Origin of the sequence: Asticcacaulis currens (genome assembly GCF_028550395.1) — a bacterium.
Lineage (GTDB): Bacteria > Pseudomonadota > Alphaproteobacteria > Caulobacterales > Caulobacteraceae > Asticcacaulis > Asticcacaulis currens.
In genome coordinates, this window is the sequence record NZ_JAQQKW010000012.1 from 1 (window position 1) to 57,671 (window position 57,671).

Genomic DNA, 57,671 nt, shown 5'->3' on the forward strand with positions numbered 1-57,671 from the left:
GCCACCAAGGCGGCGGTGATCGGCCTGACCAAGTCGGTGGCGGCGGACTTCGTGGCGCAGGGCATCCGCTGCAACGCCATCTGCCCCGGCACGGTGGAGACGCCGTCGCTGCTGCAACGCCTGCACGACACGGGCGATTTTGAGCAGGCCTATAAGGACTTCACCGCGCGTCAGGCCATGGGCCGCTTCGGCAAGCCGGAAGAACTGGCGGCACTGGCCGTCTATCTGGGCTCGGACGAATCCAAATTCACCACAGGCCGCGCCCACATCATCGACGGCGGTTGGGTGATGTAAGGGCTTTTTAGCCACCAAAAACACGAAAATCACCAACTCCGAACCGTAGGAACATGGGGCCCGAAGGGCTTCTGATTATTTGCGGCAAGCGTAATTTATGGCGCTTCGCACGATTAATCAGCGCAATGAAGTTCGTGTCTTTTCGTGTTTTTGGCTGCGCCGAACTGCGTTTCGTGGCTAACTCTTCCCAAACAGGAGGAACCCCATGCGCCTGATCTTTGCGGTTGCGCTGATCGCCCTGCCTTCGTTCGCCCTCGGAGCCCCGCCCATGGTCATTATCGACGAAAAGGACACGGTGGTCGAAGAGGCTCCTCCGCACGGTAAGATCGGTATGTCCACCGCCTGGCGCATCAGCGACAAGGCCCCACAGCGCAGTATGGAGTTCCGCAAGCGCAGCCTGCATAAGGGCGCGGCCATCGGCGTTCACCCTATCGACCACGATGAGGTCTATTACGTCGTTTCCGGCACCGGCATTGTGGAATCGGACGGCGTGACCCATACCCTCACCGAGGGCATGACGGCTTATCTTTATGAGGGGGCGCAGGTCAGCATCACACAGATGGGCGATGAGCCGCTGACCCTTATTATTTCGTACCCGTTGAAAGCCCGCACGAAATAGGCCTAACTGTGCAGGCTTATATCCATCCAGATCAGCGCCACTTCGCCGGGCTTGAGGCAGCGCAGGCCGGAATTGGCGTGGTGGAAGGGATCGGGCATATGGTTGACCGGCTCGGCGCAGAAATAGTCCTGGCCCGGCGGCACATAGATGTGCAGCCAGTGACAATCCGGTGAGGCGCGTAAGGTAAGGACCGGCGTACCGTCCTCATAGATATCGGCGCGCCCGGCAAAGCCCGTATGACAATGGTCGATCAGCCCGGTGTCGTTGACGAAATCCCCCAGCGTCCAGTCCTTGCGCCACACACCGGCGTGCCATTCGGTCGGCAGGCAGTCGGCATCCGCCATCCACACGCCGTCCACCTGCGCCTTGAGCCGCGTCCGCGGCGTGCGGTTGAAATAGGGGTGAAAGCCCAGTCCGGCGGGCATGGCGGTGGGGCTGAGGTTCTTGACGCTCAGCCAGACACGCAGGCCGGCCGGTCGCAGCTCAAACACCTGCCGCGCTTCATAGGCCCACGGCCATTCGTCCGGCTGATGACGATAGGTCAGGACGGCCCGCGACGGCGATTGCTCAACCACGCTCCAGCGCGCGCGCCAGCCCTGACCATGCAGGGTGTGCGGATGGTCACCCAGATTGGGGGCCATCTTGACCTTTTGCGTGCCGACAGAAAAGCTGCCATTGCGGATGCGGTTACAGAAGGGCACCAGCGGAAACGACGCCGTCTCCAGCACGTCGCGCGCGTCTTCCGGCGTTGGGCGCATATAGTCGCGACCCTTATGGCGTAAGGCTTCAATGGCCCCGCCCAGATCCGGATTCAATTCCAGCGCGGTTTCGCGCGCCGTCAGGGTCAGCGTCGAAAGAGCGATCATGTGGCATTTCCATAATTTTGTTTTTCAGACGCAAACGGCGGAGCCTGATCGAAGCTCCGCCGCCCTTTACTGTGTCTCTTTATGTTACGACTTTTTCCACAGGCTTTCAATCGCCTCAAGGGTCCGGCCCTTGGTTTCCGGCACGAACTTCCAGACGAAGACCGCCGCCAGCACCGAGCAGGCCGCATAGACGTAATAGTTGAGGCCGTGGTTAAAGGTGGCGTTCAGCGCGCTGTCGCCGTCGATCACCTTGAACGACCAGGTGACGATGTAGTTCGATATCCACTGAGCCGCCACGGCGATGGCCATGGCCTTACCCTTGATGGAGTTGGGGAACATTTCAGCCAGCAGCACCCACACGACCGGGCCCCACGACAGGGCGAAACCGGCGATGTACAGCATGGCGGCGTACAGCAGTAGCGTACCTTCCTGCTTCTGCTGGAACAGGATGCCGAGCGCGGCCATCGACACAGCCATGACCAGAGCGCCGAGGATCAGCAGCGGCTTGCGGCCCCAGTTATCGACGGTGAAGGTGGCCACCAGCGTGAACACCACATTGGCCGCGCCGACCAGCACGGTCTGGAACAGGGCCTGATCGGTGCCCGAACCGATATTCTTGAACATCAGCGGCGCGTAATAGAGCACGGCATTGATGCCGACGAACTGCTGAAACACCGACAACAGGACGCCAATCACGACGACGCCGACGCCGAAGGAGAACAGCTTGCCCGAATGTTCGTTCAGCGAGCCGCGGATCTCGTCCATGGTCGCCTGCGCTTCCTGCGGGTCGTTCAGTTCGCTGAGCAACTTGCGCGCCTTGTCTTCCTTTTGCTTCATGACGTACCAGCGCGGCGTGTCGGGCATCAGGAAGGCGGCGAGGAAGAACAGGGCCGCCGGGATGCCGGCCGAGGCCAGCATGTAGCGCCAGCCAGTCGAAAGTACCCACTCGTCCGTGCCGAATTCGGCGATCTTCAGATTGACGAAATAGACGAGCAACATGCCGCCGACGATGGCGATCTGCTGGAAGGTGATCAGCAGGCCGCGCTGCTTCGCCGGGGCGATTTCCGCGATGTACAGCGGCGAAATCAGCGACGCCATGCCGATGGCCACCCCGCCGATAAAGCGATAGATCATGAAGGGCGTCAGACCCTCAACGCCCAGACCGCCGATAGGCGCCAGACCCAGTTCCGGAAAGCCCGACAGGATCGACGAAGCGAAGAAGAGGAAGGCCGCAATCAGCATCCCGGCGCGACGGCCGAGCGAGGTGGACAGCGGCCCGGCGATCAGCGAGCCCAGCACGCAGCCCAGAAGCGCGATGCCGATGGCCGTACCGGCCAGAGAGTTGCGCGCCACCTCGGTGAGGTCGGTGCGCGGCGTGACGAAGTTATGGACGATGGCTTCTTCCGCGCCGGAAATCACGGCGGTATCGTAGCCGAACAGGAGGCCGCCCAGAGCCGCGCCGATGGCGAGCCCCATGACCAGCCCCATATTCACCTTTCCAAGTGATGAGGACATTCAATTTTCCCTTCCCTGAGTGCAATCGAAGGATTGCAGACGTGTGACACCTTCCGCTCTCTGGTCCCTGTGTATCGTTGGTGGTCGGGCGTGGCGGATAGGCGCAATGAAACTGAACCGCGCGCAGCGAATCGTAAAGACCGCTCTCTCAAAAAGTGAGACCGGTTCTTTAGCGCACCGCGCGGCGGGCGTGGTTAATGTGCCTTAAATTTTCAGTCTGGCAAGTGAAAAGCTGATAGCGCTAACATCTGAGGACTAGGTTTTACCGCAAAAATGCTGCGCAACAGCCCTCCTCCCTGTTGCGCAGCAACAGGGAGGAGATTTTGACTAATGATTATGCCGCGGCATCTTGTCAGCGATCTTCGTGTATTTCAGCGCCGGTTCCATCACCGCGCCCGTGTGCAACTGGCCCACGGTCTGACGATAGATTTCCTGCCACATGGTCATGGACTCCGGATAGGCCGGGATACCGTCCGCCTTGCGCTTTTCGATCTCTTCGGCGGAGACCAGCATGTCGCAGGCCCCGGTATTGATGTCGATGCGGATGGTGTCGCCTGTGCGCAGCCAGGCCAGCCCGCCACCCACCGCGCTTTCGGGCGAGGCGTTGAGGATGGAGGGGGAGTCCGCCGTCCCCGACTGACGCCCGTCGCCGATGGTCGGCAGTGAGGTGATACCCTTTTTCAGCAGCGCGTCGGGCGGCTGCATATTGACCACTTCGGCGGACCCCGGCCAGCCGACCGGGCCGGAACCGCGGATGACCAGAATGCAATGCTCGTCGATATTCAGCGCCGGATCATTGATGCGCTCGTGATAGTCGGTCGAGCCATCAAAGACGATGGCGCGGCCTTCGAACACGCCTTCGCGGCCCGGTTCAGACAGATAACGCTGACGGAATTCGGGCGAAATCACGCTCGTCTTCATGATGGCGAAGTCGAACAGATTGCCCTTGAGCACCAGGAAGCCCGCCCGCTCCATCAGCGGTTCAGCCACGGTGCGGATCATTTCGCGGTCGCGGGTTTCACGGCCTTCGACGTTTTCGGCAATCGTCTTGCCGGTGATCGTCGCCGCCGTGCCGTCCAGCATCCCGGCCTTCAACAGCTCGACATGGATGGCCGGGACGCCGCCCGCACGGTGGAAGCGCTCGCCCAGATACTTGCCCGCCGGTTGCATGTTGAGGATCAGCGGGATGTCATAGGCCGCCATCCAGTCTTCCGGCGTCAGCTCCACCCCGGCGTGGCGCGCCATGGCCACGATGTGCGGCTGAGCATTGGTCGAACCGCCCAGCGCCGCCACCGCCGCAATGGCGTTGAGGAAAGAGGCCTTGGTCAGGATTTTTGAGGGCTTGAGGTCCTCATAGGCCATTTCGACGATGCGGCGGCCCGTCTCATAGGCCATCTGCCCTCGCTCCCGATAGGGTGCCGGAATGGCCGAGCAGCCGGGCAGCGACAGGCCAAGGGTTTCGGCCACGGCGTTCATGGTCGAGGCCGTGCCCATGGTGTTGCAATGCCCCGCCGACGGGGCCGAGGCACAGGCGGCCTCGAGGAATTCGTCTTCGGTGATTTCACCGGCAGCCAGCTTGCGGCGTGAGCGCCAGATGACCGTGCCGGAACCGACCAGATCGCCGTCGTGCCAGCCGTCGAGCATCGGCCCGCCCGATAGCACAATGGCCGGAATATCGACGGCGGTGGCGGCCATAATGCCCGCCGGGGTGGTTTTGTCGCAGCCGGTCGTCAGCACCACCGCATCGAGCGGATAGCCATGCAGGATTTCCACCAGCGTCATGAAGCTGAGGTTGCGATCGACGGCGGCAGTCGGACGGCGACAGTTTTCAAAGATGGGATGGCAGGGAAATTCCATGCAGATGCCGCCCGCATCGCGGATGCCTTCGCGCACGCGCTGCGCCAGATCGAGGTGGATGCGGTTGCACGGGCTGAGGTCCGACCCCGACTGCGCGATACCGATAATGGGCCGCCCCGACCGCAGTTCCTGCGGCGTGATGCCGTAGTTCATGAAGCGCTCCAGATAGAGCGCCGCCATGTCGATATGGCCGGGGGCTTCGAACCATTCCTGTGAACGGAAACGGCCATTGGGGGTCGCGGGTTTACGGCTCATGGATTGCCCTCAGAGGAAATTTATTTCGTTTTGCGGCTGACCCGCCACGTCGCTGCGGAAGCTGAACAGCCCCCCGGCCAGCGGTTGCGATTTCAGATCATCGGCGCTTAAGCCCTTGGCCGCCGTCGTCGCATAGACGGTCTTCAGGTCGCGGCCGCCAAAGGCGATCTTGGTGACGTTCGACACCGGCAGATCAACCTTGCGGATCAGAGTCCCATCCGGCGCATAGACATGCACGCCCCAGCCGAAGAACAGCCCGACCCACACCTGGCCCAGGCTATCGACGATCGGGCCATCCATATAGCCTTCGCCGTGCGCGCCGGTTTTGCCCCCGGTTTTGCCCGTGGCGTCCAGTTGCGCGAACAGGCGCTTGTTATGGATGTCGCCGTGGTCGTCGAGATCGAAGGCGTAGATGTGCTTTTTCAGCGTATCGTTATGATAGAGGGTCTTGCCGTCCGGGCTGACCGCCGGGCCATTGGTGATGACGTAGTCGTCGTCCATCACCTTCAGGCCGCGCGCGTCGTAGCGATAGAGCCGACCGGTGGGTTTTTCTTCATCATCGTCCATCGACCCGAACCACAGGCGGCCCCTGGCATCGACAAAGCCGTCATTGAGGCGGTTGGTCGGCAGGCCCGGCTCGACATGGCTCAGCAGGGTAAAGGTGCCGGTTTTGGGGTCGAAATCGTACAGGCCCGTCTTGCAACCAACGACAAAGCCGCCGCGTGATTTGGGCGCGAGGAAGCCCGGCTCGGACGGGGCGAGGAAGGACTGATGCGAACCGATGTCGGGATCGTAGCGGTGGACGCGCTTTTGTTTGATATCGACGAACCACAGGGCGTGATCGCGTGCCGACCATACTGGTCCTTCGCCCAGCGTGGCCCTGAGGTCGAGAACACAGGTCGGTTGGAACAGTTGGGTCATGGGTTTCCTCCGACGGAGAGTGAGGCAACACCCCCTCCCCCACCACCGTTTGCTAGATCAAACGGTCCCCCTCCCCGCCCCCAGGGGCAGGGAGGCATAAACAAGTCAAACCACCGAAACCGCCTCGGTCAGGCTTATCGCCAACCGGCGTCGATCCAGTAGCCGTGGCCGGTGCACAGGGCGGCGTCGTCAGAGGCGAGGAACAGGGCCAGAGAGGCCACGTGCTGCGGCTCGATACGGCCGTCGAGGCATTGGGCTTCAACGATCTGACGCTCGCCTTCGGGCGTGTACCACTTCATCTGGCGCGGCGTTTTGACATTGCCGGGGATGATGGTGGTGACGCGGATATTGTCACGGCCCAGTTCGCGGGCCAGAGCGCGCGTCATGCCCTCGATACCGGCCTTGGCCGTTTCATAGAGCGTCAGGTCCGGCAGACCGAGGTGCCAGGAGATCGAGCCGAAATTGATGATGGCCCCGCCGCCCGCAGCCTTCATGCCCGGCGCAATGGCGCGGGTAACCATCAGCATATGCTTGAGGTTCACGCCAATATTCTTGTCGAAAAATTCCGACGTGATTTCCGACAGCGAATGACGGTCGTCGCGCGCCGCATTGTTGAGCAGGATCGTCACCGGCCCGTCGGCCTGAATGGTCGCCAGCACCTTTTCCAGCGCCGGCGTGTCGGTCAGGTCGCACTGATGATAGACCGGCGCAACGCCCAGAACCCCCGTGTCGATGGTGGCGGAAACCTCATCCACGAGGTCGATGAAATGCACCTTCGCCCCCTGATTGACGAAGGCCTTGACCAGCCCTCCGCCGATACCCGACCCCCCGCCGGTGATGAGAACCTTACGCCCTTTCAGGCTCGGATAGATGGCAGACGACATGTCTTCTGGACTTTCTACAAACAAACACCAAGGGGCACCCGGAAACGGCTTCTGCGTTTCTTATAAAGGATGCACGTTTAATTACATCTAGGCCGCGTCGGCCTTAAAGGTTTCGACCTTCAGCAGGCCGCGCGAAACCAGATTCTGCATCAGGGCGACAATACCAAAGGTCCAGGCGCGCGCGTCTTTCGAGGTGGTGACGCGATTTTCCAGCGTGCCGAGCTTCGGCGAGGTCACGGTGACAATGTCGCCGACCTTGTGCGTGAAGCCGCGGCCCGGCGTGTCACGGTCCTGCGTCGGCGCGAACAGCGTACCCAGCATCAGGACGAAGCCGTCCGGATAATGATGCTCGCTGAGCGCCTGACGGATCAGTTCCAGCGGATCGCGGCTGATCTGGTCCATCGAGGAGCGACCTTCCAGCACATAGCCTTCCGGTCCGTCGATGCGCAGATCGAGCACGGCGGAACGCACATCATCAAGCGTGAAACCCTCATCGAACATGCGGATGAACGGCCCCAGCGCGCACGAGGCGTTGTTGTCCTTGGCCTTGCCCAGCAGGAGCGCCGAGCGGCCTTCGAAGCAGCGCAGATTGACGTCATTGCCCAGAGTCGCACCCAGCGCCCGGCCCTTCGGATCAACGACCATCACCACTTCGGGTTCGGGGTTGTTCCAGGTCGAGTCGGAGCGCACGCCGACCTCTTCGCCCCAGCCGACCGACGACAGGACTGGCGCCTTGGTGAAGACTTCGGCATCCGGGCCGATGGCGACTTCGAGATATTGCGACCACAGGCCATCGGCGATCAGCGCCTCTTTCAGCTTGGCGGACGCTTCGGTGCCCGGCACGACCGAGCGGATATCGCCGCCCACACGCGCCGCCAGATCGTCACGGATGGCCTGAGCCTTGTTGTAATCGCCGCGCGCGCGTTCTTCGATCACGCGCTCCACCGCCGACACGGCGAAGGTCACGCCGGCCGCCTTGACCACCTGGAGGTCGATGGGGGCCAGAAGGGTCGATTGGCCTTCCCAGGACTTCTGGAACGCGAAGTCTTCGAGCTTACCGAGGCTCCTGCCCCCCGCGGGAGCGCCCTTTTCCGGCCACGCGGCGAGAAGCTGCGCCACAGTCGGAGCCACCGCGCTCATGTCAAACACCTCGCCCCCCCTGACCAGGACCGGGGTCGGGCCTTCGGGCAGAAGAATACGTCCCACCAGCGTGGCGTCGCGCCAATCCACCGGGAGCATGGCGGCAGGGAGGGAATCGGTCATGGTGACGAACCTTTGCTGTTACGAATCGTCCGGGCAGCCGGAAGGAAATGGACTCTGCTCAACCTGTAGCATCCGGGTGAAAACCCCCGGACTTATTTCTGTTTTTTGCACACGCCACACTCCACGGCGACGGCCGTGTTGAAAACAGGCGAGTGATAGCGCTACCATTCACAGAAGTCGGGGCCTCTTGTCAAGAGGCGAGACCCGTGCGGGTGTATTTTGTAACGCGTCAATCGGTGGCGTCTTCGCCCGGCGGGGAAGATGACTGACGCTCGATAATGGCAAAGTCGCGGATTTCGTGCACCGGGGCGTAGGGCTGCCCCGAACGGCGCGTGCGAATCTGCTCCAGCAGCATCTTCAACCCCAAAGACGCCATGTCCGAGATCGGCTGACGCACCGTGGTCAGTTCCGGCCACACAGAGGAGGCCATCGAGGTGTCATCAAACCCGACAATCGTCACATCCTTCGGCACATCGAGGCCCAGCCGGTGGGCCGAGGCCACGGCACCGGCGGCCATGTCATCATTGGAGGCAAACAGGGCCGTCGGACGCTCATCGCGCATCAGCAGGCTTTCGGCGGCATCGAAGCCGGAGCGATAGGTGAAATAGCCCTGCCCGACCAGCTTGTCTTCCGGCGTCAGACCGGCCTTGGTCAGGGCGGCGATGTAGCCCTCGTGCCGCAACTGACTGTAGTAGGAGTTGGGGTGACCCTTGATGAAGCCGATGCGGCGATGACCCAGCGCGATCAAACGCTGCGTCATGGCAAAGGCCGCCTTGAAATCGTCGATGGAGACGCTGGCCGCATCGGGCGAGGGGCGCGAGGTCGCCACCCCGACGAACGGCAGGCCCATCTCACGCAGGGCCTTAGCCACGCGCGTGGAATCCGACAGAGGGGGCGGCAGGACCACGCCATCCACCCCCAGCGATTTCAGCTTGTCGAGCACGTCGGCCACGCCTTCGGGGCCTTCGCAGCTTTCGATGATCAACTGACAGCCGCTTTGCGAGCTTTGGTGCAGTATGCCCAGCAGCAGTTCCGACAGGAAGGACATGGACGGGTTGGAATAAATCAGGGCGATGCGCGACGAATCCTGAGACGCCAGAGAGCGCGCCGCCATATTGGGCGAATAGTTCAGCGCCTCGATAGCTTCGGCCACCTTTTTGCGTGTCTCTTCGCGGACGTTCTTTTCGCCGTTGATGACGCGCGACACGGTCATAGGCGACACGCCGACATGCCGGGCCACGTCATGAATGGTGACGATATTACCGCCGCGACGACTGACCTTACGCGCCAATGCTCTACCCCTTGCGTGCCGCGCCACAGGACGCTGAATCGGATACACTCGTACAATTGTCGCACGTCAAACCAGCAAAGGTAAAGGGGGACGGACCCCTTGCTTTCATTGGTGAAATAAATTCTCACTTGAAAAAAAGTAAACGCTGTCATAAGCCTAAGACGCGATCTCGACCGAAAAACAGAAGCGAGACGATCAGGGAAGACGACCTTATGACCGCCCAAATGCGCGTAACGACTCTCGCCTGCGGATCGCGACTCACGTCTGAACCGACCGGACGCGGCTGTGCGTCACGGCCCTTACCGAGCGACGATTATCCCCCCCACGCAATGGAGACGGTCCCATGACACTGACATCCCTGCGCCTGACCAGCGCCCTGCTGAGCCTGTCCCTGATCGCCCCCCTGACGGGGCCTGCGACGGCTGAAGCTGCACCGCGTTTTGCCGCCATCTTTGGCGATCACGCCGTCCTGCAACGAGAGGCCCCGGTACGGATATGGGGCTTCGCCGACACGGGCGAAACGGTCACGCTGCGCATCGCCGGTCAGACAGCGACCGCAAAGGCCGACGCATCGGGCCGCTGGGAGGCGACCCTGTCCCCCCTGCCCGCAGGCGGCCCTTACGAGCTCAGCCTGGCAGGTGGAGCAACACTGAAAGACCTTCTGGTCGGGGACGTGTTCCTCTGTTCGGGGCAATCGAACATGGAGTTCACCACCAAATACGCCACCAATGCCTATAACGAGATCATGAGCTCGGCCAATGATCGTATCCGCTTCGTCACGGTCGAAAAGGACGCGCAACCCGCCGGCCCGCTGAGCGACCTGCCCAAGGCCCCGGCGTGGCGCGCCGTCGGACCGGAAACGACCGGCGACACCTCCGCCGTCTGCTACTACATGTCGAAGGCGCTGGCGGCAAAGACGGGCGTCCCCATCGGCATGATCCATTCGTCGTGGGGCGGCACCATGATCCAGTCGTGGCTGAGCCAATCGACCCTGCGTCAGCTCAAAAGCTACGATACCGGCCTTGAGACGCTGAACCTCTATGCCCGCGACCCGCAGGCGGCGCAAAAGGGCTGGCAAAAGGTGACGCAGACCTGGTGGGATACCCACGAACCTCAGGCGGCCGAAAAGCGCCAATGGGCGACCGCCACCTATGACGACCGCGACTGGAAGACCATGAACACGACGCACTTCTGGGAAGAGTCGGGCGACCCGGCCCTTGCGGGTTTTGACGGCGTGGTGTGGTATCGCAGCGAGATCACCCTGAGCGCAGCGCAGGTCAAATCGGCCACCACGCTGGTGCTGGGGGCGGTGGACGATGCCGATACCACCTTCATCAACGGTCAGGTCATAGGCTCCAGCGAAGGCTGGAATACACCGCGTCGCTATGAGATTCCTAAAGGCGTGCTGAAGGCCGGACGCAATGTCATCGCTCTGCGCGCCGTCGATACGGGCGGCGGTGGCGGCATGTGGGGTGACCCCAAGCCCCGCGGACTTTACCTCAGCGATGGCAATATTATTCAGATTCCGGAAGTATGGAAATACAAAATTTCCACACCGATGTCGGGCCTCAGCGATGTGCCGACCACACCGTGGCTGCCCACCTCCGGGCTGGCGACCCTCTATAACGGGATGATCGCGCCGATCGCCCCCTATACTCTTAAGGGGGTGGCTTGGTATCAGGGCGAAGCCAATGCCAGTAATGCCAGGGAATATAGCCGTCTGCTGCCTGCCCTGTTTGCCGACTGGCGCGCCAGCTTCCGTCAACCCGACCTGCCCGTCGTCGTCGTGCAACTGGCCAATTTCGGGCCGGTGGTGAACGGCCCCGCCCCGTCGCAATGGGCGGCCTTACGCGAATCCCAGCGCCTGAGTGTCGATGCCGACGCGAAGACCGCTATGGCCGTCAGCCTCGATGTGGGCGACCGCACCGACATCCATCCGACTCAGAAAAAGGTGGTGGGTGAGCGCGTGGCGCTCGGGATGCGCAAGGCGGCCTATGGCGAAACCGTCGCCCTGTCGCCCGAACCCGTCTCAGCCACCCGCCGCGGCGCGGATGTGGTGATCCGGTTCCGCGACACGGGTGGAAAGCTCCTGACCTATTCATCGGATCAGGCCATCGGTTTTGAAGCCTGCGACGGCGCCTGCCGCTATGTCAGCGCCACGGTCGAAGGCGATGCGGTGGTGCTGAAAGGCGCGGCGACGGCCAGACAGGTCCGCTATGGCTGGGCCGACTCGCCCTATGTCAATCTCTTCAGCGCCAGCGACCTGCCGGTCGCCCCGTTTCAGATCGACATCCCGTAGGCCGATTGCTCAGGCGGTGACGGGGGCATCCGCGGCATGACTTGCCCCCGTTCACCGCCTTTGCTAGAGTGATGGCGTCGGCAACCGACCGTAAGCGTGCAACGTCAAGCAACGCACCTCACCCCCCGTCAGTGGACGGGGCCTGATCAAAGGTGCCCTGTGCTGACATTATTCCCGAAAGAGACACTATGCTGTTTCCACGCTTACCGGCGCGCTATGGCGCGTTCGCCCTGCCCTTTATCCTGTCGATCTTCATGACTTTTGTGGTGTCGCTGATTTCGACGCTGAAGGCTGTGGGGGTTTCCGCAGGCTTTATCGGCCATTAGCTGCCCGCTTGGGGCCTGTCCTGGCTGATCGCCTTCCCCACACTTCTGATGGTGCTGCCTCTGGTCAGACGCATCGTCAGGCTGGTGGTCGCCGAACCATAAACCTCAAAAAGACCCTCTCCTCCCCGGAGGAGAGGGCACACATCACGGATTGGGGTACTGAAAGACCAGTTGCTGCGTGTTGACGTCGTAGATGCGTGCCTGAGTCGCGCCGTGCCAGCGGCTGTGGGCCGGCAGGTGGGCCTTGGCGTGGTCGATGGCCAGATTGAGGTCCGATCCCCACGGCACCGAGGTCACTTCGGCATCTTCGGCATTGAGGAAAAAGATTCGATACATCAGGGCTCTCCCGTAAACGCATCCCAAAGGTCAAGCCTTGTGGATAGGACGCGCGTCAAAGGTGGAGGCGACGTTTCGAGACAGTCGAAACCGCGCCGGGCGATCCCCCGCCGGAAAAGATCGAGACCTATCGCCGCCAAATAAAGCCGCAATGAGGCGAAATCGGGCTTTTCCACGGTAGAGTCCCGGTATGTTACGCAGAGCGACAGACCCCGCGCACAATCGTGACCGCCCGAGGGCAATTCGTCATTGACCCGGCGGGACCAAATCCCTATGTGTGCGGCCGTTTACCCGCAGCCCTGCCCGCCTCTGGCCTTCCTATAGGAGTATTTGACCATGACTGACCTTCTTCCCGGCGTTACGGGGGTTCTGGTTCTGGCCGACGGCACCGTGTTTCAGGGCCTGGGCTGTGGCGCGACCGGCGATGCGCTGGGCGAGGTCTGCTTCAACACGGCCATGACCGGCTATCAGGAAATCCTCACCGATCCGTCCTATATGGATCAGATCGTCGCCTTCACCTTCCCGCACGTCGGCAATGTCGGCGTCAATGCCGAAGACGTGGAGCAACTGGGCGATGACCCCCGCCGGGCCGGCAGGGGCGCGATCTTCCGCGACGTGCCGACGCCGCCCGCCAACTGGCGCTCGACCCTCAGCTTCGATGCGTGGATGGCCTCGCGCGGCGTGGTCGGCCTCGCCGGGATCGACACGCGCGCGCTGACCAAGCGCATCCGCGAAAAGGGCATGCCGCACGGCGTAATCGCCCACAACCCCGAAGGTCAGTTCGACATCCCCGCCCTGACGCAAAAGGCCGCCGAGTGGGCGGGCCTTGTCGGGCTGGATCTGGCCAAGGACGCCACCTCGACGCAGGCGGCGCAGTGGACTTCCGACCTGTGGAAGTGGTCCGAGGGCCATAAGGACGGTCAGAAGGCGGACTTCAACGTCGTCGTCATCGACTATGGCGTGAAGCAGAACATCCTGCGCGCCCTGATCAGCGTCGGTGCGGCGGTAAAGATCGTCCCGGCTCAAACCCCGGCCGAAGAGATTCTGGCGATGAAGCCCGATGGCGTGCTGCTGTCCAACGGTCCGGGCGACCCGGCGGCCACCGGGGCCTATGCCGTGCCGCAGATTCAGACGCTGGTCGAAGCCGGTCTGCCGGTCTTCGGCATTTGTCTTGGCCATCAGATGCTGGCTCTGGCGCTGGGGGCGAAGACGCTCAAGATGGAACAGGGCCACCACGGCGCCAACCACCCGGTGAAGGACCTGACCACCAACAAGGTCGAGATCGTCTCGATGAACCACGGCTTTGCGGTCGATCGCAACAGCCTGCCCGCCGGTGTGGTCGAAACCCACGTCTCGCTGTTTGACGGCACCAACTGCGGTATCGCTCTGGCCGGGAAGCCGGTGTTCAGCGTCCAGCACCACCCCGAAGCCTCGCCCGGCCCGGTCGATTCGCTCTATCTGTTTGAGCGTTTTGCGCAATACATGCGCGACGCCAAGGTGGCGGCTTAGCTGTAAAGCGGCAGGGCGGGCGTCAATCGATGCTCGCCCGGCAGGGTCAGTTTGCCCAGCGTCAGGCTTTCCAGAGTACGCCCTGCCACGCGGAGCTTGAGCGACAGATGGCAGCGCCCAGACCCGACGGCGATCATATCCCTGTCGAGGATCGACAGTTCGACACCCTCGAACGCCCCGCACAGGGTCAGGGCCAGCCTGAGCGGAAAACGCCGCTCGGCCCCCACATGGATCACCACTTCCGGCGTCAGGTCGCGCTCGATATCGTGCGCGGCCAGTTTTACCACGACCGGCTCCCCCAGTTGCGCGCGTTCGCCCTGATAGAAGGTACGAATATCCTTTGAGGTGCGCCAGCCCTCGGCCAGAAGGGCAAACGGATCGCTGCGCAAAGCCGTATCCAGAGCCGTACGAATAAGACCTTTGGCCAGTGGGACGCCATTCAGGAAGCGACGCAGCGCGCGATCCTTGTCCGCAGCCCTTGTGACCTGCGCCTCCAGCCGCTGACGCGCTTCGGGCGTGAGAAGATCGTTGATCGTCTCGTTCATGAGCGCCCCTTTCGTCCGCTGACCAGCGATCCGCGGACCTTTAGCCGCGCCGCACCAGGCGTCAGACGCAGCGACACATTGGGTGCCAAGCCGCCGCGGCCGCGTATCCGGCGTGGCTTCCGTGCCGAGGCGCCGGCCAGCCCTGCAAAAAGCACCAGCGCCACAACGGCGGCGATCCATAGCCACGGGATGTGCGTGGGCATGTCGCGCAAGGGCGTCGTCTCTTGTGGTCGTGCCGCGTTTTCTATGGGCGCAGGGGGCGTTTTGTCAGCGGGAAGCGCCGGCGGCGGCACTTCGGACGCCTGAGACGAGGGGGTGGCCGGGGGTTCAGCCTGCGGTATCGGCGTGTCGGGACGCTCCGGTACGCTCTGCGTAGAGACAGAGCCTGCGGAGTTTGATGTCTCCCCTGCCGAACCCACAGATGTGCCGTCTTCCATTTTCGGTGCCCGGCCTGTCGAGACACTGAGCACCAGCCGCCCACCCGGCTTGAGCGGTTGTCCGGCCTGAGGGTTCTGGCCGATGATCGTCCCCATCGGGGCCTCATCCTCCGTCTTGCGCGCCACCGGCAAGGTCATGAAAAACCGGGTCACCGGTGCGGCGACCGCCTCGTACCGGCAACCGGTCAGGGCGGGTGCCGTTTGCTGCGCCGCCGCCCGGCGGATCGCCGGAGGGCTACACGGGTCAGTCTTGTCAGCGGGCACCTGGGCCACCGTCGTCCGGGGGCTGGCCAGCGCGCTGCCATCCATGAGCGCACCCATGCACAGGATCAGTCCCAAAGCCTGTCTGAAACCCACCTGCATTCCCCGCTCCCGGCTATTGCACGCCTTAACCCTACCACTGTTCTTTCACCCTCGCCATGACGCGAAAGCCTCACCTCGATCTTCGTGAGAAAAGGGGTTGCATCCCCCCCCTTAAGGCACTAAAGCACCCGCTTAGCCTGAAAACAGAAACAAGCGCTACACGGACAGCTTTACGGCTGCCCGCACCTTATTGCGCGCCCAGTCCCTTGCGGTGTGCCCCCCCTAAGCCAGCGCCGGTTTTCGGACCGGACGCGGCCCCAAAGTAAAGAAAGACCGAGACATGCCCAAACGTACAGATATCAAGTCCATCCTGATCATCGGCGCGGGGCCCATCGTCATCGGTCAGGCCTGTGAGTTCGACTATTCCGGCGTGCAGGCCTGTAAGGCCCTGCGTCAGGAAGGCTACCGCATCATTCTGGTCAATTCCAACCCGGCCACTATCATGACCGATCCGGACGTGGCCGATGCGACCTATATCGAGCCGATCACCCCGGAATTCGTCGAAAAGATCATCGCCAAGGAGCGCCCGGACGCCCTTCTGCCCACCATGGGCGGTCAGACGGCGCTCAACACGGCGCTGGCGCTGGAAAACAACGGCGTGCTGGCCAAGTACAATGTCGAAATGATCGGTGCCAAGGCCGAGGTCATCGACAAGGCCGAAGACCGTCAGAAGTTCCGCGACGCCATGGACAAGCTGGGGCTTGAATCGGCCAAATCCGCCGTCGCCCATAGCTGGGAAGAGGCGGTTGAGGCGCTGAAGACCATCGGCGGCCTGCCCGCCGTCATCCGTCCGTCGTTTACGCTGGCCGGGACCGGCGGCGGCATCGCCTACAATCAGGAAGAGTTCCGCGACATCGTCACGCGTGGCCTCGACCTCAGCCCCACCACCGAGGTGTTGATCGAAGAGTCGATCGTCGGCTGGAAGGAATACGAGATGGAAGTCGTCCGCGACAAGGCGGACAACTGCATCATCGTCTGTTCCATCGAAAACGTCGATCCGATGGGCGTGCACACCGGCGATTCGATCACGGTCGCCCCGGCGCTGACCCTGACCGACAAGGAATATCAGATCATGCGTTCGGCCTCTCTGGCCGTGCTGCGCGAAATCGGCGTCGAAACCGGCGGCTCGAACGTGCAGTTCGCGCTGAACCCGGCCGATGGCCGCATGATCGTCATCGAGATGAATCCGCGCGTGTCGCGCTCCTCGGCTCTGGCGTCGAAGGCCACCGGCTTCCCCATCGCCAAGATCGCCGCCAAGCTGGCCGTCGGCTACACGCTGGACGAACTGACCAACGACATCACCAAGGTCACCCCGGCCTCGTTCGAGCCGTCGATTGATTACGTCGTCACCAAGATCCCGCGCTTCGCCTTCGAAAAGTATCCGGGCTCCGAGCCGCTGCTCGGCACCTCGATGAAGTCGGTCGGCGAAGTCATGGCCATCGGTCGCACCTTTGCCGAGTCGGTGCAAAAGGCCCTGCGCGGTCTGGAAACCGGCCTGTCGGGCTTTGATGAGGTCGAAATCCCCGGCGTCGCCGGTGCAGCCAGCGTTCATGCCATCAAGGAAGCCGTGGTGCGCGAATTGGGCCGTCCGACGCCGGATCGTCTGCGCGTCATCGCTCAGGCCTTCCGCCACGGCCTCAGCGTCGAAGAGATCAACACGGCCTGTCACTATGAGCCGTGGTTCCTGCGTCAGATCGAAACCATCGTGTCTGAGGAATCGAAGATCGGTGCGCTGGGCCTGCCGAAGACCGCGCATGAGCTGCGCAAGCTGAAGGCCATGGGCTTCTCCGACGTGCGGCTGGCCAAGCTGACCGGCACCACGGAAAAGGACGTGCGCGCTGCGCGTCGCGGCCTGAATGTGCGCCCGGTGTTTAAGCGCATCGACACCTGCGCTGCCGAATTCGCCTCATCGACGGCCTACATGTATTCGACCTACGAATCCGGCGCTCTGGGTCAGGTGCCGGAATGTGAAGCCGCACCGTCCGACCGTAAGAAGGCCATCATCCTGGGCGGCGGGCCGAACCGTATCGGTCAGGGCATCGAGTTCGACTACTGCTGCTGCCACGCGGCCTTTGCCTATAAGGACATGGGCCTTGAGGCCATCATGGTCAACTGTAACCCGGAGACGGTCTCGACCGACTACGACACGTCCGACCGCCTCTATTTCGAGCCGCTGACCGCCGAAGACGTGCTGGAACTGATCGCGGTTGAGCAATCGAACGGGACGCTGGCCGGTGTGGTGGTGCAGTTCGGTGGTCAGACGCCGCTGAAACTGGCGCAGGCGCTGGAAGACGAAGGTATCCCCATCCTCGGCACGTCGCCCGACGCCATTGACCTGGCCGAAGACCGCGAACGCTTCCAGCAACTGCTGAAAGAGATCAACCTGACCCAGCCGGTCAACGCCATCGCCCGCACGCCGGAAGAGGCGTTCAAGGCGGCGCATGAGGTCGGCTATCCCATCGTCATCCGCCCGTCCTACGTGCTGGGCGGCCGCGCCATGGAAATCATCCGCGACGACGAGCAACTGACCCGCTATGTGCGCGAAGCCGTGCAGGTGTCCGGCGACTCGCCGGTGCTGATCGACCAGTACTTAAGCGCCGCCATCGAAGTCGATGCCGATGCGCTGGCCGATGAAACCGGTGTGTTTGTTGCCGGCATCATGGAGCATATCGAAGAGGCCGGGGTGCACTCCGGCGACTCGGCCTGTTCGCTGCCGCCCTTCTCGCTGAAGCCGGAAACGGTGAAGGAGCTGGAGCGTCAGACGGTCGAGCTGGCGCGCGCGCTGAAGGTCAAGGGGCTGATGAACGTGCAGTTCGCCATCATGAACCCCTACACCGACCCGAAGATCTACGTACTGGAGGTCAATCCGCGCGCCTCGCGGACCGTGCCGTTCGTGGCCAAGACGCTGGGCAAGCCGCTGGCCGGGATCGCCGCCAAGGTCATGGCCGGTCAGTCCCTGTCGTACTTCGGCCTGACGCCGCGCGATTACCGCCACGTGGCGGTCAAGGAAGCCGTCTTCCCCTTCGCGCGCTTTGCCAATGTCGATACGGTGCTGGGGCCTGAGATGCGCTCGACCGGTGAGGTCATGGGCCTCGACTGGGTGCGCGATGGCGAAGAGATGATCGACGCCTTTGCCCGCGCCTTTGCCAAGTCACAACTGGGCGGCGGTACGAAGCTGCCGACCGGGGGCCGCGTCTTCGTCTCCGTCAAGGATCAGGACAAGCCGGTGATCGTTGAGGCCATCCGCACCCTGCTCAGCCTCGGCTTCGAGGTGTGCGGCACGGCGGGCACGGCCGACTATCTGGCAACGCAGGGCGTGAAGATCGACACCATCAAGAAGGTGCTCGAAGGGCGCCCCAACATCCTTGATGCGATCAAGAATGGCGAGATCGCGCTGGTCTTCAACACCACCGAAGGCAAGCAGGCCCTGCTCGACTCCTTCTCGATCCGCCGCACGACCCTGATGATGAAGATCCCCTACTACACCACGGCCAATGGCGCTGTGGCGGCGGTGCGGGCCATCGCATCGGGCCTTAAGGGCGAACTCGACGTCCGGTCCATTCAGGAATACGCGTAACGAAGAAAGCCCCGGTGAAAACCGGGGCTTTGCTTTTCGTGCGGTCCCCCTCCCCGCACTAACGTGCAGGGAGGTATAGGGTTTCAGCCCGCTTCGTCGATCAGGCGACGCATGGCGTCGAGATAATCGACAAAGGCCGCGCGGCCCGCTTCGGTGAGCGTGATGGTCGTTACCGGCTTCTTGCCGACAAAGGCCTTGTCCACCGTGACGTAGTTCGCCTCTTCCAGCTTGCGCACCTGCACCGACAGATTGCCGTCCGTGGATTGCGTCTTGGCTTTCAGCGTCGTGAAGTCCGCCGACCCGGCCGTCGAGAGAAAGGCCATGATGCCCAGCCTCAGACGGCCATGAATAACGTCGTCGATACGCTCGATATTGAACTCATCCGGCATGTCTCAGCCCTCCGTTGAGCGCATGAGAACCAGGCCCGGAATGGTGGCAATGAGGGTCAGGGTGATGGCATAGCCCAGCATCTGGATCGGCTGACCGCCGACGAAGGCGAGGAAGGGCGCGCTGGCGAAGCTGAGCAGGCCTACGAAACCCATCCACTTGCGCCCCGACAGGACCGACGCCACCCACCAGCCGACCCCATAAAGGATGACAATCGCCGGGGCGAACAGGGGTGTCATCTGTTCCATGGCCTTCATGCCGACGCCTGCCGCATTCAGGGTGACGAACAGGGCGAAGATGGCAAAGCCGACGCCCGACCACACCGAACCGATGGCGCGGTTCATGGCATTGCCGACCCCGTAGCGGCGCTTGGAGGCGGCGACGGAGGCGATACACAGAACGGCATAGATGGCCGCCGCTACGCCCCAGTTCAGGGCCAGAAACCACGGATTGGGAACCGTGAGAACACCGTCCATGACCAGATACTGCACCACGGCCGCCGCCGAGAAACAGATGCCGGCCCAAAAGAGCGCGCCGCCGTTCATGACCGGGGCGCGCCCGCCATCCAGTGCCAGAGACTTGAGATAGTCGATATCGCTTTTGAGTGTGTTCGAGTCCATTGGGTTTGCCCCTCCATAAGGCAGCGTTTGATCTCGTCGTGGCCCTCTGTGTGAGCGGCCTGAGCGTGTTATGGATGAAGTACTTTACTTTGTAAAGTGCTTTATGCACATTCGTCATTATATTTTCGTAAGATTGCCGTCCGGGCTTGCCAAGGGGGGCGCAAGCGAGGTTAGTTTCAGACAAAACCAGCCACGGGAAACCCTCCACATGTCAAATACGTCCTTGTCGCGTCAGGCCTTGCGCATGGCCGCCTCGCTGCTCATCTTGGGAGCCATGCCCCTCACCTCGCAGGCCCAGATGACCAATATCACCACCGTCGCCAAATCCACTCCGGCCAACCCCGCCACCCTGACGCCCGATGCGGCGGATCCGCGTCAGTATCTGGAAGAGGTCGAGGGCGAAAAGTCCCTCGCCTGGGTCAAGGCGCAGAACGAGCGCAGCCTGAAGCGCCTGACCAGTGATCCGCGCTTTGCGCAATACGAAGCCGATGTGCTGAAGATCGTCGAAGCCACCGACCGCATCCCCTCGCCCGGCTTTGCCACCGGCGGCTTCATCGACAACTTCTGGCAGGACAAGGACCATGTGCGCGGCATCTGGCGCCGCACGGACAAGGCCTCTTATCTGGCCGGGGCACCCAAGTGGGACATCCTGCTGGACTTCGATGCTCTGGCCAAGGAGGAAGGCCAGAACTGGGTCTATAAGGGCGCGTCCTGCCTGCCACCGCAAAACACCCGCTGCCTGATCAACCTGTCGAACGGTGGCAAGGACGCCGTGACGGTGCGCGAATACGACCTGACGACCAGGAGCTTCGTCGAAGGCGGTTTCAGCCTGCCCGAAGGCAAGCAGATCGTCACCTGGAAGGACAAGGACACACTCTATGTGGCACGCGAATGGACGCCGGGCGAAGTGACGCCGTCGGGCTACGCCTTCGTCACCAAGGTGCTCAAGCGCGGTCAGAGCCTCGATCAGGCGGTGGAGATCCATCGCGGTGACAAGACCGACATGATGGCCTATCGCACCGTACTGCGCGACATCGACGGCAATTACGTCATGGACTATGCCGAGCGCCGCCCCAGCTTCTTTGAGGTCGATACGACCTGGTTCACCGAGACCGGCGAAGTGAAGCTGCCCCTGCCGCTGACCTCGGAAATGAACGCCTACTATAAGGGTCAGGCCGTCTTTTCGCTGAAAGACGACTGGACCAGCGCCAAGGGCACCAAATACCCCTCCGGTGCCGTGATCGCCTTTGACCTGAAGGCCGCGCTGAAAGACCCCAAAAACGTCGAGCCTTCGGTGATCTTCGCCCCGAACGACCATCAGAGCGTCGCCGGCATCGGTCAGACGAAGAACCATCTGGTGCTGTCGATCCTGTCCAACGTCACCGGTCAGGTGCAGTCGGTCAGCTTCGTGAATGGCCGATGGGTGCTGAAACCCCTGCCCCTGCCGGAGAACTCGTCGCTCAGCCTCGGCTCGACCGATGACGAGTCGGATCAGTTGTTCGCCTGGTCCACCGGCTATCTGCAACCCTCGACCCTGTACATCGCCGACGCCGACAAGACGACGGTGACCAAGCTGAAGGCCAGCCCGGAACGCTTCAATGCCGAGGGCCTGAAGGTCGAGCAGCATTGGGCCACCTCAAAGGATGGCACCAAGGTGCCGTATTTTGTGGTGATGAAAAAGGATACGAAGCTGGACGGCAATACGCCGACCCTGCTCTACGCCTATGGTGGCTTTGAAATCTCGCTGACCCCGTCCTATTCGGGAGCCATCGGCAAGCTGTGGCTGGAAAAGGGCGGTGCCTATGTGCTGGCCAATATCCGCGGCGGCGGGGAGTTCGGGCCGAAGTGGCACGAAGCGGGCCTCAAGACCAAGCGTCAGGTCATCTATGACGATTTTCAGGCCGTGGCCGAAGACCTGATCAAGAGCAAGATCACCTCGCCGCGTCGTCTGGGTATCATGGGCGGCTCGAACGGCGGGCTTCTGATGGGCGTGCAATTGACGCAGCGCCCGGACCTGTGGAACGCCGTCGTGGTGCAGGTGCCGCTGCTCGACATGCTGCGCTATCACACGCTTCTGGCCGGGGCCTCGTGGCAGGGCGAATATGGCCGTCCGGACGTGCCGGAAGAAGCCGCCTTCCTCAAGACCATCTCGCCCTATCACAACCTGAAGGCCGGGGTGAAGTATCCGGAGCCCTTCTTCGTCACCTCGACCAAGGACGACCGCGTGCATCCGGGCCACGCCCGCAAGATGGCGGCGCTGATGGGGGATATGGGCCTGCCCTTCCTCTATTACGAAAACACCGATGGCGGCCACTCCGCAGCCGCCAACCTCAAGGAAACCGCCAAGCGGAACGCACTGGAATATACCTATCTGGCGCAGAAGCTGATGGATTAGATCATTATGATTTCTGGTAGAAACATAATGATCTAGATTTTTGTTTAGCCCCTAGCCGGGCGGTGGCTTGCGCCACCTTGGCCGCCGCCTCAATGGCGGCTTGAGCGGAATGATTCCAGTAGAAATCATTCCGCTCCATCCCCTCTTCCCGTCGGAAGAGGGGGTTTTTCTTCCCTTTCGTTAATCTTCGATAAGGGGCGATCTGATCGTTTCCTTACGCGCAGGCTGATACCTCCGAAGGACCACTGAAGGAGGATCACCCCCATGCGCAAGATCGCCACTGCCGTCGCCCTGATGACACTGACTGCCGCCTCGCTGTCGGCCTGCTCCAAGCCCGAAGCCAAGCAGGCCGTCGAAGAGGTACAGGAAACCACGTCCGAAATGGCCACCGATGCCAAGGACGCCATGTCGTCGGCCGCCGCCGACTTCGCCGTCTCCGACCCGATCAGCTACACCTGCGCCATGGGAACAAAACTGTCGGTCGTCTTTTCCGACGACAAGGCCGATGTGACGGTCCTGTCCGACAGCAACCGCAAGGTCACCCTGCTGAAGACGCCCTCGACCGAAGGCACCCTCTATCAGGCCGCGGGCTATAGCCTGCACACCAAGGGCAATGACGCCACCTGGGGCTCGGCGGACGAGGTCTGTACCAAGGCCTGATAGCCCTCAAGGCATAGACTGGAATGTTTTGACGGGGCGGCGTTTTGGAAATAGTTTCCATTTATGGTCATGTCTCCCGAACCCACCCCGTCCCGTCCGCGCGGTCGTCCGCGCGAAGACCGGCTGAAGCCCGACGCCCCGGCGACCAATCAGTCGCTGGAAAAGGCGCTGGGCCTGCTGAAAGTCCTGTCGGCCCACGACGGAATGAGCCTGACCGAACTGTCGCGTGAGGCGGGACTGGCCGCCTCGACGGCGCACCGGCTTCTGGCCACCCTGTCGGCGCACGATCTGGTCAGTTGGGATGAGCCGTCGCAGAAATGGTCCATCGGCATCGAGGCTTTGCGTATCGGCATGGCCTTTCAGCGCCGTAACCGCATCCTTACCGCCGGGCGACCGGAAATGCTGCGCCTGATGGAGGCGACGGGCGAGACGGTCAATCTGGCCATGCTTGACGGCTTTGAGGTGGTGTTCGTGGCGCAGGTCGAATGCGAAGCGCCTATCCGCGCCTTTTTCCGCATCGGCGACCGCCGCTCGGCCCATGCGTCCGGCATCGGTAAGGCCCTGCTGGCGCAGCTTGAGGACCGCACTCTGGAGGCCCTGCTGAAGCGCTGCGACCTGCCGCAATACACGCCCAAGACCCTGATTACCCCCGAAGCCCTGCGCGGCGATCTGAGCGCCATCCGGGCGCGCGGCTGGTCGCTGGACGACGAAGAGGCGCATATAGGGATGCGCTGCGTCGCCGCACCGGTGTTCAATGAATATGGCGAAGCGCGCGCCGGGATATCGCTGTCCGGCCCGTCCTTACGCCTCAGCGATGAGCGCTTGCCGCAACTGGCGCAACAGGTGCGCGAAACCGCCGCCCGCATCAGCGCGCTGATCGGCGGGCACCTGTTGAACCCTCTCTCCCCGTAAACGGGAGAGAGGGTGTTATGCCAACTCCACCACCTTTTTCGCCGCCTGTCGCCGGGCGTGCAGGATGAACTCCGTATAGCCATTGGCCTGTTGCGCACCCTCAAAACACAGGTCACAGGCCGCCTTGAACGCCTCGCCGTCATAGGTCAGCGCCATCGGGCGATAGGCGGGATCACCGGCATTTTGCGCATCGACGACCTTGGCCATGTGTTTCAGGCGCTCCAACACCTGTGCCTCAGACACCCAGCCGTGCCGCAGCCAGTTGGCCACGTGCTGGCTGGAGATGCGCAAGGTCGCGCGGTCTTCCATCAGGCCGACATCGTGGATATCCGGCACCTTGGAACAGCCCACGCCCTGATCGACCCAACGCACCACATAGCCGAGAATGCCCTGCAGATTGTTGTCCAGTTCTTCGGCGATCTCTTCGGCACTGTAGGTCCGCGTCGCCAGTGGCGGCGTCAGAATATCATCAACCGAAGCGCGCGGGCGGGCGCGCAACTGCGCCTGCACGGCGGCGACATCGACGCGGTGATAATGCAGGGCGTGCAGGGTGGCCGCCGTCGGTGACGGCACCCAGGCGGTCGAAGCCCCGGCCTTCGGATGACCGATCTTCTGCGCCATCATATCGGCCATCATGTCGGGGGCGGCCCACATGCCCTTACCGATCTGGGCGTGGCCGGGCAGGCCGGCGATCAGGCCGCAATCGACATTGGAGTCCTCATAGGCCTTGATCCACACCGCACCCTTGATCTCGCCCTTGCGCAGGACCGGGCCGGCATCCATAGCAGTATGTATTTCATCGCCCGTGCGGTCGAGGAAGCCCGTATTGATGAAGAAGACGCGGTCGCTGGCGGCTTCGATACAGGCCCTCAGATTGACGCTGGTGCGGCGCTCCTCGTCCATAATGCCGATCTTCAGCGTGCGGTCAGGCAGGCCCACGGCGCGCTCGGCAAAGGCGAAGCTTGCGACCGCAAAAGCCACCTCGTCTGGCCCGTGCATCTTGGGCTTGACGATATAGGCCGAGCCCGTGCGGCTGTTGCTGCCGGCGTCGTGGCGCGCGATCAGGGCGGTGATCATCAGGTCGATCAGCCCCTCCGGCACGGCCTCCCCGTTGTGGCGCACCATGTCGCTATACATATGCAGACCGACATTGCGCGCCAGCATGAGACTACGCCCATGCAGGGTGAAGGCCTGACCATCAGGGGCCGTATAGGTGCGGTCGGGATTGAGGCGGCGCGTCTGCACCTGACCGCCCTTGTGGAACTGCTCGCTCAGGTCGCCGCGCGTCAGGCCCAGCCAGTTGCGATAGAGGCCGACCTTGTCCGCCGCATCGACAGCGGCGACGCTGTCTTCCATATCCATAATGGCCGACAGGGCGGCTTCGAGCACGACGTCAGCGACGCCCGCCGCATCGGCCACCGGACTGCTGCGGTCGATACGAATGTCGATATGCAGGCCATTATGGCGCAGCAGGATCGACTGCGGCGCGTCGGCCGGGCCGCTGAAACCGACAAATTGCGACGGGTCTTTCAGCGGCGCGCCATTGGCCCGCAACTGTCCGTCCACGACCGCATAGGCCGTGACACCGGCGTGGCTGAGACCCTCCAGCGGTACAAATTCATCGAGATAGGCCTTGGCCGCCGCCTGCACCGCGGCACCGCGCGCGGCGTCATAGCCGCCCGCCGCCGGAAACGACCCCAGCGCATCCGTGCCATAGAGGGCGTCATGGAGGCTGCCCCAGCGGGCATTGGCGGCGTTCAGGGCATAGCGGGCATTGGACACCGGCACGACCAGTTGCGGCCCGCTCAGGCGCGCGATCTCGTCATCGACATTGGCCGTCGTGACGGTGAACGCCGCCGGTTCGGGCCGCAGATAGCCGATTTCGCTTAGAAAAGCCTTATAAGCGACCGGCTCAAAGGCGTGGCGGCGGTGCCAGTCGTCTATCTGCGCCTGCAAGGCGTCGCGCTGCGCCAGAAGGGCGGCATTGCGCGGCGCGAAGTCGCGGATCAGCCCCGCCAGCCCGTCCCAAAACGCCGCCTCCGCCACGCCGGAGCTCGGCAGGGCCTCTTCGCGGACAAAGCGCCACAGGATGTCATCAACCTCGATACCGAAGACAGGGGTGTAGGCCATAGCGGTTTCCTCTTTAACTGATGCGAGGATAACCGCTCATCGCCCAAGGGGTCAATTTTTCCGGAAATTATTTCCAGAATTCAATTTAAATATAAGTTTATGAATTTATTTATTAAATAATTTCCACTTTCTATGCTAGGCTCCGCGTTTGTTGACATAAAGCGCAAACAGCGACTGACCCGCCGTCATGAACAGGCGGTTGCGGGCCCGTCCGCCAAACACCAGATTGGCGCAGCGATTGGGCAGGTGGATATGGCCGATGGCCGTGCCGTCCGGGGCGAAGACGCGCACCCCATTGAGGCCCGGCCCACCACCCCACCCGCACCACAGATTGCCGTCTTCGTCGCAACGGAAGCCATCCGGCTGCCCCGGCGCGCATTCGACAAACACCCGCCCGTTCGTCAGGCTGTCGCCCGTCACTTCAAAAACCCAGATGCGTTTGGGCTCGCCCGACTGCGCGATATAGCACAGCCGCTCATCCGGCGAAAAACAGATGCCGTTGGGCCGGTCGATAGCGTCGGTCACCACGCTTAAGCCCGCCTCCGTCCAGCGATAGACATGTGTCGGCAGTTCGGGGTCGGCGCGATGACCTTCGTAATCGCCCAGGATGCCAAACGGCGGATCGGTGAACCACACCGAGCCGTCGCTTTTGACCGTCACATCATTGGGTGAGTTGAGGCACTTGCCCTGATAATGGCTGGCCAGCGTCGTGAGCGTGCCGTCATATTCCGTGCGCGTAATGCAGCGCGTGCCGTGCTGGCACGAAATCAGCCGCCCCTGCCGGTCGCGCGTGTGGCCATTGGCGAAGTCCGCTGGCTTGCGAAAGATCGACACCGCGCCCGTCTCTTCGTCCCAGCGCAGGATGCGGTCGTTGGGGATGTCACTCCACAACAGATAGCGCCCATCGCCGAACCATACCGGCCCTTCGCCCCACCGCGTGCCTTCATAGAGCCGCTCCACCGCCGCCAGAGACAGGCGGTACGTGTCAAAGCGCGGATCGAGGCTTTCGATGGACGGATCGGGATAAATCTCTGACGGTTGCCACATGCGATGTCTCCGTTTTCCTCTGGCTACACCGGAGCGGCACCGAAAATCAAACCCGCCGTAATCATCACATAATTCACTTGTCCATTGCTCAATTTCAGTCATTACTAACCAAAAAGACGCAACGCCCCGACGGCACCGGCGCTTCACATCGTTAAACGACACAGGCCGAAAAACGGCGGGCGAAACAGGGAAACAACATGCTGAAACGATACGTCGTGGCTATGGCCGCGCTGATGCTGGCTTCATCGGACGCCAAGGCCGGTGAAACCGTCAATTTCGATGCGGGCTGGACCTTTGCCAAAGGCGATATCGAAGGCGCGGAAAGCGTGGCCGGGGGGGCCGCCGACTGGAAGCCCGTCACCCTGCCGCACGACTGGGCCATCGCCGGGCCGTTTGATCAGACGGCCGCCTCCACGGGCTCAGGCGGCTGGCTACCGACCGGTGTGGCCTGGTATCGCAAGAGCTTTGCCTTGACGCCGGACCTGAAGGGAAAGCGCGTCTTTATCGAGCTAGGCGGCGTTATGGAACGCGGCGGCGTGTGGATCAACGGGATGCATGTCGGCCATCGGCCCAATGGCTATTCCAGCGTGCGCTATGAAATTACCGACCACCTGAAGGACGGTGACAATGTGATCGCCGTGCGCGCCGACACCTCCGCGCAGCCGGCGTCACGCTGGTACGCTGGCGGCGGCATCTATCGCCACGTCAAACTGATCGTCACTGGCGACATCCATGTCGATGGCTGGGGCACCTTTGTCACGACGCCCAAAATCGACGCCGCATCGGCCGCGGTGAAGGTCGAAAGCGCCCTCCGCAATCAATCGAAGACCGACCGCACGGCGCATCTGGAAATCACCCTCACCGGCCCGGATGGCAAGCCCGCCGGGACGTTCAAGGGCACAGCGCAGACCCTGCCCGCCGGGCGCGTCACCAAGCTGAGTGCCGAAGGGGCGCTGAGCCAACCGAAGCTGTGGGATATCGGTCAGGGGAACCTTTATACCGCCGAGGTCAAGGTGGTGGCCGATACGGGCGAGGTGCTGGAAACCGATCGTTCGACCTTTGGCGTGCGCACCATCGCATTCCGCGCCGATACCGGCTTCTGGCTCAATGGCCGCAATATCAAGCTGAAAGGGACGGCCATCCATGCCGACGGCGGGGCCTTTGGCATGGCCGTGCCGCTCAGCTTCTATGAGCGGCGGTTGCGTGGCCTTCAGGCTCTGGGGGTCAATGCCATCCGCACGGCGCACCACCCCTTTTCGCCGGAATTCCTCGACCTGTGCGACCGCCTCGGTCTCGTAGTGATGAACGAGGCCTTCGATATGTGGACGGTGGCCAAAAGCCCGAAGGACTACCACCTGTTCTTTACCGACTGGTCGTCGCTGGACGCCCGCGATTTCGCCCAACGCGACCGCAACCATCCGTCGGTCATCATCTGGTCCATCGGCAATGAAATCCACGATACGCCCTATCCGATTGTCGCCAAGTCGATCCTGACCCGTCTGCAAAACATCTTCCACGAAGAAGACCCGTCGCGCCCGGTGACCATGGCCCTGTTCCGCCCGAACACCACCGGCGACTATACGAACGGCCTGGCCGACCTGCTGGACGTGGTGGGGCAGAACTATCGCGAAAACGAGCTGATTCAGGCGCATAAGGACAAGCCGACGCGCAAGATCATCGGCACGGAAAATTCCAAGAACCGATCCTCCTGGGTGCCGGTGCGCGACTATGCCCCCTATGCCGGCATGTTCCTGTGGACCGGGGCGGACTATCTGGGCGAAGCCGACCGTGCCGGGTGGCCGCTTATTTCCAACCCGTCGGGGCTGGTGGACCGCACGGACGTGGTGAAGCCCATCGGCTGGGAGCGCGCCTCGTGGTGGGCGGAAACCCCCGTGGTCAGGATCGGGCGCCGTGTCACCGAAGTGATCGACACCTCGGAATTGCCAACCATGGTGGGCGTCGCCATGCCTCAGCCGAAGGGGCCGGGCGTGCTCAATGACTGGACGCCGCAGGCCAACGGCCCGCACAGCGAAAAGGTCGAAATCGTCGCCAATACGCCTACGGTCGAGCTGTTCCTCAACGGGAAGTCGCTGGGCAGGAAGCCGAAGAACGCCGACGACAGTGCCATCAGATACGACGTCCCCTTCGCCCCCGGCACAATCCGCGCGGTGGGTTATGATGCCGCCGGGAAGGTCGTGGCGCAGGATGAGCTGAAGACCGCCTCCGCCCCCGTGGCGGTGCGACTGACGGCGGAACAGACCGCGCTGAAACCCGGCTTTGATCATGTGGGCTTTGTCCGGGCCGAGGTGGTGGACAAGAACGGCGTGCGCGTGCCAGATGCGGCCCAGACCCTGAGTGTGACCGTCGAAGGCGCGGGGCAACTGGCGGCCTTTGACAATGGCTCGCCCACCGACTCGACCGTCTTCTCGTCCCCCAGCCGCAAGGCTTGGAATGGCCGGGCGTTGGTCATGGTGCGTGCCACCGACACAAAGGGCAAGATTCGCGTCACGGTCTCCGGTGAGGGCCTGAAACCCGCCACGGTGACGCTGGATGCAAAAGAGTAACACCTTACCTCAGCCCTCTCCCGCGCGGGAGAGGGGCCACAGGATGTCCATAATGCGCCTTCTTGCCCTAACCACCGCCCTGCTCGCCCTGGCCTTGCCCACGCTGGCGCAAGAGTCATTCCCGGTGACCGTGACGGTGGATGCCGCCCAAACCACCGGTCCCCTCAAACCCGTCTGGCGCTTTTTCGGAGCGGATGAGCCCAACTACGCCACCATGAAGGACGGTCAGAAACTGCTCGACCATCTGGGGGCGCTCAAACCCCGGCAGGTCTATTTCCGCGCCCACAATCTACTGAATACCGGCGATGGTACCCCGGCCTTCAAGTGGGGCTCCACCAACGCCTATACCGAGGATAAGGACGGCAAGCCGGTCTATAACTGGATGATCACCGACAGGATCATCGACTCCTATCTTCAGCGCAGGGTGCGGCCCTATCTGCAGATCGGCTTTATGCCTGAGGCCCTGTCGTCGGCCCCGGAAGGCACGCCCTATCGCCATGCGTGGCGACCGGGCTTTCGCTATGAGCTGATCGAAGGCGGCTGGAATTCTCCGCCGAAGGACTACGCCAAATGGGAGGAATTGGTCTATCAGTGGACGAAACACAATGTCGAACGCTATGGCCGCGACGAGGTTCTGACGTGGTATTTCGAGGTGTGGAACGAACCCAACGGCCCCTCCTACTGGAAGGGCACGCCGGAAGAATTTTACAAGACGCACGACTACGCCATTGCGGGCGTCAAGCGCGCCCTGCCCGAAGCGCGGGTGGGTGGGCCGGACGTGGCCGGTTCCGGCGGAGCCTTTATGGACGGGTTTTTAAAACACGTCGTCTCCGGCACCAACTACGCCACGGGACAGACCGGCACGCCGACGGACTTCCTCGCCTTCCATGCCAAGGGGCAGCCGACCTTCGTCGGTGATGCCAGGGAAGGGGGCTACGTCCGCATGGGCATGGTCAGCCAGCTTAAGGCCATCGACACCGGCTTCAAAAAAATCGCCGCCGTCCCGGAACTGAAGGACAAGGCCATTGTCATTGGCGAAAGCGACCCCGAAGGCTGCGCCGCCTGTCCGGGCAAGGCCAATGGCTATCGCAACGGCACCATGTATTCCAGCTATACGGCAGCCTCCTTTGCCCGCATCTGGGAGCTGTCCGAACGGCATAAGGTCAATCTGGAAGGCGTCCTGACCTGGGCCTTCACCTTTGAGGATCAGCCGTGGTTTGCCGGCTATCGGCAACTGGCCACCAATGGCATCGACCTGCCCGTGCTCAATGTCTTCCGCCTGTATGCGAAGCTGGGGCCGGAGCGGCTCAGCGCCACCTCTTCGGCGCAGGTGCCGCTGGATGAGATAATGGCCAGCGTCACTCAGAAAAACGACGTCGGCGTCATGGCCACGCGCGACGGTCAGCGCATCGCCGTGCTGCTTTGGCACTATAATGACGACGACCTGAAAGGGCCGGACGCGCAGATCGCCCTGACCCTGAACGGCCTTGGCAAGGCCGCTTCGCGCAAGGTGACGCAATATCTGGTCGATCCCACCACCGCCAATGCCTATACCGCCTGGCAAAGGATGGGCGCGCCGCCTTCACCGGATCAGGATCAGTATCAACAGCTTGAAGCCGTGTCCGTAATGCACCCGCAAGCCTTGCCGCCGCTGACGGTGGCAAAAGGACAGGCCACTCTGAACCTGACGCTGGTGCGGCAGGGCGTCACCTTGCTGATTATCGAATAAGGGGACCCCCATGAACCCCATTTTGCGCGCCATTCTGGCGGTGTTGGCCGTTACCTGCCTGAGTGCCTGTGCCCCAGTGGTGCGCAGCTATGTCTATCTGCCCGACCCCCTGCCCGCCTCGGGCCAATGGCCGGGGGAGGCCCCGCGAGAGGTCAGCGTCACCACCGCCGATGGCCTGAACCTCAAAGGCTATTACTACCCGCCGCGTGAGGCCGGAAAACGACTGATTGTCTTCTTCCACGGCAATGGCGGCAACCGTTACACCGCCGCCCGCTATGCCGCCCCGCTGGCGGCGCAGGGTGACGGCCTGCTGATTGCCGACTATCGCGGCTATGGCGGTAATCCGGGCACGCCCAGCGAAACGGGCCTGCGCGCCGATGCCGCCGCCTTCATCGCCTATGGCCGCACCCTGCAACCGGGCGCACCCGTCTATCTGTTCGGGCATTCACTGGGGGGCGGCGTGGCGCTCGATGCGGCGACGCGCGAAGACATTGCCGGGGTGGTGACGCTTGGGGCCTTTACCACCCTGTCTGCCATGGCCCCGGCCTATGCCCGGCCGATCCTGCCGGACCGCTTCGACAACCTGAAAGCCGTGACTCAGATCAAGGCGCCGCTTCTGGTGATCCATGGCACAGCGGACGACGTGATCCCCTTCAGCGAGGGGCAGGCCCTGAGCCTGGCGGCCAGCAGCGCCCATGTCAGGGTGCGCTTTATTCCCCTCACCGGCTCGGACCATCATCCGGACTTCACCAAACTCGCTCCCACGGTTCTGGGCCAGATGGCCCAGATGCCGACTCCAGACTGGACTCCCTATGTTGAATGACCTCAAAGGCAAATCCGTACTCATCACCGGCGCATCGTCGGGCATAGGCGCCGCCGTCGCCAGGGGCTTTGCCGACTGCGGCGCGGCGGTGGCCATCCATTACGCCTCAAATGCCGAAGGCGCGCAGGCCGTGGCCGACGCCATCACGGCTGCGGGCGGCACGGCAGTCATCGTGCAGGCCGACCTGACCGACCCGAAAACGGCCAAAGGCATGGTCGAAGCTGCAGCGCAAAAGCTCGGCAAGCTCGACATCCTCGTCAACAATGCGGGCAGCCTGTGCGGCCGCCGTCCGTTCATGGAAATCGACGACGCGCTTTATGACACGGTGATGAACCTCAATGTGCGCGCCGTGATCAACGCCTCTCAGGCCGCTGTGCCGCTGATCGAACAGCAGGGCAGCGGCAGCATCATCAATGTCGGCTCGATTGCCGGGAGTGATGGCGGCGGGCCGGGGTCGGGCCACTATGCCTGCGCCAAGGCCTATGTCCACAATCTGACGCGGCACATGGCGCGCGACCTCGCCAAACGCGGCATCCGCGTCAACGCCATTGCGCCCGGCGTCATCGGCACGCCCTTCCACGCGGCAACGCCGGCCGAGCGCATGGAGGCGATGAAGAACGCCACGCAACTGGGGCGCATCGGCACGCCGGAAGATTGTGTGGGCACGGTGCTCTATCTGGCCTCCGATCGCATGAGCCGCTACGTCACCGGTCAGATCGTGCACATCAATGGCGGGCAGTATATGCCGTAGCGCGCCTTACACCATTGCCTCCTTATGCCGGTTTTTCGATCATGGCGCCTTCTGTGACAAGGAGCGTGCCCATGACCGACGACATACCCCCGCACAGCTTTGAGGACGGCGAGCGCGTCGAACACGCCGAAAAAGGCCTTGGCACGGTCAGCCATGACCCCGCCGATGACAACCTGATCGTGCCGCACGGCGAAGCGCGTAAGGTCGGGGACGACATGGTGCATGTGGTGTGGGACGATGACCGCTTCCCGGTTGGCAAGGTCGCGGCCTCGGAGCTGCAAAAAGTGCCCGAGGCCACCGCCGCCATCTCGACGGGCATGTAATCCTTTATACCTTCCCAACGTGTTGGGGAGGTGTAGATTATGACCCCAAGGCCTTGAGCGCCAGCGCCTCGATTTCGGCCTGAGACAACCCGTCCAGCGTCACCGCCGCGCGCTCGCTCAGGCGTCCGTTATGGAGGTAGAGAACCCGCTGCGTGAGGCGCGCCACCTCCAGCGGGTCGTGGCTGACATAGAGCACCGGCACGCTCTCAGCCACATCGCGGATCAGCGGCAGGATTTCGGCCCGTGCGGCCTGATCGAGGCTCGACAGCGGCTCATCCATCAGCAGCAGATCCGGCCCGGACAGTAGCGCCCGCGCCATGGCCACGCGCTGACGCTCCCCGCCCGATAGCCGCGCCACCTGACGCGGCAGCAAGGCACCGATACGCAGCAGATCGACAATCGCGCCTTTATCGACGGTTTTCGGACTGCGCCTGAGCGCAAAATCGAGATTGCCTTCGACCGACAGGTGGCTGAACAGTGAGGGCTCCTGAAACACATAGCCGACGGCGCGTTTTTGCACGGGCACAAAACGGTCCTCCGCCTGCCAGACGGCGTCGCCGACCTGCACCCGCCCGCTCAGGCGCTCCAGCCCGGCAATAGCGCGCAGCAGCGTCGTCTTGCCGGACCCGGACGGCCCCATCAGCGCCGTCAGCCCTGCCCCGGCCTCAAAACGCACCGACAGCGCCAGATCACCAACCATACCACTCAGATCGACCTGAATCATGGCCTGATCCCCGCCGAGCGCGCGCCAAAGCGCCGGTCGATGACCAGCATGATCATCAGGGCCACGAACGAGAAGGCCAGCAGGCCGCCGGAGATCAGATGCGCTTCGGCAAAGTTGAGCTGTTCCACCGCCTGAAAGATGCGGATGGAAACGACCTCTGTCTGCCCCGGAATGGCCCCGCCGATCATCAGCACCACGCCGAATTCACCGATGGTGTGCGCAAAGACCAGCAGCGCCGCCGTCACATAGCCGCGCCGTGCTTGCGGCAGGGCGACTGACCAGAAGGCGTCCCAGGGCGAGGCGCGCAAGGTGGCGGCCACCTCCAGCGGACGCGGCCCCATGGCCTCAAACGCATTGCGTATGGGCTGCACGGCAAAGGGCAGCGAATAGACCAGTGAGCCGATGACCAGACCGGTAAAGGTAAAGGCCAGTGTCCGGACGCCAAACGGCTGCAACAGCGCCATCAGCGGGCTGTGCGGCCCCAGGGCGATCAGCAGGTAAAAGCCCAGCACCGTTGGCGGCAGGACGATGGGCAGGGCCACTACGGCGGCCACCGTATCGCGCACCCACCCCGCCCCTTTGGCCAGCCACCACGCCAGCGGCGTCGCCAGCAGCAGCAACAGAGGTGTGGTCACGGCGGCCAGCAGCAAGGTGACGCGGATGGCCTCCCACATGGATTCAGCGGACCTCGTAACCGTGCGAACAGATGATCTTCACCGCTTCCGGCGAGCGCAGAAAGGCCATATAGGCCCTGGCGGCGGGATTGCTCGCGCCGGTGTTCAGCAGCACGGCCTGCTGATCAATGGGCGTATAGAGGTGGGCCGGCACCCGCCACGACGATCCGCCCTTGCCCTGCACCTGCGACAGGGCGACGAAGCCCAGTTCCGCCGCCCCCGTGGCCACGAAGGTATAGGTCTGGGCGATATTGCCGCCCTTGACGATCTTCGCTTGCAGGCGGTCATAGAGGCCCAGCCGGGTCAGGGTCTCGACCGCCGCCACGCCATAGGGGGCCGCCGCCGGGTCGGCAATGGCCAGCTTGTCAAACGCGCCCTTGCTGAGGACCGCGCCCTTGGCGTCCACGCGGGTATCGGCGCTCCACAGGACCAGCTTGCCATAGGCATAGACAAAGCGCGTCCCCTTGACCGTCAGCCCCTCGGCCTCAAGGCGCAATGGGCGTTCGGCATCGGCGCTGAGGAAGACATCAAAGGGCGCACCGTTCTTGATCTGCGCATAAAACTGACCCGACGCCCCGAAGCTCTGGGTGACGGTGTGGCCGGTCTTCTTTTCAAAGGCGCTGGCGATCAGTTTTGCTGTGTCGGTGAAGTTGGCGGCGACGGCGACGCGCACCTCTTCCGCCCGTGCCAAAGCCGGCACGGTAAACAGCGCAAGGGCGATCAGCAGAAGACGACGAAGGGTTTGCATGGGGTCATGCTGGCATGGGAAGAAAAATTTAGCCACGAAAAACACGAAAAGACACGAACTTCATTGCGCGCAGTCTAAGCGCGAAGCGTCTGATTATTGTGTGTGTCACAGACGGAAAATGGCCCTGCGGGCAAAGCCGTTTCTACACGCGCAGTGTTCGTGACTTTTCGTGTTTTTGGTGGCTAAAGCCTACGGATGCTTCAACCCCACGCCAAGGCTTTCCAGCACGTCCCAATAGGTCGGGAAGGTCTTGGACACGCATTTCGGATTGTCGATCACCACGCCCGACATCATCAGCCCAGCAAGCGAAAAGCACATGGCGATGCGGTGGTCATTGTGCGTGTCGATCACCGCTTTTGTCGTCGCCCCGATCAGCGCCGGATCGGCATGGACGATCAGGTCGTCGCCCTCTTCGTGGGCCAGCCCGGCGCGCAGCGCGTTCAGCCCGTCGCACACGGCGCTCACCCGGTCGCATTCCTTGACCCGCAGATTACTGATGCCGACAAAGCGCACCGGCGTCTGGTTAAACGCCGCCAGCACGGCCAGCGTCGGCACGGCGTCCTGCATCTGCGAGCCGTCGATGACGGCGGGCATGTGCGGCCAGCTCATGATGACGTCGCGCGCCCTGGCGTCCGGCTGGGTCAGGGCCGCCGTGTCCATCTGAAAGTCGATCTGGCCACCGGTCAGCACCTCGGCCGCCCACAGATAGGTGCAGGAGGAAGCGTCGGGTTCGACAGGATAGTCTGCCGCCACATAGCCGGTGGGTTCCACGCGCCACACGCCGTCAGACGGCTGTGAGACGTTCGCGCCAAAGGCCTGCATGACACCGAGCGTGAGGTCGATATAGCCGCGCCCGCCGATGCCGTGATCGCCACGCAGCCGCACCTCAACCGCGGTCTCGCCGCAGGCCGCCAGCATCAGAAGCGCCGACACGTACTGGCTCGACAATCCCGCGTCGATGTCTACGACATCGCCAGAAAAGCCGCCGCGCGCCATCACCGTCACCGGCGGACAGCCGGTCGGGGCCGACACCTCGACCCCCAGCCGCGTCAGGGCCTCGACCAGCGGCAGGATAGGCCGTTTGCGCATGTGCGCGTCGCCGTCGATCACCACCGCCCCGTCGGCCAGCGCCACCGCCGCCGTCAGAAAGCGCGTCGCCGTACCCGCATTGCCGAGAAACAACGGCTCAGCCGGCGCTTTCAGCTTGCCCGACGAGCGCAGCCTGACCGTGGTGGCATCGACCGCCTCGATCTCAACCCCCATCTGCTTTAGGGCGGTCGCCATATGCACCGTATCGTCGCTGGTCAGCACCCCCGACAGCGTGCTTTCCCCCCTAGCCAAGGCCGCCACCAGAAAGGCGCGGTTGGTCAGGGATTTCGAGCCCGGCACCACCACGGCCCCGGTGATCGGCCCCGTGACCGGCACGATTTCAAGCTGAGGGAAGGCGTCGATATTCATAACAAACTCCGCGATACAGGCGCTTCCTAAACACTGAGACGGCGTTCGTAAAGGGTGCAGCCATCCGCCGCAGGCCGCGCAGTCGCTTGTTTTTATTGCATCTGAAACCGTTTACCTGACGCCTGAGATCACATGCCCGGACAAAACCGTTGTCAGGACGGTTTCAATTGCGTAAGAGCCACTTTATAATCATTCTCACTTGCAAGTTTGACCCGCGTCCCCGATATGAAACTCAGCGATCTGCCTCTGCATAGCGCCGCCATCGTCGTCGATGTCGCCGATCTCGGTGCCGATGACCGCGTCGGCCGTCGGTTGCGCGAACTGGGCTTCGTCGCCGATGAGCCGGTAAAGGTCGTGGCCAAAGGCCCGTTCGGGGCCGAACCCCTGCTGATCCAGATTGGCTTTACCCGTTTCGCGCTGCGCCGCGCCGAAGCCGACCGGGTTCAGGTGCGTACAGCGTAAGGAGCGCGTGCTGAGATGTCCGGACTGCTGATCGCGCTCGTGGGTAATCCCAATTGCGGCAAGACCGCCCTGTTCAACCAGCTCACCGGCGCGCGCCAGAAGGTCGCCAACTTCGCCGGTGTGACGGTCGAGCGCAAGGAAGGCAGCTTTACCGCCCCGTCCGGCCGCACGATCAAGGTGCTGGACCTGCCCGGTGCCTACAGCCTCGATGCGCTGGGCCCCGACGAGATCATCACCCGCGACGTCTGTATGGGCAAGGTGGCCGAAGTGGGCGCGCCCGACGTGATCGTCTGCGTGGCCGATGCGACCAATCTGCGCCTCAACCTGCGCTTTGTGCTGGAAATCCGCAAGCTGGGCCGCCCGATGGTGCTGGCGCTCAACATGATGGACGCGGCGCACAAGCGCGGCATCCATATTGATCAGGACCGGCTTCAGGCCCGGCTGGGCATTCCGGTCATCCAGACCGTGGCCATTGCCGGGGGCGGTGCCAAACACCTGATCGAATACATCGACACGCAGTCGATCGAGGCCCCGAAGATCGCCGGGACCGAGCGCGACGTGCACCTTGAGGTGCGCGATATTCTCAATGCCGCCGTCACCATGCCGAGCTTTACGGCGAAGATCGACGATCAGCTGGATGGCGTCCTGCTCAATCCGGTGTTTGGCCTGCCCATCCTCGCCCTGTTGATGTTCGTGGTGTTTCAGGCGGTCTTCGCCTGGGCGACGCCGCTGATGGACGGGATCGAGGGCCTGTTCGGCTGGGCCGCCGACATGGTGCGTACCCACATGCCCGAAGGCCTGTTGCAGAGCTTTATCGCCGACGCCATGATCAGCGGGGTGGGTTCGGTGCTGGTCTTCCTGCCGCAGATCCTGATCCTGTTCTTCTTTATTCTGGTGCTCGAAGAGTCGGGCTACCTGCCGCGCGCCGCCTTCCTGCTCGACACGCTGATGGCGCGGGCGGGCCTGACCGGGCGGGCCTTTATCCCGCTTTTGTCGTCGTTTGCCTGCGCCATTCCGGGCGTGATGGCCACGCGCTCGATCCACGACATCCGCGACCGCCTGACCACCATCATGATCGCGCCGCTGATGACCTGTTCGGCGCGCCTGCCCGTCTATGCCCTGCTGATCGCCGCCTTCATACCTGAGCGTCAGGTGTGGGGCGTCCTCAGCTTTCAGGGCCTTGTGCTGTTCGGCCTTTACATCGCCGGTATCCTGTCGGCCCTGATCGTCGCCTGGGTGATGAAGCTGTTGCGCACGGACAAGAGCCCGGCCATGCTGCTGATGGAACTGCCCTCCTACCGCCTGCCCAATCCGCGCAATCTGGCGCTGGGCCTGTGGGAGCGTGCGGGCATTTTCATGCGCAGAATCACCGGCGTCATCTTCGCCGCCAACACGCTGTTGTGGGTGCTGGCCACCTTCCCGCGCCCGCCTGCCAATGCCACGCAGCCGGCCATCGACTATTCCTTCGCCGGTATGATCGGCCACGCCATCGAGCCGATCTTCCGCCCCATCGGCTTCACGTGGGAAATCTGTATCGCCCTGATCCCCGGCATGGCCGCCCGCGAAGTGGCCGTGTCGGCACTGGGGACGGTCTATGCCATTTCGGGCTCCGAAGACGCCGTGGCCAATCAGTTGCAGGCCACGGTAGCCGCGCAATGGTCGCTGGCCACCGGCTTCTCGCTTCTCGCCTGGTACATCTTTGCGCCGCAGTGCCTTTCGACGCTTGCCGTCATTCGCCGCGAAACCAATTCGTGGAAGTTCGTCGGGATTACGGCCGGTTACCTGTTCGCTCTGGCCTATCTGGCCTCGTTCCTGACCTATAGCGTAACGAAGCTGGTGGCGGGATGAGCTACGACCTGATCCAGACCCTGATCGTCGCCGCCATTGTGGCCGTGGCTGCCGCCATGATGGCGCGCCGTTTGTTTCCCAGAACCACTGAGGCCGTGGCCCGCCGACTGGGGCTCAAGCCCGCGGCCAAACCGGCCGCGGGGTGCGACTCCGGCTGCGCGTCGTGCAATGGCTGCAAGACGCTGAATTTCGATTTGCCCCCTAAGAAGTAACGGAATGCCTTTTGATGTAATCGCCAAGCACCTCCCCTGATTTCAGGGGAGGCGCTATGAGAGCTTGTCTTCTATCTAAAATCATTCCCATCTGAGCGCGTCTTTGAGACTGGCCGAACTCAGGGCAAAAAAAAGCCGCGCATTGCGGCGCGGCTTAAAAGTTTACAGGGAGGAAACGCCCAGGAAGGGCAATCAGCGCAGCGCGCTGAACATCTCCAGTTTAGTTTGCGATGCAGCAAAACGCAAGGCCTTAAGCGGCAAGCCTCTTCAACAAAAGTTACAAACGCAATGGGGTTTGTGAATGCAACGCAACACAGATCGTCGATAGGGCATTCTTACAAACGAGCGGGCTTTTTGCACTGTGGTTTTCCGTCGCAGGGCGCATGCTGAGAGTCTTTGTACAGGAGCCCTGTCATGACCCATTCCGAAGACCCGTTGCACGCGCGCGGCGACGCGCTGACCCGCAGCGGCCCCGAAGGCCCCGGCAACCTGCCGCGCCGTCGTCTGCCGTGGGGCATTATCGCCCTTGTGATCGTCCTGATCGGATTTGTCGTCGCCTTTACGGCCACCAACCGCGACAGCCCAACCGCCAAAGGTCCGGATGCGGCCTATGACGCCAATCGCGTGGACAAGACGGGGACTTCAAACCCCTAAGCGGCACTCAACCAGATAAAGCGCGCCACAAACAGCCCGGCCAGCACCAGTAATAGCCAGTCGCCAGGCCGCGCCTGACCGCGCAGCAGCTTGATCACCGCATAGGCCGTGATGCCGAAGGCCAGCCCGTTGGCGATGGAAAAGGTCAGGGGAATCCCGATCAGAATCAGGAAGGCCGGGACGGCGATAACCGCGTCTTCCCAGTCGATCTCTCTCAGCGGGGCCATCATCAGCGCGCCGACGATGATCAGGGCCGGAGCGGTGGCCGCCGCAGGGATAAACTGCGCATAGGGGGCGAAGAACAGCGCCACGAGGAACAGCAACCCCGTCACCACCGCCGTCAGGCCCGTGCGGCCGCCTTCGGCCACACCCGCCGCGCTTTCGATATAGCTGGTGACGGTCGAGGTGCCCATTACCGCGCCGGCCATCGAGGCGATCGAGTCGGTGAACAGGATCCTGTTGAGGCGCGGGATGCTGCCGTCCGGCTGCATCAGCCCGGCGCGCTTGGAGACGCCGACCAGCGTGCCGACATTGTCGAACAGATCGACAAACAGAAACACGAAGACGATTTCAAGGATGCCGAAGCCCGTCTTGCCAATATCGAGCGCCGCCGGAATATCCAGTGCAAAGGCCGTCGCCGTCAGCGCCTTGAGGTCATAGGGCGTGGGCTGATAGGTCACCTGCCCCAGACCCCACGCCGCTCCGGTGGTCGCCAGTATGCCGATCAGCACCGCGCCCTTAATGCGCCAGGCGCTCAGGACGGCGATAATCAGCAGCCCCAGCAAGGCCAGCGCCGAGGCCGGTGTTTTGAGGTCACCCAGCGCCACGGTGGTGGCCGGACTGGCGACGATGATGCCTGCCTCTTTCAGGCCGATAAAGGCGATAAACAGGCCGATCCCGCCCGCTACGGCGGCGAACAGGGGCTTGGGGATGGCGTTGACGATCATCTGACGCACCCCGCCGAGCGTCAGCAACAGAAAGCACACCCCCGACAGAAAGACGCAGCCCAGCGCTGTCTGCCACGGCAGCCCCATCCCCTTGACCACGGTGAAGGTAAAATAGGCGTTGAGCCCCATGCCGGGTGCCATGGCCAGCGGATAGTTGGCCACCAGCCCCATCAGGATAGAGGCAAAGGCCGCCGATGCGCAGGTCGCCGCCGCCACCGCCGCCAGCGGCATCCCCGTCTGCGACAGGATGGCCGGATTGACCAGCACGATATAGGCCATGGTCAGGAAGGTGGTGAAACCGGCCATCACCTCGGTCCGCACCGTGGTGCCCTGTGCGCTCAGGCCAAAATATCTGTCGAGAAAGCCCATATCGTCCCCACTCCATAGAGCGCATTCCGAAAAGTGTGCCACGGTTTTCGGAATCAAATGCGCGACAAAACAAAATCTTAGAGCGGAATTTCGATTCAGCCCTAACGAAATCCGCTCTAAGTTCCTCCCCTGATTTCAGGGGAGGTGGATTTGACGCCGCTTAGGCGTCAAAGACGGTGGGGTTAAAACCCGCCGCTTTAACCCCACCACCGCATCTCAACGGCTGCGCCGTTTCGTGCGGTCCCCCTCCCCAGCACGCTGGGGAGGTATGAAGACGCAAGCGCACCTTTCGGCCCTTATTGTGCCGGCAAGGCCCGGATAAACCGGCACACGACTGTTGCTGAATTTTCCGAGGCCAGTGCCATGAAGGTCGCCATCTGATTGGCGTGTTCGTCACCGCCCGCCAGATCGGACAGACTGCGGAAGACGATGAACGGCACATCATTGGCAAAGGCCACCTGCCCCACGGCTGCGCTTTCCATATCCGCCACGCGGGCATTGAAGGCCCGGTGCAGATAGTCGCGGTAATCGGCATTATCGACAAAGGCCGGCGACGATACCGCGTCCCCGCCCACATGCAGTTGCGGCCTGTGATCAAGGCAGCGCCCGTCCGCCGTACAGTGGGCCAGTTCCGTCTGCTCAAGTTTAGCGGCGACCGCCAGCATGGCCGGATCGGCCTCAAACCACACCTTCGGCGCGGGCGCGTGTTTGGCGCTGCCCACCACCACCGAATTGGGGATGATCATGCCATAGGCTTCCATGCCATCCGGTGCCCAGGTCAGCCAGTCCGGCTTGACGAAGCCCGTGGCGGTCTTGCGCCCCATAATGGTTTCCAGCGACTGCGCCCAGCGCGCCGGGACGACCACATCGCCGATCTTCAGGGACGGGTCAATGCCCCCGGCTATGCCCGAAAAGACGATGCGCTCGACGTGGAAGCGGTCAATAAGGAGCTGCGTATTCATCGCCGCATTGACCATCGACATGCTCGACATGGTCAGCACAACAGGCTTGTCCTCCAGCGTGCCGGTGACGAATTTCATGCCGTTGAGGCTGTAGCTTTGGGCGTCTTTCAGTCGCCCTATCAGGGCCTGCCATTCCGGCTCAAAGGCCGAGATGACGCCGATGCGCGGGGTTTTATCCAGATAGGCCGCCGCCTGCGCCGTCATCGTCATCATTACGCTCATCACCATCGCCAGACAGAGGATCCAAAACCGCATACGTCACCCCTTCGCAAATGCGAAAAGCTAACGCGACCCACGGCCTCTGGCAAATGGAATCCGATCCGGGCTCAGATCATAAAAAAGGCGCGGTGGAGAGGCTCCACCGCGCCTTGTGGGTTGAGGCCAAGAGTCGCCTATTTCGGGCAGACCGCATCGCCTTCGTTGGAGGCCAGCTTGACCGCCGTATAGGTCAGTTTCAGCGGCTTTTCCGAACGGAGCGCAAACGGCATACCGATCTGGGCCATGTTCTGACCGATAGCGGCGAAGCAGTTCAGCTTGACCTTCAGCGTATGGAACTGACCGTCGGCCTTCAGCAGGCTGGCCACATTCATTTCCTGGAAGACGAAGCGGTCACGCCCCAGCGCCAGCAGCACCGGACCGGTCGGGGCGGCATCAAGCTTGTAGGTGATGGAGATGGCCAGCTCGCCGGTCGATTGACGGCTGAGGTCAACCACGTCGCTGGCAAAATAGGCCTCGCCCTTGCCCTGACCCGTAAAGGTCAGCAGGCGGCCGTTTTCCTGAGCCCCGGCATCGACCGTGGCCTGAGTGACCACGCCCTTCGGCGACTTGATCGTGCCGTGATCACCCGCCACCGCGCCATCGGCGTCGGCGAGGTAGAACTTCCACGGTGCCCGCACGCGGCCGGCATTGAAGTAGGTATCGACATTGACCACGCCGGCGTCTTTCAGACCGGAGTCTTCGGACAGCGGCAGAAGATCACCCTTGTCGGCATAGGTCAGGCCGTAGCCATAGGCAAACAGCGGGTCATAGCCCGGCGTGTTGAGGTTGAGTGGCTGCTGATTGGCGAACTTCGGCCACGAGAAGCTGAGCTTGCCCTTGAAATCGTTGCGCGCCTTGCCCGCCTTGTCGCCGATCAACACATCGGCCACGCCGCCGCCTTCGCTGCCCGGCAGGAAGGCCGCCACAAAGGCGTCAGAGGCGTTGATTTCCGGGTTGACCCACATCGGACGGCCCGACAGGAAGACGGTAACGACCGGTATGCCCGCCTTTTTCAGCTTTTTGATCAGGGCCAGATCCTTGCGATCCCCCGACTGGTAGTCGAGGTTCGGACGGTCGCCCTGGAATTCGGCATAGGGGTCTTCGCCGATCACCACGATGGCGACGTCCGGCTTCTTGCCCTTGAATGTCCCATCGACCGACAGGGTGGCCTTGCCGCCCGACGCCTTCACCGCGTCGCTGATGCCGCCGAAGATCGACTGACCGTTGGGGAAGTCGGAATTGGCATTGCCCGTCCCCTGCCAGGTGATGGTCCAGCCGCCCGACTGCTTGCCGATATTGTCGGCCCCGTCACCGGCAACGAGCACCGTCGCCCCGCCCTTCAGCGGCAGCAGCGAGCCATTGTTCTTGAGCAGGACCAGAGACTCACGCACGGCCTGACGCGCCACGGCGCGGTTTTCGGCCTTGCCCAGATTTTCCCAGTGACCGGCCATCGGGCGATCCTTGGGCGCGCCCAGCGTGAACAGGCCGCCCTTGATCTTGGCGCGCAGGATGCGGCGCACGGCGTCGTTCAGGCGGTCTTCGGAGATTTCGCCGGACTTCACCTGAGCCAGCGTGTTCTCATAGATGCCCTTCCACGAATCCGGGGCCATGAACATGTCGATCCCGGCATTGAAGGCCTGCGGGCACGAGGTGGTGGTACACCCCGGCACCTGACCCTGCGCGTTCCAGTCGGACACGACAAAGCCGTTGAAGCCCATGCGGTGTTTCAGCACGTCGGTCAGCAGATATTTGCTGCCGGTCAGCTTTTCCCCGTTCCACGAGGAGAAGGAGGCCATGACCGACAGGGCCCCGGCTTCGATCGACGGCGGATAGCCGGCATTGTGGATAGTGGCCAGTTCCTCTTCGCTGATCTGGGCGTCGCCCTGATCCTTGCCGTTCAGCGTGCCGCCGTCACCGAGGAAGTGCTTGGCCGAAGCCATGATGTGTCCGGGCTTTATGCCCTCATCACCGCCCGTGTCGCCTTGCAGGCCTTCGACGACCTTACCGGCATAGGCCGCGACATCGGCGGGGTTTTCCGAATACGACTCATAGGCGCGTCCCCAGCGCTTGTCGCGCGACACGGCGACCGTCGGCGCAAAGGTCCAGTCCACGCCCGCCAGCGACATTTCATAGGCGGTAACGCGGGCAATATCCTTCATCAGTTGCGGGTTGCGCGTAGCCCCCAGACCGACATTGTGCGGGAAGATGATCGCCCCGACGAGGTTCGAGTGGCCGTGCACGGCGTCGATCCCGAACAGCAGCGGAATCTTCGTCTTCGACGGATATTCCAGTGAGGCGCGCCAGTAGGCGTCGGCCAGATCGAGCCATTGTTGCGGCGTGGCGCGCTCATTGCCGCCGGGGGCCGAGTTGCCACCGGCCAGAATCGAGCCCAGCGGGTATGTTTTGAGGTCTTCCGGCTTGATGGCCGAAATATCGGCCTGAACGGTCTGACCGACCTTTTCCTCCAGCGTCATGTCGGCCATCAGGGCGTCGATCTTCGCTTCGACATCGGCGTCGATCAGACCCGCATCCTTCGTCGTCGGCCACACGGGGTTGACCTCAACGGCGGCGGGCTTCGCCACCTCCGCCGGGGTCGCCGCCACAGGTGTCGGCTCCGCCTTGCCCTTGCTCTCGATAATGGTGACGCAGCCCGAAGTCGCCAGGGCCGTCAGCAAAAGGCCTGCGGGCACGCTGGCTTTCAGCGCGCCCTTCATGGATTTGCGCATGTCTTCTCTTCCTTCTTCCCGCGGCGTTTCGTTTGCCGGTCTTATTTGTATATCGGGTCGGGCAGCGTGCAACCGCCACGCCTGACCGCCCCACTTAATGACAGCGCTATCAGGGAGCGTCAAGCGACGAGGCACCTAGGCGCGCAAGGGAAAGGCATGTGAAAACGATTTTATCGCCCGCAGCGTCAAAAAAAGCCCCGGCTTTAAATTATTGACGCTGCGGGGATTTTTTTGGCTTTTTCACGTCAGCGCCGAATTTTGACCGCGCTTATCGTCGCTTTCGTCAAAAACGCACTTGACAGCGCTGTCAGATTATCGCAATCCTTTGTTACCCGTTGGTGCTCCTTTTTGAACGGTCCCTCCGACCGTTCGAATCTGAGTTTAAAATCCTGGCTGAGCGTGGCTTCTTTCCCTTTTTCACGGTCGCGCGCCCGCAGGATTTTAAATCGTCATCTGGATTTGGCATTATTCAGGTGGCAATGGCCTTATACCCGGCAGCCCGGTTCATCCGGTCTGCCGGTTTTTTTTGCTTGTTAACAGCCCGCCCCACACGCATAAGTTGATGAGACTGGGCATGAAGGGGCATTTTCATTGACCTCTTGACACGATCGGGGGGGCAATGAGACGGGTTTTTCTGACACTTTACGCCATTGGCGTGATGGCACTGCCGGTAATAACGCCCGCACTGGCCCAAACGGCCGAAGAGCGTGCCCGCGCACTGGCCGCCCATCCGCCGCAGGATCTCGATACCTATTACAGCCTCAAGACCGAGATTGGCGACGATCAGACGGGGGCTGTCCTTACGGCGCTTACCGCCCTTGCCTACACAGAAGCCAACATACCGGTAGGAGACGTGGTTTCCGGCTGTCGCCTGCCGCAATGGAACGCGCCCGTTTCCGCCGGCCTCCTGCTGGCCCTGTCGGCTTCGGATCGCGCGACCTGGACCCTCTACCGCGACGATGCCAGAAAGCGTCTCGCCGACTGGGATCGCATCTGGGGCTTGCTGCAAAAGCAGGAAAAGACAGAGGCCGATTTCGATGCGGTGGCCGGTCAGATCGCCGCCAGTCAGCATGAACCAACCGAAAAGGGCCGCACACTGGCGCAGCGCGTAGCGCGCGATCAGTTCGAGCGGCGCTCCGCGCAGATCACCTCAGAAAAACGCCTTTGGGCGCAAGGCGCTGCGGAGCCGGTACATCTTTATCTCAGTGCGATCATCTATGCCCACACCTGTGCCGCAGATATCGACAATACAATGTGGCTGAAATCGCAACTGGCGGAATCGGGTGGTTCCGCGTATCGGTTTACGGTGCCAATGCCGACAAAAATGCGTGGGTTCTGGTTCAGCACGCCGATCACGATGTCGCTTTCCAGAAACAGGTACTGAGCCTGCTTGAGCCTTTGGTTCCTCTTAAGGAGACCTCGCCCGGCAACTATGCCTACCTCTATGACCGGGTCGCCGTCGCTGAAAAGCGGCCTCAGCGCTACGGCACACAAGGGCGCTGCATAGGCGACAAAAAATGGAAGGCTTTTGAGGTTGAAAATCCGGACCAGCTCGATGCGAGGCGGGCCTCGGTCGGCCTTATGCCTCAGGCGGAGTATGAGGCGATTTTCACCTTCTGCACACTGGCCATGGTCCCGCCCTCCGAGAAATAACCGGCTTACGCCCTGCGCACCGATTGCCGTTCGATCAGGGCAAAGGGCAGCAGGCGATCCGGGGCCTGTGGCGCGGGTTCGCCCTCTTCCCCTTCCTGACGCGTCAGCAAAATATCGGCGGCGGCATAGGCCAGCGCTTCGACCGGCTGACGGATGGTCGTCACGTGCGGCCACACCAGCATGGCGCCCGGCACGTCGTCAAAGCCGGTGATGGAGACGTCCTCCGGGATGCGGATACCGGCCTGCTGAGCGGACGCCATCACCCCGAACGCCATATAGTCGTTGGACGAAAAGACCGCCGTCGGGCGCGTCTTTTCCGCAAACAGCGACCGCCCGGCTTCGACGCCGGATTCGTAGGAGAAGTAGCCCTGCTTGACCCATTCCGGGCGCGGCTCAATCTGGCTTTCACGCAGGGCCCGCACAAAGCCTTCATAACGCTGATGGCTGCCGCCGTGTTCCGGGTGGCCGCGGATAAAGCCGATATCCCTGTGCCCCATGGCGATCAGGTGGCGCGTCATCTCATAGGCGGCCTGAGTCTCATCCATGCGCACGCAGGGCGAGCGACCGGGATTGAGGAAGGGCGAAACGCGCACATAGGGCACGCCCGCCGCCTCGATGGCGTGCAGCACCACCGCCATATCGCACAGGGGCGGCGTCAAAATAACGCCATCCAGGCGGATGGTGGCCAGAAGGCTGGAAATCTTCGATACCAGATCCGGGGCGTGGCTGTCCTGCGGCTCGATCAGCAGGTGATAGCCCTGCTCGCGCGCCCGGGTGATAACGCCGCGCTGCATGTCGGTAATATAGGCGGCGTTCGGGTTGTCGTAGAACAGGCCGATCAGGAAGCTGCGTGACCCGGCCAGTGAACGGGCCAGCAGGTTCGGGCGGTAATGCAGAAGGGTAGCGGCTTCCTGAACCTTCTGGCGCGTTTCGGGGCGCACATTGGGCTCGTTGTTCATCACGCGCGAGACGGTCTTGATCGACACCCCCGCCAGCCGCGCCACATCATTGATGGTCGATGTCCCGCCGGCCCCCGGCACACCCCGGTCCTTCGGCGTTCTCATGCCCGAATCTCTGCGGTGCGGTGTTTATCCTGCGCGGCCAATCCCCTGATTCCCTTCCTGCCTTTTTTGGTCAGACCAAAGAAGAACGGCGCAGGCCCTCTTGTCAAGGACACTGCGCCGTCAATGCACACTATGGATCATATCTGATCCGGGGGTTCGGGGCGTTTAGCCTGCAAATTTCTGCACCGCTTCGGCGGCCAGTTTGGAGATTTCGCCCCACTGACCTTCCTTCATCGCCTTTTCCGGGGCTACCCAGGAACCGCCAACGCACAGGACGTTGTCCAGCGCCAGAAAATCGGCGGCATTGTTGAGGCCAATGCCCCCCGTCGGGCAGAACTTCACCTGCGGCAGCGGGCCCCCGATGCCCTTCAGCATGGGCACGCCGCCCGCCGGGACCGCAGGGAAAAATTTCAGGCGCTCAAAGCCCCATTCCAGCGCCTTCATCACTTCGGAGGCAGTCGAAACGCCCGGCAGCAGCGGCAGGGAGTCCTGCTTGGCCAGAGTCTTGGTCAGGCCCGGCGAGACGCCGAACTTGGCCCCGGCCTCGGCGGCCTTTTCGGCGTCCTTGGGCGTCAGCAGCGTGCCTGCGCCGACAATCGCGTCCGGGCGCTCTTTGGCAATCAGTTTGATGGCGTCCAGCGCGCAATCGGTACGCAGGGTGATTTCCAGTACCTTGATGCCACCGGCCATCAGGGCGTCAGCCAGAGGCAGGGCCATCTCGATATCCGGAATGACCATCACCGGCAGGACGGGCCCCGTGGTCATGATGGTGTGAACGTCGAGCGGCTTGGTCATTGGTATTTCCTTTTTAGTCCCTCCCCTGATTTCAGGGGAGGTGGATTTGACGCCAAAGGCGTCGAAGACGGTGGGGTTAATACCGACGGTTTAACCCCCTCCGGCGCTGCGCGCCACCTCTCCCTGATATCAGGGGAAGTGCTTTGGCTCTAAGCGAGGATTTCGGCGTCCGTCAAGGCGTTCGCCGCCCCGATCAGGGCCGCACATTCGTGGGTGATGATGCGCGACGGAATGGCCTCAACATAGGCCACCAGCGGGGCCTTGGCCTCCATGCGGGCACGGAAGCGCGCTTCGTCGATATATTTGGCCAGCTTGGGCGCGATACCGCCGGCGATAAACAGACCCGCCGTCGCGCCGTGGCACAGGCTGAGGTCGCCCGACACCGAAGCCAGAATATCGAGGAAGGTTTCCACCGTATAGCGCGAGCCCTGCGCATCCGGACCGTCGAGGTGCGTGATCTGCGCGGGCGTCAGGCTGAGCGTCGGTTCGCCGCGCACATTTGTCACGGCCTTATAGAGATTGACCAGACCGGGGCCGGACAGCACCATTTCAATGGTCACCCGCCCGTGCTTTTTCGACAGAAAGCGGTGGATTTCACGCTCGAAATCATTGACCGGCGCCCACGAGGCATGGCCGCTTTCGGTCGAAAGGCAATAGGGTCCGTAGGGTCCGCCGACCAGTACAGACGCGCCGAAGCCGGTGCCCGCGCCCATGACGGCGTGCACATTGCCCTTGCCTTCGCGTACCGGCCCGATGCGGCGCGTGTCTTCGTCCTGAAGATGCGGCAGGGCATAGGCCAGACCGGCATAGTCGTTGATCAGGCGCACCTTTCGCGCCGAGGTGTGGTGCGCCAGCTCGGTTTCCGTCACCAGCCAGTCGAGATTGGTGAACTTTATGGCCCCGTCATTGACCGGCCCGGCCACGGCGATGACCGAAAAATCGAGATCCGGACGCCCGCTCAAACCACCGAAATAGTCGTCGATGACGGCGTACAGGTCCTTATAGCCATCCGTATGGAAGCTCTTGAACTCCGTCAGCTTCGTCTGACCACCGCCCCGTTCGGCAATGGCAAAGCGCGCATTGGTCCCGCCGATATCACCGACAAGCCCTTTGAACACCTGTGACGAGGCTGAAAACGTGGTCTGATTGTCAAAAAGCGCCGTCATTATACCTTACCAGAAAACGGAGCCGCCTGAGACGGCTTCGCCGACCAGACGCCTGAACGGCGCGAACAGCTCACGCCCCAGACCGTCGGCATCCGCCGGTCGGGGTGCGCTTTCCCGCGCCATCAATTGCGCTTCATCACCTATGAAGCTCAGGTTCCCGTTTTCACAGTCCACGCGCACAATGTCCCCTGACCGTAGTTTTGAGATCGGTCCGCCTTCGACGGCTTCTGGGGTCAAATGGATGGCCGAAGCCACCTTACCACTGGCCCCCGACATGCGTCCATCCGAGACGAGGGCCACCTTGCGGCCCTGATCCAGCATGGCCGACAGCGAGGGGGTCAGGCTGTGCAGCTCAGGCATACCGTTGGCTTTTGGCCCCTGGAAGCGCACAACGCAAATAAAATCGCCTTCCGGGAGCCTATTTTCCTTGAAGGCTTTCAAAAAATCGTCCTGATCGTCAAAAACGGCGCAGGGGCCTTCTACGACGCGGTGTTCCGGCTTGACCGCCGAAATCTTGGTCACCGCCACACCCAGATTGCCGCGTAGCTCACGCAATCCGCCTTCGGGCGAGAACGGGTTGGTCACCGGGCGCAGGATGTCGAGGTCGAGCGATTCGGCGGGGGCATCGACCCACACCAGTTGCCCGTCGTGTAAACTCGGCTCCTTGCCATAGGCGGCCAGACCCGGCCCCCAGACGGTGTTGACATCGCCGTGCAGCAGACCGGCCGACAGTAGTTCCTTGATGACGAAGCCGATACCGCCTGCCGCGTGGAAGTGGTTCACATCGGCCGAGCCGTTGGGATAGACGCGCGCCAGCAGCGGCACCACACCCGACAGGTCGTTCATGTCTTCCGGCTTCAGGATAATACCGGCGGCGCGCGCCATGGCCGGCAGGTGCAGGGCGTGATTCGTCGAACCGCCGGTGGCCAGAAGCCCGACGACGCCGTTGACGATGGCACGTTCATCAATCACATCGGCCATATAGGCGGGGGCATCACTCAGCGCCGAAGCCTTCGCCGCGCGCTCGACCGCCGCTCGCGTCAGGGCGTCACGCAGTTCGCCGCGCGGCGGCACGAAGGCCGCGCCCGGCACGTGCAGGCCCATGATTTCCATCAGCATCTGGTTAGAATTGGCCGTGCCGTAGAAGGTGCAGGTGCCTTCGGAATGGTAGGAGGCCATTTCGGCGGCCAGCAGCGCGTCGCGCCCGACCTCGCCCTTGGCATAGGCGGTGCGAATCTTGGCCTTTTCCGGATTGGGCAGGCCCGACGGCATGGGACCCGACGGCACGAAGATCACCGGCAGGTGCCCGAAGGCCAGCGCCCCCATGACCAGACCCGGCACGATCTTGTCGCAGATACCGAGCATCAGGGCGGAGTCAAACGCGTCGTGGCTGAGCGCAATGGCCGTGCCCATGGCGATAACATCGCGCGAAAAGAGGCTCAGCTCCATGCCGGGCTTGCCCTGAGTCACACCGTCGCACATGGCGGGGACGCCACCCGCCACCTGAGACGTAGCGCCCACGTGACGGGCATAGTCGAGGATCTTTTCCGGATAGCGGTAATAGGGGGCGTGCGCCGACAGCATGTCGTTATAGGCGGTGACCACACCGATATTGGGCACCTTATCGAGCGCCAGAGCCAGCTTGTCGGCCTCGGTCATCGGGGCGGCGACGTGGGCGTAGTTGGCGCAGGACAGCTTCTTGCGGCGCGGCTCACGCGACTTGTAACGCTCGACGCGGGCCAGATATTCGGCGCGCATAGCCTTGGAACGCGCGATGATGCGATCGGTGACGGACTTGAGAACGGGATGAAGCTCGGTGGTCATGTTATCTTTTCGCTGTTGAAGGCCGGCCGTTACGGACACCAGACGATGTCAACGGGCACGGGGCATTGGGCGAGGAAGGCACCGATGGGCGCGGTGTCGGGGTTGGGATCGGCGATGGCGGCCATGAGCGCGTCGCGCTTTTTCTGACCGGTGATATATAGCACGATCCGGCGGGAACGGTTGAGGGCCTTCACGGTCAATGTGATGCGCGGCAGTTTTGGCTCTGCGCCGCCGCTGGCCGGAGCGACCGGCAGGACCAGCGCGTCCGTCTCATAGACCGTGTCATTGAGCGCATGGCCGGGGAAGATCGAGGCGTAGTGCTTGTCCGGCCCCATGCCCAGCAGAGTCAGGTCAAAGACGGGCGGTTCGCCGGTATTAAAACCGCGCAGCAGGGTCTCGGCCTGTTGCGCACACCGGCCCGCGTCGCTGAGATCACGGATCAGGGTCTCAAAGCGCATCCCTTTGGCGATCACCGGGGCGGCGGCCTCGGCCATCATCTTCGTATTGGAGGCTGCGTCATCGACCGGCACAAAGCGCTCATCGACCTGCGACAGGGTCACCTTGTCCCACGGCAGGTCCAGCGTATCTAACTGCTGATAGACGGGCTTCGGCGTACCGCCCCCCGCCCCGATCCACAGGGCCTGACCGCGCTCGGCAATGGCGGCCGACAGGGCCTCGGCAATGGCCGCCAGCACGGCGGTTTCAGCCTCGGCCGCGCTGTCGAAGGTGCGCAGGCTGTGAATGCCCAGGGCCTCAGTCATTCCACACCCGATGGTCGCGGTCGAGCAGCATATAGGCGCTCATCGGACCATTGGTCCCGGCGGGGTAGATTTGCGGCTTGGGATAGGCTTCGGCCCACGCCGCCGAAATACCATCGACCCACGCCCAGGCGGCTTCGACCTCATCGCGGCGCACGAAGGCAGCGTTGTTGCCGTTCAGCGCATCGAGGATCAGACGTTCATAGGCGATGCGACGGCGCGGCGGCTTGTCGCCATTACCGTCGAAGGCACTTTGCAGCGACAGCGACAGGTCAAGCGGCTGAAGCTGCATACCGTCAGCGCTAAGACCCGGCGCCTTATTCATCACCGTCAGCTTGATGTCTTCGTCCGGTTGCAGGCGGATGACCAGACGGTTGGGCTGCGCCGCCGACCCGAAGATCGAATGCGGCACCGGGCGGAACTGGATCACCACCTCGGTGGTGCGCGACGGCAGGGTCTTGCCCGTGCGCAGATAGAAGGGCGTCCCGGCCCAGCGCCAGTTGGCGATTTCGGCCTTGATGGCGACATAGGTTTCAGTGTTGGAGGGCGAGCCCTTTTCGGCCTCGTAACCCGCCACCTGCTTGCCCTCGGCAAAGCCCGGACCGTACTGACCGCGCGCCGTTACATCGCGTACCGTATCGGCGGTGATCGGTTTCAGGGAGCGCAGCACCTTGACCTTTTCGTCACGCAGCGCATCGGCATTGAAGTTCGACGGCGGCTCCATGGCCAGCAGGCAGACCAGTTGCAGCAAGTGGTTCTGCACCATGTCGCGCAACGCGCCGTAATCGTCGTAATAGCCCAGACGATCGCCGGTCCCGACGGTTTCGGAAACGGTCACCTGCACGTGGTCGATCGACTGCGCGTTCCACAGGGGCTCAAACACCGTGTTGGCAAAGCGCAGGGCCAGCAGGTTCTGCACCGTCTCCTTGCCCAGATAGTGGTCGATGCGGAAGGTGCGCGCTTCGTCAAAGGCGTGGGCGACCGAATCGTTGATCACTTTCGAGGAGGCCAGATCGCGCCCCAGCGGCTTTTCAATGATAACGCGATTGGGGGCCTTGCTCAGGCCTGCGCTTTCCAGATGCTCACAGATTGGCTTGAACAGCGACGGCGACACGGAGAGGAAATAGACGACGTTGAGCGCCTCGACCTCGCCCAGTTCGGCCTTGAGCTTGGCCCCCCATTGCGGGTCGGAGGCATCAAGCGCGATATGGCTGAGGCGCGGCAGGAACTGATCGAGCGTGGTCGCTTCGAGATCGACCCCGATGCGCTTTTGCACGGCGGCGCGCACGCGCTCAACGAAGGCCGGGCGGTCCACCGCCTCACGCGCCACCGAGATGATGCGCAGGTCCTTGTCCAGAAAGCCGTCCTGATCCAGCATGGCCAGAGACGGCCACAACATGCGCAGCGCCAGATCGCCAGTGCCGCCGACAAGGACGAAGACGGGTTTACGGTTCGCGGAAGAAGTCGATAAGCTCACGATAGGGTTCCTGGGTCTTGGCGAGGTGACGTCGGGCCTTTTTAGCAGGCGGCTTATTACGCAAACGTCACGGCGCGTCAAAAAATTTTTGACAGCGCTGTCATAACGCGCGCCCGCCTGCGGGTCAAGCCGGGAATTACGCTTTAGAGCGGAATGATTTTTACTAGATCATTCCGCTCAAGCCGCCATTGAGGCGGCGGCCAAGGTGGCGAAGCCACCGCCCGGCGAGGGGCAAAAACAAAACCTGATCATTATGTTTCTGCCAGAAACCATAATGATCCAGGAAGCTGTATATAGGGGCCGGGGTCGCGCCTCAAGGTATTAAATTGGTATTATCGCGCGACCGGTCCGCGCGCCCTACCCCGTATTGCGCAGGGCCGAGGCGATGCCATTGACCGTCAGTTGCATGGCCAGCTTGACCAGCTTGTGCTTATTGCCTTCGCGACGTTTTTTCAGCAGCTTGACCTGCATCCGGTTGAGCGTCTGAAGCAGGGCGTGCGAGCGCTCGATCGAGCCGCGCAACTGCTCATGGGTGGACAGAAGCGTGCCCGCCTTGCGGATGCGTTTGGCCAGCGCCGTCATCTCTTCGTGTTCCTGACGGATGGTGGCGAAGATGCGTTGCGCCTCGACCGGATCGGAGGCCATGCCGGCATAGAGCGCGGCCATTTCCATATCCGACTTGGCCAGCGCCATTTCCATATTGGCCAGGAAAACTTCGAAGAAGTCCCATTCGTTACACATGTCGATCAGGGTCTGGTCATCGACGCCCAGCGCCTTGACTGCCGCATTGAAGCCGTAGAAGCCCGGCAGAACCATGCGCGACTGCGACCACGAAAAGACCCACGGAATGGCGCGCAGGTCCTCGATCTTGCCCGACTTGGTGCGTGAGGCCGGGCGCGAACCGATCTTGAGGTCGGAAATCTCCGAAATCGGCGTCACCGAACGGAAGAAGTCGAGGAAGTGCGGGTCGTCATAGACTAGGGCGCGGTAGGCCTCGAACGACGCCTTGCACAGCTTATCCATGAGCGGGCCGTATTTCGCCTCGGCCTCGGACTCCTTGACGTGGTGGGCGTCGCGCTCCTTGACCGGCAAGGAGGCGAGGAAGACCGCCGCCGAGAAGGAATCGAGCGTCTTTCCGGCCGTGGTCTTGTTGCCGAACTTGCGGGCGATCATTTCCCCCTGCTCGGTGACGCGGATCTGACCGCCGACCGTGCCTTCGGGCTGGGCCATGATGGCGTTGAAGGACGGGCCGCCGCCGCGACCAACCGAACCGCCGCGACCGTGGAACAGACGCAGCGCCACGCCCTTCTGATTGCACACCGCCTTGATAGCCGATGAGGCCTTGTGCAGGCTCCAGCGCGAAGCCGTATAACCACCGTCCTTGTTGGAGTCGGAATAGCCGAGCATGACCTCCTGCACCGCCGGACGCCCCATCAGCGAGCGCATGGCCGGCAGGCCCAGCCAGCGCTTCATGATGTCGGGCGCCGCCTCAAGGTCTTCGATGGTTTCAAACAAGGGCGACACACGGATCATGGTGTGCGGCGACGGCCCGCCATAGACCAGACCGGCCTGTTTCAGCAGGACCAGTGGCTCAAGGATGTCCGATACCGACTTGGCCATCGACACCACATAGGCCCCGATGGCGTCGGGCCCGAAGGTGCGGATGACTTCGGCCGCCGCGTCGATAATGCGCAGTTCGCGGCGCGTCTCATCGGAATATTTGGCGAAGGGCCAGCGCAGCAGGCGGTCATTGGTCAGTTCCGCCACCAGCGCCGACACGCGCTCGTTTTCCGACAGCGAGCTATAGTCGAGCAGTTCCGACGACTGCGCGAACAGTTCGGCAATCACGCGCTCATGCACGGCGGAGTTTTGCCGCATGTCGAGCGATAGCAGGTGGAAGCCGCACGAACGCGCGATCTGGATGGTGCTTTTGAGCGTGCGCCCCACCAGCCGCTTGCCGCCATATTCGATCAGCGAATCGCGGATGATCAGCAGGTCGCGCACGAAGTTTTCCGCCGTCTCATAGGCTCCGGCCAGCGGCGAGGCCAGCGGGTGCGGAATTTTCAGAATAGCCTGAGAGGTCGAGGCGAGACGCGTCTTGATAAAGGTGATGGCACGACGATACGGCTCATCGACGCGGTGGACATTGGTGTCGGACGATTTGCGCGCCAGCTCCAGCAGCGCGTCGGTAACCGGCGCCAGTTCCTCGGACAGGGTCAGTTCGATATCGAGCTTGTCGAGCTGCTGAAAATAGAAGTCGAGCACCAGCTTCGCCTGATTGTGGAAGGCGAAATTCATGGTCGTGTCATCGACGTGCGGGTGGCCGTCGCGGTCGCCGCCGATCCAAGAGCCCAGTTTCAGAACGTTGGGCAGTTCGCCCTCCAGCTCGATCTCGCGGTTCCAGTCGCCATAAAGCTCAACCAGCGCCGGCAGGATGGCACGGCGCACGGCCCCCAGCGAGTTCTGAATCTCGTCGGCGACCGTGATCCGTTCGGGGCGATTAAGGCGCGTATTGAACAGCAGCGCCACGGCGCGGAACAGGTCTTCCTCCAGCGCCTTACGCTCGGACGCGCGCGTTGTCCGCTCATAGGCCGACAGGAACTGCGTGATGTCGTATTCACGCTCAACGACCGAGGCGCGGCGCATCTCGGTCGGGTGGGCCGTAAACACCGGCGAGGCCAGAATACTGTTCAGCGTGTCTTCGATTTCGGCCTGCGAATAGCCCTTGGCGCGCGCCTGCTGCACCGCATTGGCAAGCGTAATAGCCTCCTGCGTACCGGGAAAGGTCTCGACGCGCTTGAGATTGGCCACATCCTCGGACAGGACGGTCAGGGTGGACAGGCAGGTCAGGACACGCGCCGCGTGGGCGGCTTCGGATTCGCTCAGGTCATCGACATCGGCGCTGTCGGCGCGCAGGGCCTCGATCTTCGACAACACGCTGCCGCGCCCGAAACTATTGACGGCGTCGGTGAGAAACCCCTCCAGCATGGCGGTGTTCTGCTTGACGTGATCGATCATAGCGTCGGTCATCGCGGGCCTCCTGAATCTGTGTCGGTGCAGCCTGAGGCGTGTGCGGAGACCGGGCGGGCCGATCCGGACGATGGGGGCCGACGGATCAGGGCGGGCGGGGCTGAGGACACACAAAACCTGCCGCGAACGGCAGACCCCAGGCAGGAATTTCTCCACCCTAGCGCAAAATTTGTGCGCCGCAAGAGCGTTCAGGCGCAGATTTTTGCACCGCACAAATATGACGAACAATTACAAATGCTTGCCATATGATCGTGATGCAATAAAATTAAATGTCTGACAAGATTGAAGAAAAGTCGTTTTATTTGAAACATATACCGTATCCGAAGATAACGGTAACACGTCCGGCTAGGGCAAATATCTAGCG

51 protein-coding genes (1 of these 51 running past the window's edge) are annotated in these 57,671 nt (G+C 62.6%); 22 read left to right on the plus strand and 29 right to left on the minus strand.

From position 1 onward, the window contains the following. The coding region (locus tag PQU94_RS16070; protein ID WP_272740460.1) for an SDR family oxidoreductase at positions 1–294 on the plus strand (294 nt) is incomplete at its 5' end. Between the two features lie 205 nt (positions 295–499). Beyond that, entirely contained in the window at positions 500–913 is a 414-nt protein-coding gene (locus tag PQU94_RS16075) for a cupin domain-containing protein (RefSeq protein ID WP_272742451.1), read from the plus strand. A gap of 2 nt (positions 914–915) precedes the next feature. On the opposite strand, the gene PQU94_RS16080 is transcribed toward PQU94_RS16075, so the two are convergent. The 7 genes from PQU94_RS16080 to PQU94_RS16110 all read right to left on the minus strand — a co-directional run bounded on the left by PQU94_RS16080 (position 916) and on the right by PQU94_RS16110 (position 9,765). Beyond that, positions 916–1,779 (minus strand): aldose 1-epimerase, encoded by an 864-nt coding sequence (locus PQU94_RS16080; RefSeq protein WP_272742452.1) that lies wholly within the window; start codon positions 1,777–1,779, stop codon positions 916–918. An 84-nt stretch (positions 1,780–1,863) separates the two neighbouring features. After that, positions 1,864–3,294 carry a sugar porter family MFS transporter gene (locus PQU94_RS16085; protein ID WP_272742453.1) on the minus strand — a complete coding sequence of 477 codons (1,431 nt, stop codon included), beginning with the start codon at positions 3,292–3,294 and terminating at the stop codon, positions 1,864–1,866. A gap of 327 nt (positions 3,295–3,621) precedes the next feature. Then, on the minus strand, positions 3,622–5,406 hold the full coding sequence (locus tag PQU94_RS16090) for an IlvD/Edd family dehydratase (protein WP_272742454.1): 1,785 nt from the start codon (positions 5,404–5,406) through the stop codon (positions 3,622–3,624). 9 nt (positions 5,407–5,415) lie between these two features. Next, positions 5,416–6,327 (minus strand): SMP-30/gluconolactonase/LRE family protein, encoded by a 912-nt coding sequence (locus PQU94_RS16095; protein WP_272742455.1) that lies wholly within the window; start codon positions 6,325–6,327, stop codon positions 5,416–5,418. Positions 6,328–6,461: 134 nt separating this feature from the next. Beyond that, the gene (gene xylB, locus PQU94_RS16100) at positions 6,462–7,211 is read right to left on the minus strand and encodes a D-xylose 1-dehydrogenase (RefSeq protein ID WP_272742456.1); all 750 of its coding nucleotides are present in this window, start codon (positions 7,209–7,211) and stop codon (positions 6,462–6,464) included. 87 nt (positions 7,212–7,298) lie between these two features. Further along, a complete protein-coding gene (locus tag PQU94_RS16105) occupies positions 7,299–8,474 on the minus strand; it encodes a fumarylacetoacetate hydrolase family protein (RefSeq protein ID WP_272742457.1) in 1,176 nt (391 codons plus the stop codon). Between the two features lie 229 nt (positions 8,475–8,703). Further along, entirely contained in the window at positions 8,704–9,765 is a 1,062-nt protein-coding gene (locus PQU94_RS16110) for a LacI family DNA-binding transcriptional regulator (protein ID WP_272742458.1), read from the minus strand. Between the two features lie 343 nt (positions 9,766–10,108). Between PQU94_RS16110 and PQU94_RS16115 the strand changes: the two genes are divergently transcribed. The 3 genes from PQU94_RS16115 to PQU94_RS18290 all read left to right on the plus strand — a co-directional run bounded on the left by PQU94_RS16115 (position 10,109) and on the right by PQU94_RS18290 (position 12,492). Further along, positions 10,109–12,064 carry a sialate O-acetylesterase gene (locus tag PQU94_RS16115; protein ID WP_272742459.1) on the plus strand — a complete coding sequence of 652 codons (1,956 nt, stop codon included), beginning with the start codon at positions 10,109–10,111 and terminating at the stop codon, positions 12,062–12,064. A gap of 188 nt (positions 12,065–12,252) precedes the next feature. Further along, the gene (locus PQU94_RS18285) at positions 12,253–12,390 is read left to right on the plus strand and encodes a DUF2798 domain-containing protein (protein WP_438263747.1); all 138 of its coding nucleotides are present in this window, start codon (positions 12,253–12,255) and stop codon (positions 12,388–12,390) included. Positions 12,391–12,405: 15 nt separating this feature from the next. After that, a complete protein-coding gene (locus PQU94_RS18290) occupies positions 12,406–12,492 on the plus strand; it encodes a DUF2798 domain-containing protein (protein WP_438263748.1) in 87 nt (28 codons plus the stop codon). A 42-nt stretch (positions 12,493–12,534) separates the two neighbouring features. Here PQU94_RS18290 and PQU94_RS16125 read toward each other — a convergent pair whose 3' ends face one another. Continuing rightward, positions 12,535–12,726 carry a hypothetical protein gene (locus tag PQU94_RS16125; protein WP_272742460.1) on the minus strand — a complete coding sequence of 64 codons (192 nt, stop codon included), beginning with the start codon at positions 12,724–12,726 and terminating at the stop codon, positions 12,535–12,537. Between the two features lie 336 nt (positions 12,727–13,062). On the opposite strand from PQU94_RS16125, the gene carA reads away from it, so the two are divergent. Beyond that, entirely contained in the window at positions 13,063–14,235 is a 1,173-nt protein-coding gene (gene carA, locus PQU94_RS16130) for a glutamine-hydrolyzing carbamoyl-phosphate synthase small subunit (RefSeq protein WP_272742461.1), read from the plus strand. Here the strand turns inward: carA and PQU94_RS16135 are convergent. After that, positions 14,232–14,780 (minus strand): hypothetical protein, encoded by a 549-nt coding sequence (locus PQU94_RS16135; protein ID WP_272742462.1) that lies wholly within the window; start codon positions 14,778–14,780, stop codon positions 14,232–14,234. The genes carA and PQU94_RS16135 overlap by 4 nt on opposite strands. Continuing rightward, positions 14,777–15,580 carry a PASTA domain-containing protein gene (locus PQU94_RS16140; protein ID WP_272742463.1) on the minus strand — a complete coding sequence of 268 codons (804 nt, stop codon included), beginning with the start codon at positions 15,578–15,580 and terminating at the stop codon, positions 14,777–14,779. Before PQU94_RS16140 ends, PQU94_RS16135 begins: the two co-directional genes overlap by 4 nt. Positions 15,581–15,860: 280 nt before the next feature. Between PQU94_RS16140 and carB the strand changes: the two genes are divergently transcribed. Further along, positions 15,861–19,157, plus strand: coding sequence for a carbamoyl-phosphate synthase large subunit (gene carB / locus PQU94_RS16145; protein WP_272742464.1), 3,297 nt, complete (start codon positions 15,861–15,863; stop codon positions 19,155–19,157). An 83-nt stretch (positions 19,158–19,240) separates the two neighbouring features. On the opposite strand, the gene PQU94_RS16150 is transcribed toward carB, so the two are convergent. Both PQU94_RS16150 and PQU94_RS16155 read right to left on the minus strand, forming a co-directional pair. Beyond that, positions 19,241–19,546 (minus strand): winged helix-turn-helix domain-containing protein, encoded by a 306-nt coding sequence (locus PQU94_RS16150; RefSeq protein WP_126421220.1) that lies wholly within the window; start codon positions 19,544–19,546, stop codon positions 19,241–19,243. 3 nt (positions 19,547–19,549) lie between these two features. Next, positions 19,550–20,164 carry a hypothetical protein gene (locus PQU94_RS16155; protein WP_272742465.1) on the minus strand — a complete coding sequence of 205 codons (615 nt, stop codon included), beginning with the start codon at positions 20,162–20,164 and terminating at the stop codon, positions 19,550–19,552. Positions 20,165–20,372: 208 nt separating this feature from the next. On the opposite strand from PQU94_RS16155, the gene PQU94_RS16160 reads away from it, so the two are divergent. The 3 genes from PQU94_RS16160 (at position 20,373) to PQU94_RS16170 (ending at position 24,131) form a co-directional block, all read left to right on the plus strand. Further along, positions 20,373–22,559 carry a prolyl oligopeptidase family serine peptidase gene (locus PQU94_RS16160; protein ID WP_338734603.1) on the plus strand — a complete coding sequence of 729 codons (2,187 nt, stop codon included), beginning with the start codon at positions 20,373–20,375 and terminating at the stop codon, positions 22,557–22,559. Positions 22,560–22,823: 264 nt separating this feature from the next. Continuing rightward, a complete protein-coding gene (locus PQU94_RS16165) occupies positions 22,824–23,219 on the plus strand; it encodes an MliC family protein (protein ID WP_272742467.1) in 396 nt (131 codons plus the stop codon). 63 nt (positions 23,220–23,282) lie between these two features. Continuing rightward, on the plus strand, positions 23,283–24,131 hold the full coding sequence (locus tag PQU94_RS16170) for an IclR family transcriptional regulator (RefSeq protein WP_272742468.1): 849 nt from the start codon (positions 23,283–23,285) through the stop codon (positions 24,129–24,131). Positions 24,132–24,146: 15 nt separating this feature from the next. On the opposite strand, the gene PQU94_RS16175 is transcribed toward PQU94_RS16170, so the two are convergent. Continuing rightward, positions 24,147–26,261 carry a malate synthase G gene (locus PQU94_RS16175; protein WP_272742469.1) on the minus strand — a complete coding sequence of 705 codons (2,115 nt, stop codon included), beginning with the start codon at positions 26,259–26,261 and terminating at the stop codon, positions 24,147–24,149. Positions 26,262–26,396: 135 nt separating this feature from the next. Next, complete coding sequence (locus tag PQU94_RS16180; RefSeq protein ID WP_272742470.1) at positions 26,397–27,308, minus strand: SMP-30/gluconolactonase/LRE family protein; 912 nt, start codon at positions 27,306–27,308, stop codon at positions 26,397–26,399. A 197-nt stretch (positions 27,309–27,505) separates the two neighbouring features. On the opposite strand from PQU94_RS16180, the gene PQU94_RS16185 reads away from it, so the two are divergent. From PQU94_RS16185 to PQU94_RS16205, 5 genes are all read left to right on the plus strand, one after another. Beyond that, positions 27,506–29,872 (plus strand): glycoside hydrolase family 2 TIM barrel-domain containing protein, encoded by a 2,367-nt coding sequence (locus tag PQU94_RS16185; protein ID WP_272742471.1) that lies wholly within the window; start codon positions 27,506–27,508, stop codon positions 29,870–29,872. A 52-nt stretch (positions 29,873–29,924) separates the two neighbouring features. Next, positions 29,925–31,601, plus strand: a complete 1,677-nt coding sequence (locus PQU94_RS16190) for a GH39 family glycosyl hydrolase (RefSeq protein ID WP_272742472.1) — start codon at positions 29,925–29,927, stop codon at positions 31,599–31,601. 10 nt (positions 31,602–31,611) lie between these two features. Next, positions 31,612–32,424 carry an alpha/beta hydrolase gene (locus PQU94_RS16195; RefSeq protein WP_272742473.1) on the plus strand — a complete coding sequence of 271 codons (813 nt, stop codon included), beginning with the start codon at positions 31,612–31,614 and terminating at the stop codon, positions 32,422–32,424. Further along, positions 32,414–33,175 (plus strand): SDR family NAD(P)-dependent oxidoreductase, encoded by a 762-nt coding sequence (locus tag PQU94_RS16200; protein ID WP_272742474.1) that lies wholly within the window; start codon positions 32,414–32,416, stop codon positions 33,173–33,175. The genes PQU94_RS16195 and PQU94_RS16200 overlap by 11 nt, the downstream gene beginning before the upstream one ends. 71 nt (positions 33,176–33,246) lie before the next feature. Then, entirely contained in the window at positions 33,247–33,498 is a 252-nt protein-coding gene (locus PQU94_RS16205; RefSeq protein ID WP_272742475.1) for a hypothetical protein, read from the plus strand. Between the two features lie 37 nt (positions 33,499–33,535). Here PQU94_RS16205 and PQU94_RS16210 read toward each other — a convergent pair whose 3' ends face one another. The 4 genes from PQU94_RS16210 to PQU94_RS16225 all read right to left on the minus strand — a co-directional run bounded on the left by PQU94_RS16210 (position 33,536) and on the right by PQU94_RS16225 (position 37,102). After that, entirely contained in the window at positions 33,536–34,222 is a 687-nt protein-coding gene (locus PQU94_RS16210; RefSeq protein WP_272742476.1) for an ATP-binding cassette domain-containing protein, read from the minus strand. Further along, positions 34,219–34,896: a molybdate ABC transporter permease subunit gene (gene modB / locus PQU94_RS16215; protein WP_272742477.1), complete on the minus strand. Its 678-nt coding sequence runs from the start codon at positions 34,894–34,896 to the stop codon at positions 34,219–34,221. Before modB ends, PQU94_RS16210 begins: the two co-directional genes overlap by 4 nt. 4 nt (positions 34,897–34,900) lie before the next feature. Continuing rightward, entirely contained in the window at positions 34,901–35,644 is a 744-nt protein-coding gene (gene modA / locus PQU94_RS16220; RefSeq protein WP_272742478.1) for a molybdate ABC transporter substrate-binding protein, read from the minus strand. A gap of 189 nt (positions 35,645–35,833) precedes the next feature. Next, positions 35,834–37,102, minus strand: coding sequence for a 3-phosphoshikimate 1-carboxyvinyltransferase (locus PQU94_RS16225; RefSeq protein WP_272742479.1), 1,269 nt, complete (start codon positions 37,100–37,102; stop codon positions 35,834–35,836). 225 nt (positions 37,103–37,327) lie between these two features. Between PQU94_RS16225 and PQU94_RS16230 the strand changes: the two genes are divergently transcribed. The 5 genes from PQU94_RS16230 (at position 37,328) to PQU94_RS16250 (ending at position 40,278) form a co-directional block, all read left to right on the plus strand. Further along, a complete protein-coding gene (locus PQU94_RS16230) occupies positions 37,328–37,564 on the plus strand; it encodes a FeoA family protein (RefSeq protein WP_013479430.1) in 237 nt (78 codons plus the stop codon). Between the two features lie 15 nt (positions 37,565–37,579). Then, positions 37,580–39,412, plus strand: coding sequence for a ferrous iron transporter B (gene feoB, locus PQU94_RS16235; protein WP_272742480.1), 1,833 nt, complete (start codon positions 37,580–37,582; stop codon positions 39,410–39,412). Beyond that, the gene (locus tag PQU94_RS16240) at positions 39,409–39,624 is read left to right on the plus strand and encodes a DUF6587 family protein (RefSeq protein ID WP_272742481.1); all 216 of its coding nucleotides are present in this window, start codon (positions 39,409–39,411) and stop codon (positions 39,622–39,624) included. Before feoB ends, PQU94_RS16240 begins: the two co-directional genes overlap by 4 nt. Positions 39,625–39,727: 103 nt before the next feature. Next, positions 39,728–39,925, plus strand: coding sequence for a hypothetical protein (locus tag PQU94_RS16245; protein ID WP_272742482.1), 198 nt, complete (start codon positions 39,728–39,730; stop codon positions 39,923–39,925). 113 nt (positions 39,926–40,038) lie between these two features. Then, positions 40,039–40,278 carry a hypothetical protein gene (locus PQU94_RS16250; RefSeq protein WP_272742483.1) on the plus strand — a complete coding sequence of 80 codons (240 nt, stop codon included), beginning with the start codon at positions 40,039–40,041 and terminating at the stop codon, positions 40,276–40,278. Here the strand turns inward: PQU94_RS16250 and PQU94_RS16255 are convergent. The 3 genes from PQU94_RS16255 to PQU94_RS16265 all read right to left on the minus strand — a co-directional run bounded on the left by PQU94_RS16255 (position 40,275) and on the right by PQU94_RS16265 (position 45,540). Next, positions 40,275–41,594 (minus strand): NCS2 family permease, encoded by a 1,320-nt coding sequence (locus tag PQU94_RS16255; RefSeq protein WP_272742484.1) that lies wholly within the window; start codon positions 41,592–41,594, stop codon positions 40,275–40,277. The two genes, PQU94_RS16250 and PQU94_RS16255, sit on opposite strands and share 4 nt — an antisense overlap. Positions 41,595–41,890: 296 nt before the next feature. After that, a complete protein-coding gene (locus PQU94_RS16260; protein WP_272742485.1) occupies positions 41,891–42,811 on the minus strand; it encodes a 5'-methylthioadenosine/S-adenosylhomocysteine nucleosidase in 921 nt (306 codons plus the stop codon). Positions 42,812–42,948: 137 nt separating this feature from the next. Further along, entirely contained in the window at positions 42,949–45,540 is a 2,592-nt protein-coding gene (locus tag PQU94_RS16265) for a glycoside hydrolase family 3 protein (RefSeq protein WP_272742486.1), read from the minus strand. 619 nt (positions 45,541–46,159) lie between these two features. Between PQU94_RS16265 and PQU94_RS16270 the strand changes: the two genes are divergently transcribed. Then, complete coding sequence (locus PQU94_RS16270; RefSeq protein WP_272742487.1) at positions 46,160–46,924, plus strand: hypothetical protein; 765 nt, start codon at positions 46,160–46,162, stop codon at positions 46,922–46,924. Further along, the gene (locus PQU94_RS16275; RefSeq protein WP_338735724.1) at positions 46,876–47,193 is read left to right on the plus strand and encodes a DUF6624 domain-containing protein; all 318 of its coding nucleotides are present in this window, start codon (positions 46,876–46,878) and stop codon (positions 47,191–47,193) included. Before PQU94_RS16270 ends, PQU94_RS16275 begins: the two co-directional genes overlap by 49 nt. Positions 47,194–47,198: 5 nt before the next feature. Here the strand turns inward: PQU94_RS16275 and PQU94_RS16280 are convergent, their stop codons facing one another. The 8 genes from PQU94_RS16280 to PQU94_RS16315 all read right to left on the minus strand — a co-directional run. After that, a complete protein-coding gene (locus PQU94_RS16280) occupies positions 47,199–48,257 on the minus strand; it encodes a LacI family DNA-binding transcriptional regulator (RefSeq protein WP_272742489.1) in 1,059 nt (352 codons plus the stop codon). A 165-nt stretch (positions 48,258–48,422) separates the two neighbouring features. Then, entirely contained in the window at positions 48,423–49,052 is a 630-nt protein-coding gene (gene eda / locus PQU94_RS16285) for a bifunctional 4-hydroxy-2-oxoglutarate aldolase/2-dehydro-3-deoxy-phosphogluconate aldolase (RefSeq protein ID WP_126421265.1), read from the minus strand. A gap of 149 nt (positions 49,053–49,201) precedes the next feature. Beyond that, a complete protein-coding gene (locus tag PQU94_RS16290) occupies positions 49,202–50,218 on the minus strand; it encodes a glucokinase (RefSeq protein WP_272742490.1) in 1,017 nt (338 codons plus the stop codon). 6 nt (positions 50,219–50,224) lie between these two features. Further along, positions 50,225–52,042, minus strand: a complete 1,818-nt coding sequence (gene edd, locus PQU94_RS16295; RefSeq protein WP_272742491.1) for a phosphogluconate dehydratase — start codon at positions 52,040–52,042, stop codon at positions 50,225–50,227. Between the two features lie 29 nt (positions 52,043–52,071). Continuing rightward, entirely contained in the window at positions 52,072–52,803 is a 732-nt protein-coding gene (pgl, locus tag PQU94_RS16300) for a 6-phosphogluconolactonase (protein WP_272742492.1), read from the minus strand. Beyond that, a complete protein-coding gene (gene zwf, locus PQU94_RS16305; protein WP_272742493.1) occupies positions 52,796–54,277 on the minus strand; it encodes a glucose-6-phosphate dehydrogenase in 1,482 nt (493 codons plus the stop codon). Before zwf ends, pgl begins: the two co-directional genes overlap by 8 nt. A 357-nt stretch (positions 54,278–54,634) precedes the next feature. After that, positions 54,635–57,307: a phosphoenolpyruvate carboxylase gene (gene ppc, locus PQU94_RS16310; protein WP_272742494.1), complete on the minus strand. Its 2,673-nt coding sequence runs from the start codon at positions 57,305–57,307 to the stop codon at positions 54,635–54,637. A 358-nt stretch (positions 57,308–57,665) separates the two neighbouring features. Then, positions 57,666–57,671: the end of a group III truncated hemoglobin gene (locus PQU94_RS16315; protein ID WP_272742495.1), read on the minus strand. The gene runs 378 nt beyond the window's last position; the window shows 6 of its 384 coding nt (coding positions 379–384); its start codon lies beyond the right edge, outside the window; the stop codon is at positions 57,666–57,668.

Excerpts from the sequence above, each read along its gene's own strand:
- PQU94_RS16075 (WP_272742451.1), top strand. The coding sequence starts at position 500 with ATGCGCCTGATCTTTGCGGTTGCGCTGATCGCCCTGCCTTCGTTCGCC.
- PQU94_RS16080 (WP_272742452.1), bottom strand. The coding sequence starts at position 1,779 with ATGATCGCTCTTTCGACGCTGACCCTGACGGCGCGCGAAACCGCGCTG.
- PQU94_RS16085 (WP_272742453.1), bottom strand. The coding sequence starts at position 3,294 with ATGTCCTCATCACTTGGAAAGGTGAATATGGGGCTGGTCATGGGGCTC.
- PQU94_RS16090 (WP_272742454.1), bottom strand. The coding sequence starts at position 5,406 with ATGAGCCGTAAACCCGCGACCCCCAATGGCCGTTTCCGTTCACAGGAA.
- PQU94_RS16095 (WP_272742455.1), bottom strand. The coding sequence starts at position 6,327 with ATGACCCAACTGTTCCAACCGACCTGTGTTCTCGACCTCAGGGCCACG.
- xylB (WP_272742456.1), bottom strand. The coding sequence starts at position 7,211 with ATGTCGTCTGCCATCTATCCGAGCCTGAAAGGGCGTAAGGTTCTCATC.
- PQU94_RS16105 (WP_272742457.1), bottom strand. The coding sequence starts at position 8,474 with ATGACCGATTCCCTCCCTGCCGCCATGCTCCCGGTGGATTGGCGCGAC.
- PQU94_RS16115 (WP_272742459.1), top strand. The coding sequence starts at position 10,109 with ATGACACTGACATCCCTGCGCCTGACCAGCGCCCTGCTGAGCCTGTCC.
- PQU94_RS18285 (WP_438263747.1), top strand. The coding sequence starts at position 12,253 with ATGCTGTTTCCACGCTTACCGGCGCGCTATGGCGCGTTCGCCCTGCCC.
- PQU94_RS16125 (WP_272742460.1), bottom strand. The coding sequence starts at position 12,726 with ATGTATCGAATCTTTTTCCTCAATGCCGAAGATGCCGAAGTGACCTCG.
- carA (WP_272742461.1), top strand. The coding sequence starts at position 13,063 with ATGACTGACCTTCTTCCCGGCGTTACGGGGGTTCTGGTTCTGGCCGAC.
- PQU94_RS16135 (WP_272742462.1), bottom strand. The coding sequence starts at position 14,780 with ATGAACGAGACGATCAACGATCTTCTCACGCCCGAAGCGCGTCAGCGG.
- PQU94_RS16140 (WP_272742463.1), bottom strand. The coding sequence starts at position 15,580 with ATGCAGGTGGGTTTCAGACAGGCTTTGGGACTGATCCTGTGCATGGGT.
- carB (WP_272742464.1), top strand. The coding sequence starts at position 15,861 with ATGCCCAAACGTACAGATATCAAGTCCATCCTGATCATCGGCGCGGGG.
- PQU94_RS16150 (WP_126421220.1), bottom strand. The coding sequence starts at position 19,546 with ATGCCGGATGAGTTCAATATCGAGCGTATCGACGACGTTATTCATGGC.
- PQU94_RS16155 (WP_272742465.1), bottom strand. The coding sequence starts at position 20,164 with ATGGACTCGAACACACTCAAAAGCGATATCGACTATCTCAAGTCTCTG.
- PQU94_RS16160 (WP_338734603.1), top strand. The coding sequence starts at position 20,373 with ATGTCAAATACGTCCTTGTCGCGTCAGGCCTTGCGCATGGCCGCCTCG.
- PQU94_RS16165 (WP_272742467.1), top strand. The coding sequence starts at position 22,824 with ATGCGCAAGATCGCCACTGCCGTCGCCCTGATGACACTGACTGCCGCC.
- PQU94_RS16170 (WP_272742468.1), top strand. The coding sequence starts at position 23,283 with ATGGTCATGTCTCCCGAACCCACCCCGTCCCGTCCGCGCGGTCGTCCG.
- PQU94_RS16175 (WP_272742469.1), bottom strand. The coding sequence starts at position 26,261 with ATGGCCTACACCCCTGTCTTCGGTATCGAGGTTGATGACATCCTGTGG.
- PQU94_RS16180 (WP_272742470.1), bottom strand. The coding sequence starts at position 27,308 with ATGTGGCAACCGTCAGAGATTTATCCCGATCCGTCCATCGAAAGCCTC.
- PQU94_RS16185 (WP_272742471.1), top strand. The coding sequence starts at position 27,506 with ATGCTGAAACGATACGTCGTGGCTATGGCCGCGCTGATGCTGGCTTCA.
- PQU94_RS16190 (WP_272742472.1), top strand. The coding sequence starts at position 29,925 with ATGCGCCTTCTTGCCCTAACCACCGCCCTGCTCGCCCTGGCCTTGCCC.
- PQU94_RS16195 (WP_272742473.1), top strand. The coding sequence starts at position 31,612 with ATGAACCCCATTTTGCGCGCCATTCTGGCGGTGTTGGCCGTTACCTGC.
- PQU94_RS16200 (WP_272742474.1), top strand. The coding sequence starts at position 32,414 with ATGTTGAATGACCTCAAAGGCAAATCCGTACTCATCACCGGCGCATCG.
- PQU94_RS16205 (WP_272742475.1), top strand. The coding sequence starts at position 33,247 with ATGACCGACGACATACCCCCGCACAGCTTTGAGGACGGCGAGCGCGTC.
- PQU94_RS16210 (WP_272742476.1), bottom strand. The coding sequence starts at position 34,222 with ATGATTCAGGTCGATCTGAGTGGTATGGTTGGTGATCTGGCGCTGTCG.
- modB (WP_272742477.1), bottom strand. The coding sequence starts at position 34,896 with ATGTGGGAGGCCATCCGCGTCACCTTGCTGCTGGCCGCCGTGACCACA.
- modA (WP_272742478.1), bottom strand. The coding sequence starts at position 35,644 with ATGCAAACCCTTCGTCGTCTTCTGCTGATCGCCCTTGCGCTGTTTACC.
- PQU94_RS16225 (WP_272742479.1), bottom strand. The coding sequence starts at position 37,102 with ATGAATATCGACGCCTTCCCTCAGCTTGAAATCGTGCCGGTCACGGGG.
- PQU94_RS16230 (WP_013479430.1), top strand. The coding sequence starts at position 37,328 with ATGAAACTCAGCGATCTGCCTCTGCATAGCGCCGCCATCGTCGTCGAT.
- feoB (WP_272742480.1), top strand. The coding sequence starts at position 37,580 with ATGTCCGGACTGCTGATCGCGCTCGTGGGTAATCCCAATTGCGGCAAG.
- PQU94_RS16240 (WP_272742481.1), top strand. The coding sequence starts at position 39,409 with ATGAGCTACGACCTGATCCAGACCCTGATCGTCGCCGCCATTGTGGCC.
- PQU94_RS16250 (WP_272742483.1), top strand. The coding sequence starts at position 40,039 with ATGACCCATTCCGAAGACCCGTTGCACGCGCGCGGCGACGCGCTGACC.
- PQU94_RS16255 (WP_272742484.1), bottom strand. The coding sequence starts at position 41,594 with ATGGGCTTTCTCGACAGATATTTTGGCCTGAGCGCACAGGGCACCACG.
- PQU94_RS16260 (WP_272742485.1), bottom strand. The coding sequence starts at position 42,811 with ATGCGGTTTTGGATCCTCTGTCTGGCGATGGTGATGAGCGTAATGATG.
- PQU94_RS16265 (WP_272742486.1), bottom strand. The coding sequence starts at position 45,540 with ATGCGCAAATCCATGAAGGGCGCGCTGAAAGCCAGCGTGCCCGCAGGC.
- PQU94_RS16270 (WP_272742487.1), top strand. The coding sequence starts at position 46,160 with ATGAGACGGGTTTTTCTGACACTTTACGCCATTGGCGTGATGGCACTG.
- PQU94_RS16280 (WP_272742489.1), bottom strand. The coding sequence starts at position 48,257 with ATGAGAACGCCGAAGGACCGGGGTGTGCCGGGGGCCGGCGGGACATCG.
- eda (WP_126421265.1), bottom strand. The coding sequence starts at position 49,052 with ATGACCAAGCCGCTCGACGTTCACACCATCATGACCACGGGGCCCGTC.
- PQU94_RS16290 (WP_272742490.1), bottom strand. The coding sequence starts at position 50,218 with ATGACGGCGCTTTTTGACAATCAGACCACGTTTTCAGCCTCGTCACAG.
- edd (WP_272742491.1), bottom strand. The coding sequence starts at position 52,042 with ATGACCACCGAGCTTCATCCCGTTCTCAAGTCCGTCACCGATCGCATC.
- pgl (WP_272742492.1), bottom strand. The coding sequence starts at position 52,803 with ATGACTGAGGCCCTGGGCATTCACAGCCTGCGCACCTTCGACAGCGCG.
- ppc (WP_272742494.1), bottom strand. The coding sequence starts at position 57,307 with ATGACCGACGCTATGATCGATCACGTCAAGCAGAACACCGCCATGCTG.